Source organism: Sphingopyxis sp. (assembly GCF_035944815.1).
GTDB lineage: Bacteria > Pseudomonadota > Alphaproteobacteria > Sphingomonadales > Sphingomonadaceae > Sphingopyxis.
In genome coordinates this window covers 54,332-109,265 of sequence record NZ_DASZAU010000013.1, presented here as the reverse complement: position 1 = coordinate 109,265, position 54,934 = coordinate 54,332, and the positions used below count along the sequence as shown (strand labels likewise).

The 54,934-nt window shown below is 66.7% G+C and carries 56 protein-coding genes (2 of these 56 cut by a window edge); 24 read left to right on the top strand and 32 right to left on the bottom strand.

From position 1 onward, the window contains the following. On the bottom strand, window positions 1-78 hold the beginning of the coding sequence (locus VGU00_RS17865) for a hypothetical protein (RefSeq protein ID WP_327470959.1). 237 nt of this gene lie to the left of the window's left edge; the window shows 78 of its 315 coding nt (coding positions 1-78); it begins with the start codon at window positions 76-78; its stop codon lies off the left edge, out of view. Window positions 79-214: 136 nt separating this feature from the next. Then, the gene (gene panC, locus VGU00_RS17860) at window positions 215-1,057 is read right to left on the bottom strand and encodes a pantoate--beta-alanine ligase (protein WP_327470957.1); all 843 of its coding nucleotides are present in this window, start codon (window positions 1,055-1,057) and stop codon (window positions 215-217) included. An 86-nt stretch (window positions 1,058-1,143) separates the two neighbouring features. On the opposite strand from panC, the gene VGU00_RS17855 reads away from it, so the two are divergent. From VGU00_RS17855 to VGU00_RS17825, 7 genes are all read left to right on the top strand, one after another. Then, window positions 1,144-1,953, top strand: a complete 810-nt coding sequence (locus tag VGU00_RS17855) for a division plane positioning ATPase MipZ (RefSeq protein WP_327470955.1) — start codon at window positions 1,144-1,146, stop codon at window positions 1,951-1,953. A 32-nt stretch (window positions 1,954-1,985) separates the two neighbouring features. Then, window positions 1,986-3,368, top strand: a complete 1,383-nt coding sequence (pgmG, locus tag VGU00_RS17850) for a phosphoglucomutase/phosphomannomutase PgmG (protein WP_327470953.1) — start codon at window positions 1,986-1,988, stop codon at window positions 3,366-3,368. A gap of 108 nt (window positions 3,369-3,476) precedes the next feature. Beyond that, a complete protein-coding gene (lptB, locus tag VGU00_RS17845; RefSeq protein WP_327470951.1) occupies window positions 3,477-4,292 on the top strand; it encodes an LPS export ABC transporter ATP-binding protein in 816 nt (271 codons plus the stop codon). 14 nt (window positions 4,293-4,306) lie between these two features. Continuing rightward, window positions 4,307-5,764 carry an RNA polymerase factor sigma-54 gene (gene rpoN, locus VGU00_RS17840; RefSeq protein ID WP_327470949.1) on the top strand — a complete coding sequence of 486 codons (1,458 nt, stop codon included), beginning with the start codon at window positions 4,307-4,309 and terminating at the stop codon, window positions 5,762-5,764. Window positions 5,765-5,853: 89 nt separating this feature from the next. Continuing rightward, entirely contained in the window at window positions 5,854-5,979 is a 126-nt protein-coding gene (gene ykgO / locus VGU00_RS17835; protein WP_003046794.1) for a type B 50S ribosomal protein L36, read from the top strand. A 97-nt stretch (window positions 5,980-6,076) separates the two neighbouring features. Next, window positions 6,077-6,691, top strand: coding sequence for an HAD family phosphatase (locus tag VGU00_RS17830; protein ID WP_327470948.1), 615 nt, complete (start codon window positions 6,077-6,079; stop codon window positions 6,689-6,691). Next, entirely contained in the window at window positions 6,688-7,029 is a 342-nt protein-coding gene (locus VGU00_RS17825) for a hypothetical protein (protein ID WP_327470946.1), read from the top strand. Before VGU00_RS17830 ends, VGU00_RS17825 begins: the two co-directional genes overlap by 4 nt. 22 nt (window positions 7,030-7,051) lie before the next feature. On the opposite strand, the gene VGU00_RS17820 is transcribed toward VGU00_RS17825, so the two are convergent. Continuing rightward, on the bottom strand, window positions 7,052-9,229 hold the full coding sequence (locus VGU00_RS17820) for a S9 family peptidase (protein ID WP_414713586.1): 2,178 nt from the start codon (window positions 9,227-9,229) through the stop codon (window positions 7,052-7,054). Window positions 9,230-9,297: 68 nt separating this feature from the next. Between VGU00_RS17820 and VGU00_RS17815 the strand changes: the two genes are divergently transcribed. From VGU00_RS17815 to VGU00_RS17795, 5 genes are all read left to right on the top strand, one after another. Continuing rightward, window positions 9,298-11,124, top strand: coding sequence for an aminopeptidase P family protein (locus VGU00_RS17815; protein WP_327470944.1), 1,827 nt, complete (start codon window positions 9,298-9,300; stop codon window positions 11,122-11,124). Window positions 11,125-11,134: 10 nt separating this feature from the next. Beyond that, window positions 11,135-11,596 carry a thioesterase family protein gene (locus VGU00_RS17810; RefSeq protein WP_327470942.1) on the top strand — a complete coding sequence of 154 codons (462 nt, stop codon included), beginning with the start codon at window positions 11,135-11,137 and terminating at the stop codon, window positions 11,594-11,596. Window positions 11,597-11,978: 382 nt separating this feature from the next. Further along, complete coding sequence (locus VGU00_RS17805; protein ID WP_327470940.1) at window positions 11,979-12,446, top strand: hypothetical protein; 468 nt, start codon at window positions 11,979-11,981, stop codon at window positions 12,444-12,446. A gap of 35 nt (window positions 12,447-12,481) precedes the next feature. Then, window positions 12,482-13,426 (top strand): bifunctional diaminohydroxyphosphoribosylaminopyrimidine deaminase/5-amino-6-(5-phosphoribosylamino)uracil reductase RibD, encoded by a 945-nt coding sequence (gene ribD, locus VGU00_RS17800; protein ID WP_327471750.1) that lies wholly within the window; start codon window positions 12,482-12,484, stop codon window positions 13,424-13,426. Between the two features lie 9 nt (window positions 13,427-13,435). Then, window positions 13,436-14,053, top strand: a complete 618-nt coding sequence (locus VGU00_RS17795; RefSeq protein ID WP_327470938.1) for a riboflavin synthase — start codon at window positions 13,436-13,438, stop codon at window positions 14,051-14,053. Between the two features lie 6 nt (window positions 14,054-14,059). On the opposite strand, the gene VGU00_RS17790 is transcribed toward VGU00_RS17795, so the two are convergent. The 6 genes from VGU00_RS17790 to VGU00_RS17765 are packed head-to-tail and all read right to left on the bottom strand — an operon-like array spanning window position 14,060 to window position 18,881. After that, a complete protein-coding gene (locus VGU00_RS17790) occupies window positions 14,060-14,530 on the bottom strand; it encodes an MmcB family DNA repair protein (protein WP_327470936.1) in 471 nt (156 codons plus the stop codon). A gap of 12 nt (window positions 14,531-14,542) precedes the next feature. After that, window positions 14,543-15,097 carry a single-stranded DNA-binding protein gene (ssb, locus tag VGU00_RS17785; RefSeq protein ID WP_327470934.1) on the bottom strand — a complete coding sequence of 185 codons (555 nt, stop codon included), beginning with the start codon at window positions 15,095-15,097 and terminating at the stop codon, window positions 14,543-14,545. 33 nt (window positions 15,098-15,130) lie between these two features. Continuing rightward, window positions 15,131-16,990: a ferrous iron transporter B gene (gene feoB, locus VGU00_RS17780; protein WP_327470932.1), complete on the bottom strand. Its 1,860-nt coding sequence runs from the start codon at window positions 16,988-16,990 to the stop codon at window positions 15,131-15,133. Further along, complete coding sequence (locus tag VGU00_RS17775) at window positions 16,987-17,247, bottom strand: FeoA family protein (RefSeq protein ID WP_327470930.1); 261 nt, start codon at window positions 17,245-17,247, stop codon at window positions 16,987-16,989. Before VGU00_RS17775 ends, feoB begins: the two co-directional genes overlap by 4 nt. Before the next feature lie 57 nt (window positions 17,248-17,304). After that, entirely contained in the window at window positions 17,305-17,970 is a 666-nt protein-coding gene (locus VGU00_RS17770) for a COQ9 family protein (RefSeq protein WP_327470928.1), read from the bottom strand. A gap of 5 nt (window positions 17,971-17,975) precedes the next feature. Next, window positions 17,976-18,881 carry a DMT family transporter gene (locus VGU00_RS17765; RefSeq protein WP_327470926.1) on the bottom strand — a complete coding sequence of 302 codons (906 nt, stop codon included), beginning with the start codon at window positions 18,879-18,881 and terminating at the stop codon, window positions 17,976-17,978. A 113-nt stretch (window positions 18,882-18,994) separates the two neighbouring features. Between VGU00_RS17765 and VGU00_RS17760 the strand changes: the two genes are divergently transcribed. Beyond that, window positions 18,995-20,080 carry an alkene reductase gene (locus VGU00_RS17760; protein ID WP_327470924.1) on the top strand — a complete coding sequence of 362 codons (1,086 nt, stop codon included), beginning with the start codon at window positions 18,995-18,997 and terminating at the stop codon, window positions 20,078-20,080. Between the two features lie 55 nt (window positions 20,081-20,135). Here VGU00_RS17760 and VGU00_RS17755 read toward each other — a convergent pair whose 3' ends face one another. Genes VGU00_RS17755 through VGU00_RS17740 form a run of 4 tightly spaced genes read right to left on the bottom strand, consistent with a single transcriptional unit; the run spans window position 20,136 to window position 23,126 of the window. Next, complete coding sequence (locus tag VGU00_RS17755) at window positions 20,136-20,756, bottom strand: hypothetical protein (RefSeq protein WP_327470922.1); 621 nt, start codon at window positions 20,754-20,756, stop codon at window positions 20,136-20,138. Continuing rightward, window positions 20,749-21,174, bottom strand: a complete 426-nt coding sequence (gene ribH / locus VGU00_RS17750) for a 6,7-dimethyl-8-ribityllumazine synthase (protein WP_327470921.1) — start codon at window positions 21,172-21,174, stop codon at window positions 20,749-20,751. Before ribH ends, VGU00_RS17755 begins: the two co-directional genes overlap by 8 nt. Next, window positions 21,174-22,448 (bottom strand): 3,4-dihydroxy-2-butanone-4-phosphate synthase, encoded by a 1,275-nt coding sequence (gene ribB, locus VGU00_RS17745; RefSeq protein WP_327470919.1) that lies wholly within the window; start codon window positions 22,446-22,448, stop codon window positions 21,174-21,176. The genes ribH and ribB overlap by 1 nt, the downstream gene beginning before the upstream one ends. A gap of 57 nt (window positions 22,449-22,505) precedes the next feature. Continuing rightward, window positions 22,506-23,126 carry an ankyrin repeat domain-containing protein gene (locus VGU00_RS17740; RefSeq protein WP_327470917.1) on the bottom strand — a complete coding sequence of 207 codons (621 nt, stop codon included), beginning with the start codon at window positions 23,124-23,126 and terminating at the stop codon, window positions 22,506-22,508. Between the two features lie 87 nt (window positions 23,127-23,213). On the opposite strand from VGU00_RS17740, the gene VGU00_RS17735 reads away from it, so the two are divergent. From VGU00_RS17735 to VGU00_RS17725, 3 genes are read left to right on the top strand one after another with little or no spacing between them, the layout of a single operon-like run. Beyond that, a complete protein-coding gene (locus VGU00_RS17735; RefSeq protein WP_327470915.1) occupies window positions 23,214-23,858 on the top strand; it encodes an SCO family protein in 645 nt (214 codons plus the stop codon). Between the two features lie 2 nt (window positions 23,859-23,860). Beyond that, window positions 23,861-24,307 (top strand): YcgN family cysteine cluster protein, encoded by a 447-nt coding sequence (locus VGU00_RS17730; RefSeq protein WP_327470914.1) that lies wholly within the window; start codon window positions 23,861-23,863, stop codon window positions 24,305-24,307. A gap of 28 nt (window positions 24,308-24,335) precedes the next feature. Then, the gene (locus VGU00_RS17725; RefSeq protein ID WP_327470912.1) at window positions 24,336-25,019 is read left to right on the top strand and encodes a M48 family metallopeptidase; all 684 of its coding nucleotides are present in this window, start codon (window positions 24,336-24,338) and stop codon (window positions 25,017-25,019) included. 6 nt (window positions 25,020-25,025) lie between these two features. Here VGU00_RS17725 and VGU00_RS17720 read toward each other — a convergent pair whose 3' ends face one another. The 5 genes from VGU00_RS17720 to VGU00_RS17700 all read right to left on the bottom strand — a co-directional run bounded on the left by VGU00_RS17720 (window position 25,026) and on the right by VGU00_RS17700 (window position 30,628). Beyond that, a complete protein-coding gene (locus VGU00_RS17720; protein WP_414713570.1) occupies window positions 25,026-27,197 on the bottom strand; it encodes a transglycosylase domain-containing protein in 2,172 nt (723 codons plus the stop codon). A 55-nt stretch (window positions 27,198-27,252) separates the two neighbouring features. Continuing rightward, window positions 27,253-27,660, bottom strand: coding sequence for a peptide-methionine (R)-S-oxide reductase MsrB (gene msrB, locus VGU00_RS17715; protein ID WP_327470910.1), 408 nt, complete (start codon window positions 27,658-27,660; stop codon window positions 27,253-27,255). A gap of 96 nt (window positions 27,661-27,756) precedes the next feature. Further along, on the bottom strand, window positions 27,757-28,854 hold the full coding sequence (locus VGU00_RS17710; RefSeq protein ID WP_327470909.1) for an NAD(P)/FAD-dependent oxidoreductase: 1,098 nt from the start codon (window positions 28,852-28,854) through the stop codon (window positions 27,757-27,759). Next, window positions 28,851-29,564 carry a methyltransferase domain-containing protein gene (locus VGU00_RS17705; protein ID WP_327470907.1) on the bottom strand — a complete coding sequence of 238 codons (714 nt, stop codon included), beginning with the start codon at window positions 29,562-29,564 and terminating at the stop codon, window positions 28,851-28,853. The genes VGU00_RS17710 and VGU00_RS17705 overlap by 4 nt, the downstream gene beginning before the upstream one ends. After that, the gene (locus VGU00_RS17700; protein WP_327470905.1) at window positions 29,561-30,628 is read right to left on the bottom strand and encodes a type III polyketide synthase; all 1,068 of its coding nucleotides are present in this window, start codon (window positions 30,626-30,628) and stop codon (window positions 29,561-29,563) included. The genes VGU00_RS17705 and VGU00_RS17700 overlap by 4 nt, the downstream gene beginning before the upstream one ends. Before the next feature lie 95 nt (window positions 30,629-30,723). On the opposite strand from VGU00_RS17700, the gene VGU00_RS17695 reads away from it, so the two are divergent. Next, window positions 30,724-31,236 (top strand): DUF4402 domain-containing protein, encoded by a 513-nt coding sequence (locus VGU00_RS17695; RefSeq protein ID WP_327470904.1) that lies wholly within the window; start codon window positions 30,724-30,726, stop codon window positions 31,234-31,236. A gap of 11 nt (window positions 31,237-31,247) precedes the next feature. On the opposite strand, the gene VGU00_RS17690 is transcribed toward VGU00_RS17695, so the two are convergent. Further along, window positions 31,248-31,787, bottom strand: coding sequence for a helix-turn-helix domain-containing protein (locus VGU00_RS17690; RefSeq protein WP_327470902.1), 540 nt, complete (start codon window positions 31,785-31,787; stop codon window positions 31,248-31,250). A gap of 163 nt (window positions 31,788-31,950) precedes the next feature. Here VGU00_RS17690 and VGU00_RS17685 point away from each other — a divergent pair, with 163 nt between their 5' ends. Beyond that, a complete protein-coding gene (locus VGU00_RS17685) occupies window positions 31,951-32,313 on the top strand; it encodes a VOC family protein (RefSeq protein WP_327470900.1) in 363 nt (120 codons plus the stop codon). A 13-nt stretch (window positions 32,314-32,326) separates the two neighbouring features. On the opposite strand, the gene VGU00_RS17680 is transcribed toward VGU00_RS17685, so the two are convergent. Further along, window positions 32,327-32,989, bottom strand: a complete 663-nt coding sequence (locus VGU00_RS17680) for a YggS family pyridoxal phosphate-dependent enzyme (protein WP_327470899.1) — start codon at window positions 32,987-32,989, stop codon at window positions 32,327-32,329. A gap of 56 nt (window positions 32,990-33,045) precedes the next feature. Between VGU00_RS17680 and VGU00_RS17675 the strand changes: the two genes are divergently transcribed. Then, window positions 33,046-33,672, top strand: coding sequence for a thiamine phosphate synthase (locus tag VGU00_RS17675; RefSeq protein WP_327470897.1), 627 nt, complete (start codon window positions 33,046-33,048; stop codon window positions 33,670-33,672). Here VGU00_RS17675 and VGU00_RS17670 read toward each other — a convergent pair. Next, window positions 33,645-34,307: a hypothetical protein gene (locus VGU00_RS17670; RefSeq protein ID WP_327470895.1), complete on the bottom strand. Its 663-nt coding sequence runs from the start codon at window positions 34,305-34,307 to the stop codon at window positions 33,645-33,647. The two genes, VGU00_RS17675 and VGU00_RS17670, sit on opposite strands and share 28 nt — an antisense overlap. A 328-nt stretch (window positions 34,308-34,635) precedes the next feature. On the opposite strand from VGU00_RS17670, the gene VGU00_RS17665 reads away from it, so the two are divergent. The 4 genes from VGU00_RS17665 to holA are packed head-to-tail and all read left to right on the top strand — an operon-like array spanning window position 34,636 to window position 39,280. Continuing rightward, the gene (locus tag VGU00_RS17665; RefSeq protein ID WP_327470894.1) at window positions 34,636-35,094 is read left to right on the top strand and encodes a DUF3576 domain-containing protein; all 459 of its coding nucleotides are present in this window, start codon (window positions 34,636-34,638) and stop codon (window positions 35,092-35,094) included. Window positions 35,095-35,145: 51 nt separating this feature from the next. Beyond that, window positions 35,146-37,695, top strand: coding sequence for a leucine--tRNA ligase (gene leuS / locus VGU00_RS17660; RefSeq protein ID WP_327470892.1), 2,550 nt, complete (start codon window positions 35,146-35,148; stop codon window positions 37,693-37,695). Beyond that, window positions 37,695-38,243 carry an LPS assembly lipoprotein LptE gene (gene lptE, locus VGU00_RS17655; RefSeq protein ID WP_327470890.1) on the top strand — a complete coding sequence of 183 codons (549 nt, stop codon included), beginning with the start codon at window positions 37,695-37,697 and terminating at the stop codon, window positions 38,241-38,243. The genes leuS and lptE overlap by 1 nt, the downstream gene beginning before the upstream one ends. 5 nt (window positions 38,244-38,248) lie before the next feature. After that, entirely contained in the window at window positions 38,249-39,280 is a 1,032-nt protein-coding gene (gene holA, locus VGU00_RS17650; RefSeq protein ID WP_327470888.1) for a DNA polymerase III subunit delta, read from the top strand. Between the two features lie 10 nt (window positions 39,281-39,290). Here holA and VGU00_RS17645 read toward each other — a convergent pair whose 3' ends face one another. The 9 genes from VGU00_RS17645 to VGU00_RS17605 form a co-directional block, all read right to left on the bottom strand. Beyond that, on the bottom strand, window positions 39,291-41,114 hold the full coding sequence (locus tag VGU00_RS17645; RefSeq protein ID WP_327470886.1) for a sodium:proton antiporter: 1,824 nt from the start codon (window positions 41,112-41,114) through the stop codon (window positions 39,291-39,293). A 110-nt stretch (window positions 41,115-41,224) separates the two neighbouring features. Next, a complete protein-coding gene (locus tag VGU00_RS17640) occupies window positions 41,225-43,957 on the bottom strand; it encodes a TonB-dependent receptor (RefSeq protein ID WP_327470884.1) in 2,733 nt (910 codons plus the stop codon). A gap of 207 nt (window positions 43,958-44,164) precedes the next feature. Further along, complete coding sequence (locus tag VGU00_RS17635) at window positions 44,165-46,981, bottom strand: TonB-dependent receptor (protein WP_327470882.1); 2,817 nt, start codon at window positions 46,979-46,981, stop codon at window positions 44,165-44,167. A gap of 152 nt (window positions 46,982-47,133) precedes the next feature. Then, window positions 47,134-47,856, bottom strand: a complete 723-nt coding sequence (gene pdeM, locus VGU00_RS17630) for a ligase-associated DNA damage response endonuclease PdeM (RefSeq protein ID WP_327470881.1) — start codon at window positions 47,854-47,856, stop codon at window positions 47,134-47,136. A gap of 50 nt (window positions 47,857-47,906) precedes the next feature. After that, entirely contained in the window at window positions 47,907-48,944 is a 1,038-nt protein-coding gene (locus VGU00_RS17625) for a retroviral-like aspartic protease family protein (RefSeq protein WP_327470879.1), read from the bottom strand. Between the two features lie 69 nt (window positions 48,945-49,013). Beyond that, window positions 49,014-51,425 carry a ligase-associated DNA damage response DEXH box helicase gene (locus tag VGU00_RS17620; RefSeq protein ID WP_327470877.1) on the bottom strand — a complete coding sequence of 804 codons (2,412 nt, stop codon included), beginning with the start codon at window positions 51,423-51,425 and terminating at the stop codon, window positions 49,014-49,016. Window positions 51,426-51,642: 217 nt separating this feature from the next. Beyond that, window positions 51,643-52,110 (bottom strand): SRPBCC domain-containing protein, encoded by a 468-nt coding sequence (locus VGU00_RS17615; protein WP_327470875.1) that lies wholly within the window; start codon window positions 52,108-52,110, stop codon window positions 51,643-51,645. Then, entirely contained in the window at window positions 52,107-52,451 is a 345-nt protein-coding gene (locus VGU00_RS17610; protein ID WP_327470873.1) for a metalloregulator ArsR/SmtB family transcription factor, read from the bottom strand. Before VGU00_RS17610 ends, VGU00_RS17615 begins: the two co-directional genes overlap by 4 nt. Beyond that, window positions 52,448-52,921, bottom strand: coding sequence for a VOC family protein (locus VGU00_RS17605; protein ID WP_327470872.1), 474 nt, complete (start codon window positions 52,919-52,921; stop codon window positions 52,448-52,450). Before VGU00_RS17605 ends, VGU00_RS17610 begins: the two co-directional genes overlap by 4 nt. 136 nt (window positions 52,922-53,057) lie before the next feature. Between VGU00_RS17605 and VGU00_RS17600 the strand changes: the two genes are divergently transcribed. Next, the gene (locus VGU00_RS17600) at window positions 53,058-53,951 is read left to right on the top strand and encodes a glutaminase (RefSeq protein WP_327471746.1); all 894 of its coding nucleotides are present in this window, start codon (window positions 53,058-53,060) and stop codon (window positions 53,949-53,951) included. Between the two features lie 3 nt (window positions 53,952-53,954). Here the strand turns inward: VGU00_RS17600 and VGU00_RS17595 are convergent, their stop codons facing one another. Together VGU00_RS17595 and gyrB are read right to left on the bottom strand one after the other, a co-directional pair. After that, the gene (locus VGU00_RS17595; RefSeq protein ID WP_327470870.1) at window positions 53,955-54,329 is read right to left on the bottom strand and encodes a septal ring lytic transglycosylase RlpA family protein; all 375 of its coding nucleotides are present in this window, start codon (window positions 54,327-54,329) and stop codon (window positions 53,955-53,957) included. 130 nt (window positions 54,330-54,459) lie between these two features. Then, window positions 54,460-54,934: the 3' portion of a DNA topoisomerase (ATP-hydrolyzing) subunit B gene (gyrB, locus tag VGU00_RS17590; protein ID WP_327470868.1), read on the bottom strand. Its footprint extends 2,072 nt past the window's final position; the window shows 475 of its 2,547 coding nt (coding positions 2,073-2,547); the start codon falls outside the window, past its right edge; the stop codon is at window positions 54,460-54,462.

The following is a 54,934-nucleotide window of genomic DNA, read 5'->3' as shown; positions in this document are numbered from 1 at the left end:
GGCGTTTGCGTCGCCGCGCGCTGCGTCGAGCAGGCGGCTTTCGATCAGATATTGGGCAGACTTCAGACTGTTCGCCATGATAACCCCCTTTGCCTCCACCCCACATGGAGACCTCGGGGTTCAAATTTGCGGGTTATGGTCAACAAAGCGTTAACGGTAGGCCGACTTTTTGTGGGTATCGTCTGAAAAGTCAGGAAATCCTAGGGTTTCTGGATTAGCTGCCGACTGGATAATTGTCGATCAGCCGCGTTTTGCCGATCCGTGCCGCCGCCAGCAACCGCGCCGGCGCACGAAAATCGGCCAGCCGCTCAAGGCTGTCGGCATCGGCCAATGCGACATAGTCGACGCTATCGAAGCCGCCTTTGACGATCGCGGCCTGGGCTTTCGCAAGGGCATCGCTTACATCGGCGCCGCCCGCGATGGCTTTCGCCGCGACCTTCAGCGCGTCTGGAAAGGCGGTTGCTGCCGCCCGCTCTTCGGTCGAAAGATAGGCATTGCGCGACGACAGCGCGAGACCATCGGTATCGCGCGCGATCGGCGCGCCCAAAATGTCGATCCCGAAATCGAGATCGCGCGCCATGCGGCGGATGATCGCGAGTTGCTGCCAGTCCTTTTCGCCGAAGATCGCGACGTCGGGGCGCACCTGATTGAAGAGTTTGGCGACGACGGTCGCGACGCCGTCGAAATGCCCCGGCCGCGCCGCGCCGCAATAATCGGCGCCGAGGTCGGCGACCTCGATATGCGTGCTGTGCCCGCCGGGATACATGGTGTTCACGTCGGGTGCCCAGAGCACGCTGACAGATTCTTGTGCCAGCAACGCCGCGTCGCGCGCTTCGTCGCGCGGATAGGCGGCGAAATCCTCATTGGGGCCGAATTGCGTCGGGTTGACGAAGATCGACACGATCACCTGGTCGGCGACGCGCTTCGCCATGCGGACGAGCGAGAGATGGCCGTCGTGCAGCGCTCCCATCGTCGGCACCAAGGCTACGCTCTTCCCACCCTGCTTCAGTGCCGTAACGGCACGGTGCAGCATCGCGATGTCACGGATGATTTGCACGCTCGGTCGCCCTCCGATATTGGCGCGACTATATCATTTCGCGCGCCGGCCGCCCATGCCGCGCAAACAGGAAAATCGCAACGCTCATGACGACGCCCGCACCGCACCGCATCATCTTTGCCAATGAAAAGGGCGGGACCGGCAAATCGACCTGTGCCGTGCATTTCGCGGTCGCACTGGCAACGCAGGGGTGGCGCGTCGCGGGGATTGACCTCGACCCGCGCCAGCGCACCTTCCACCGCTATCTCGAAAATCGCGAGCAGACCGCGAAGCGCCGCGAGATCGCGCTGCCGACGCCGCGTTTCGAAGTGTTCGAGGGCGCGACGATCGAGGAACTCGACGAACAGGTCGCGCGGCTCGCCGAGGATGCAGACTATCTGATCGCCGATACGCCGGGCCGCGACGATATGTTCGCGCGCCATCTCGCGACGAGCGCCGATACGCTGGTGACGCCGATCAACGACAGCTTCATCGATTTCGACCTGATCGGACAGGTCGACCCCGAGACGTTCCAGGTCGTCCGCCCGAGCTTTTATTCGGAGCTGATCTGGGACACGCGCAAGACGCGCGCCAAGGCCGACGGACGGACGATCGACTGGATCATCCTGCGCAACCGCCTCCAGCACGTCGACGCGCACAATATGCGCCGCGTCGGCGAGGCGCTGACCCAATTGTCGCGCCGCGTCGGTTTTCGCGTCATTCCAGGGCTCGGCGAACGCGTGATCTATCGCGAACTTTTCCCCGCGGGGCTCACCCTGCTCGACAAGGCGCATCTCGGCGGCATGGGTATCGGCCATGTCGTCGCGCGGCAGGAGCTGCGCGAGGCGATGGGCGGGCTCAACCTGCCCGCGCGCGAACGCTTCCATCCCGACGGCGACCTGTTCGCCGCCGCCTGAACCCCCCTCGCGCTCCCCCAAGAGGATCAACGATGACGCATGATTTCCACCCGACGATGCTCCGCGAATATGACATCCGCGGCATCGTCGGCGATACGCTGTCCGACGCCGACGCCTATGCCATCGGCCGCGGCTTCGCGACTTTGGTCCGCCGCGCGGGCGGCAAGCGCGTGGCCGTCGGCTATGACGGGCGGCTGTCGTCGCCGATGCTCGCCGACGCGCTGATCAAGGGGATCAACGCCGCCGGGATCGACGCGCTGAACGTCGGGCTCGGGCCGACGCCGATGCTCTATTATGCCGCCTCAACCGAGGATGTGGATGGCGGCATACAGATAACCGGCAGCCACAATCCCCCCGACTATAATGGTTTCAAGATGGTGTTTCAGGGGCGTCCCTTCTTCGGCGCCGACATTCAGCGGATCGGCGAAATGGCCGCCGCCGGGGACTGGGATGCTGGCGAGGGCACGGCCGAAAGCATCGACATCGTCGACGCCTATGTCGACCGCCTCGTCGAGGGCTTCGCCGGCGGGGCGTTCCGCATAGGCTGGGACGCCGGCAACGGCGCCGCCGGCACCGTCGTCGAGAAACTGACCGCGCGCCTGCCCGGTGAGCATCATCTTCTTTTCACCGACATCGACGGCCATTTCCCGAACCACCATCCCGATCCCACCGAAGAGAAGAATCTTGCCGATCTTCGGAAGCTGGTCGCCGAGAAGAGCCTCGATTTCGGCGTCGCTTTCGATGGAGACGGCGATCGCATCGGTGCGATCGACGGGCAGGGCCGGGTGATCTGGGGCGACCAGCTGCTGCAAATCTATGCCGCGGCGGTACTGGGGGATGTGCCCGGCGCCACCGTCATCGCCGATGTGAAGGCGAGTCAGGCCCTGTTCGACCGCGTCGCAGAGCTCGGCGGCACGCCCCTGATGTGGAAAACCGGCCACAGCCTGATCAAGGCGAAGATGAAGGAAACCGGCAGCCCGCTTGCGGGCGAGATGAGCGGGCATATCTTCTTCGCCGACCGCTATTACGGCTATGACGACGCACCCTATGCCGCGGTGCGGCTGATCGAGGCGGCGACGAAGCTGGGGCAGAGCGTGACCGAATTGCGCGGTGGCATGGCGCCGATGGTCAACACGCCCGAGCTGCGCTTCCAGGTCGACGAGGTGCGCAAATTCGCCATTGTGGACGAAGTCCTGGACCGCCTTGCCGCATCGGGGGCTGATGTCGACCGCACCGACGGCGCGCGCGTGCTGACGGACGATGGCTGGTGGCTGCTCCGCGCGTCGAACACGCAGGATGTGCTCGTTGCGCGCGCCGAGGCAAAGGACGAGGCGGCACTGGCGCGGTTGCTCGCCGCGATCGACGAACAGCTCGCGCTCTCGGGGATCGTGCGCGGGCCGCAGGCCGCGCATTAGGCGCCGCCTGCGGCGGTTTCATCGCCCTGCAAAAATCTTGCCAGATTGACGTTCGCCGCGTCGCTGGGGTAACGCCGCGCGGGGGCTAGAAACGGAACCGATCGACTTATGACCGACGACGAATCCATCGCTGGCACGCTGATCGAAGGCGATCATGGCGTCACCGAGCACAAGGCGCATGTCCGCGAGGATGCCGCCGCGGGCAACGGGCTCGCCGTCATTTCGATTGCGAAAAGCTATGACAAGCGCGTCGTGCTGTCGGATGTGTCGCTGTCGGTGGGCAAGGGCGAGGTCGTTGGCCTGCTTGGCCCGAACGGTGCGGGCAAGACGACCTGCTTCTATTCGATCATGGGGCTGGTGAAGCCCGACGCCGGGCGCATCATGCTCGACGGCGCCGACATCACCGCGCTGCCGATGTATCGCCGTGCGATCCTCGGGCTCGGGTACCTGCCGCAGGAAACCTCGATCTTTCGCGGGATGACGGTCGAACAGAATATCGGTGCGGTGCTCGAGCTCAGCGAACCCGACAAGATCGCGCGCGAGCGGCGGATGGAAGAATTGCTCGACGAATTCGGGCTCACGCGCCTCCGCGATTCGGCGGCGATGGCGCTGTCGGGCGGTGAACGGCGCCGCGCCGAAATCGCGCGCGCGCTCGCGGCGAACCCGTCGATCATGCTGCTCGACGAACCGTTCGCGGGGATCGACCCGCTGTCGATCAGCGACATTCGCGACCTCGTCGCGGACCTCAAGACGCGCGGCATCGGCGTCCTCATCACCGATCATAATGTGCGCGAGACGCTCGACCTCGTCGACCGCGCCTGCATCATCTACGATGGCAAGGTATTGCTTGCCGGCTCCCCGGAAGAGCTCGTCGCCGATCCCGAGGTGCGCCGCCTCTATCTCGGCGAGGGCTTCTCCTTGTGAACAGCTAGCCGCTGATGGCGTTGGGTCCGCGCCTCGATCTCCGCCAGTCGCAATCGCTGGTGATGACGCCGCAGCTCCAGCAGGCGATCAAGCTGCTCGCGCTGTCGAACCTCGAACTCGAAACCTACCTGGCCGAGGCGCTCGAGGGCAATCCGCTGCTCGATGCGTCGCCGGCCGACAGCGACGCCGGGTTCGGCGACGAGCCGGCGGGCGAAACGCCCGCTGCCGAAGCCGCTTCGCTCGATGCCGACCAGGCGCTGTCGGTCGATGGCGGGACCGCGAACGATCTCGACGTCGACCTCGCCGCCGACAGCTTTCATCACGACAGCGCGAGCGACAATATCGGCTTGTCGGGCGGCGGCGAGGATATCGATTTCGACAGCTTCGCCGACCATGACGGCACGCTCCACGACCATCTGCTCGCACAGGTCGGCGAGCGCTTCGGCGGGATCGAGGCGATCGTCGCGGGACAGCTCGTCGCGCTGATCGACGAGACGGGTTATCTGCGCGCCGACCTTGCCGAACTCGCCGCGCAGCTCGGCGTGCCGCTCGCGCTGATCGAGGCCGTGCTGGGCGTTGTCCAGACCTTCGACCCCTCGGGCGTCGGCGCGCGCGACCTTGCCGAATGTATCGCGATCCAGGCGCGCGAAGCAGACCGTTACGACCCCGCGATGGCGACGATGATCGCGCATCTCGACCTCGTCGCCAAGGGCGCCTTCCCGCAGCTGAAGCGCATTTGCGGCGTCGACGACGAGGATCTGGCCGACATGATTCGCGAACTGCGCGGCTATGATCCGCGCCCCGGGCTCCGATTCGGCGGCGAGGGCGCGCCGGCGGTCGTCCCCGACCTCTATATCCGCCAGACCGCAAAGGGCTGGGCGGTCGAGATCAACAACGGCACGCTGCCGCGGCTGCTCGTCAATCGCCGCTATTATACCGAGCTGGCGCAGGGCGCGGCGGCGAAGAGCAAGGCGTGGCTGTCCGAACAGCTCGCGGGTGCCAACTGGCTCGTCCGCGCGCTCGACCAGCGCCAGCGCACGATCGTCAAGGTCGCGAGCGAGATCGTGAAGCAGCAGGAAGGCTTTTTCCTCAACGGCGTCGCGCATATGCGCCCGCTGACGCTGCGCCAGGTCGCCGAGGCGATCGGCATGCACGAATCGACCGTCAGCCGCGTGACGAGCAACAAGTACCTCAGCTGCGCCCGCGGGCTGTTCGAGCTCAAATATTTCTTCTCGTCGGGGATTTCGGCGGTCGAGGGTGACGGCGCGGTGTCCGCCGAGGCGGTGAAGAGCCGGATCAAGGCGCTGATCGAAGCCGAGGATGCGAAAGCGATCCTGTCTGACGAGACGATCGCACAGAAATTGTCCGCTGAGGGGCACGACATCGCGCGGCGCACCGTCGTCAAATATCGCGAAGCGATGGGCTATGGCTCGTCGGTGCAGCGGCGACGGCAAAAGGCGCTCGCGGGCTGATTTTGGCCGGAAAGGCGGTTGACTTTCAGGCCGCATCCCCATAGTTGCGCCGCTTCGCGTCAATACGCCAAGATTTACGGACAGAGATCATGAAGATTCGCAACAGCCTGAAGTCGCTGAAGGACCGCCACCGGGACAACCGCGTTATCCGCCGCCGTGGCCGCACCTATGTGATCAACAAGACCAACCGCCGCTTCAAGGCGCGCCAGGGCTAATGGCCCTGCCGGGGCGTTTTCCGCCCCGCGCGCATTTGCGAGTTAGCGTGACGCCGTCGGATGCTTCCGGCGGCGCTTTCGCGTGTTTGGGAAGCCTATGATTCGCCAGAGCGTGATCTTCGACGTCGGCCGCGTCCTCTTCGACTGGGACCTGCGCCACCTGTTCGCCAAGCTGATCGCCGACAAGGACGAGCTGGAATGGTTCGTCACTAATGTCGTCACGCCGCAGTGGCATTTCCAGCACGACGCCGGCCGGCCGCTCGCCGAGATGTTGCCTGAGCTGAAGGCCGAATTTCCGGGGCATGACGATCTGATCGATGCCTATGCGGCGCGCTTCAACGAGACGATTCCCGGGCCGATGCCGGGCAGCCTCGAGCTGGTCGAGCGCCTCGACGCGGCGGGTGTGCCGCTCTTCGCGATCACCAATTTCGGCCATGAATTCTGGGAAGGCTTTCGCCCGACCCAACCGATCTTCGACCGCTTCCGCGATATTATCGTGTCGGGTACCGAAAAGCTGATGAAGCCCGATCCCGCGATCTACCGCCTCGCGATCGAGCGATTCGGCATCGACCCCGCGGGTGCGCTTTTCATCGACGATGTCGCCGCCAATGTCGCGGGCGCCGAATCGGTCGGGATCGCGGGGCACCGGTTCGTCGATGCGGAGACGCTGGAACGCGAGTTGGTGGCGCGTGGATATCTGGTTGCTCCATGAGTCGAGCGGATCGCCTTGAGCGCCTCGACACCCGAAGAGTCGAACTGGAAGCCGAATATGAGCAGGTGCTGCTCGAAGCCTTGCGCAAGGTCGCTGCCGGTTCGTGGGGCTTGTTCGATCACAATCAAGATCGCGCGACCCGCGCCAAATGGAAACCCGTCATCACGGACCTGTGCGACCGGGGCGAAGAAATCGACCAGATGCGCGATCAACTCGGCTTGCAGCCGTTCGCATTGCACGAGGAGTTCGAGGCATCGCGCGGCCCCGTCTCGACAAACGCTCCGGGCGAACCGAAACAGGCCAAGGCGTGGCTGGACCGATTGGGCAAGGAACTTTAGCCCAATCGCCTGGGTCCGTGCCTTACTTCTCCACCCCGAGCTGCGTCAGCACGAAGGCGAACTCCTCGGCATCCTCGCGTAGTGCGCCCCAGCGGCCCGATTTGCCTGCGTGGCCTGCGCCCATGTTGGTGCGCAGCAGCAGCGTCGCGTCGTTGGTCCGCGTCGCGCGGAGCTTCGCGACCCATTTGGCGGGTTCCCAATAGGTCACACGCGGGTCGTTGAGCCCCGCCGACACGAGCATCGGTGGGTAGGCCTTCGCCGTCACATTGTCGTAGGGGCTGTAGCTCAGCATATAGTCGAACGCCGCCTTGTCGGTGATCGGGTTGCCCCATTCGGGCCATTCGCCGGGGGTCAACGGCAGCGTCTCGTCGACCATCGTGTTGATCACATCGACGAAGGGCACGCCCGCGAGCACCGCGCCCCACAATTCGGGCGCCTGATTGTAAACCGCGCCCATCACCTGCCCGCCCGCCGAGCGGCCCTCGATCGAAATCTTGCCCGCGCTCGTGTATTTGGCGGCGATCAGGCCTTTGGCGACGTCGATGAAGTCGTTGAAGGTATTCTTACGCTCGGTGGTCTTGCCCGCGAGGTACCAGGCGCGGCCGAGGTCGTCGCCGCCGCGGACATGCGCGATCGCATAGATCATGCCGCGGTCGACGAGGCTCAAACGCGTCGTCGAAAAGCCCGGCGGGACGCGGTAGCCATAAGAGCCATAGACATAGAGGTGCATCGGTGCGCTACCGTCGCGTGGCGTACCCTTCTTGTAGACGAGCGACACGGGAACCGGCGTGCCGTCGCGCGACGGCATATTTACCAATTCGGTTACGTAGTCGTCGTGGTTATAACCGGCAGGAATCTCCTGCACCTTCAGCGTCTCGAGCTTGTGGCTCGCGAGGTCGTAGTCGAACACCGTGTCGGGCGTTACCATCGACTCATAGTCGATCCGCAGCTTGTCCTGATGATATTCGGGATTGTCGCCGAGCCCCGCGACATAGGTCGCTTCGGGGAATTTGACGCGGCCGGGGGTCAGCGGCGCGTCATATTTGCGGATATCGACCTGGTCGACGCCCTTTTCGCGCGATTCGAGGACGAAATAGTCGCGGAAGATCGCGAGGCCGGTGAGATAATTGTCGTCCGACCCGGCGATCAGCGTCTTCCACTCGTCCGGCGCCCTGATGTCAGCGGTCGCGACGCGGAAATTGGCATGTTCGTCATTGGTGTGGATGTAGAGCGTGCCATCGCGCTCATCGACGCTGTATTCGCGGCCTTTCTTGCGCGCCGACACGAGTTGCATTTTCGCCTCGGGATTGTCGGCGGGGAGCAGATAGACCTCGCTCGTCTCATTATCGCCCGTCGCGATGACTATATAATTGTCGGCTGCGGTCTTCCCTATCCCGACCCCGAAACCGATGTCGGACTCCTTGTAGAGCAATTTGTCGTCGGCGACCGGCGTGCCGAGCTTGTGCAGCCGGACATTGTCGGTGCGCCAATTCTCGTTCGCGAGACCATAGAGGATCGCATCGTTCCCCGTCGTCCAGACGAGCGACGACAAGGTGCCCGGGATCGTGTCGGGCAGCAGTTCGCCCGTTTCGAGATTGCGGATGCGCGCTTCGAACCGCTCCGAACCATTGTCGTCGAACGAATAGGCCATCAGCTTGCCGTTCGGGCTGATCGACACTTCGGCGAGGCGGAAATAATCCTTGCCCGCGGCCATCGCGACTTCGTCGAGGATCAGGACGGGTTCGCCGCCCGCGACGGGCTTGCGATACCATTTCTTGTACTCGGCGCCCTCTTCGAACTCGACCCAATAGACCCAGTCGCCGTCCTTCTGCGGCACCGACGAATCGGCCTCCTTGATCCGGCCCTTCATCTCCTGAAACAGCGTCTCGACGAGCGCGGCGTGCGGCTTCATCGCGGCATCGAAATACGCATTCTCGGCCTTCACATAGTCGAGCACATCCTTGTCATCGATGACCGGATAGCTCTCGTCCTTCAGCCAGTGATAGGGGTCGGACAGCGTCTTGCCGTGCAGCGTCATTTCATGCGGGCGCTTTTCCGCGACGGGGGCGGCGGGCAGGGCAGGGGTCGGGCTGGTCAATGCGGCGTCTTTCTCTTTGGCGAACAGGGCGGGAGCAAGCAGCGGGGACGATGCGACAAGCGGGGTGGCAATTGCTGCCAGAAACATCCAAATAGCGCGCATCACGAAAATCCCCCGCGGTGTCGCCCGATTGGGCAGGATGGCCGCGATGTAGGAATAAGGAACGCGTCATGTCCAGCCCCGTCCATTCAGAACGCCTTGCCCGCGTCCGCGCCGAACTGGCCGCGCGCGGCCTCGACGGCTTCGTCGTGCCGATCAGCGACGAGCATATGAGCGAATATGTCGGCGACTATGCGCAGCGCATGGCGTGGCTGACGGGCTTCGGCGGCTCGGCCGGGACCGCGGCGGTGCTGCCTGAAAAGGCGGCGGTGTTCGTCGACGGGCGCTATACGGTGCAGGTGCGCGATCAGGTCGACGGGTCGCTGTTCGACTATGTCGGCGTGCCGCAGTCGAGCGTCGCCGAATGGCTCGGTGCGAACGTCAGCGCGGGGCAGAAGGTCGGCTACGATCCCTGGCTCCACGGCATCGATTGGGCGCGCGGCCTCGAAAAGGCACTGGCGGCAAAGGGCGCGGACCTCGTCGCGGTGGAGACCAACCCGATTGACGCCGCATGGGACGACCAGCCCGCACCGAGCGATGCGGTGGTGACGGTCCACGACGCCGCGCTTGCCGGGCAAGCCGCGACCCAAAAGCGCGAAATCATCGCCGACTGGCTGAAGGCGAACGGGCTCGACACGACGGTGATGACCGCGCTCGATTCGATCGCGTGGACCTTCAATATTCGCGGCACCGACGTGAGCCATACGCCGGTCGGCCTTTCCTTCGCGCTGCTCCACGCCGACGCGACCACCGACCTGTTCATCGCCCCCGAAAAGCTCACCGACGCGGTGCGCGCGCATCTCGGCAACAGCGTGCGGATCCACGACCGCAGTGCGTTCGAGGCGGCACTCGCCGACCTCACGGACAAGAAGGTGGCGGTCGATCCCGACCGCGCCGTCGCGGCGATCTTTACCGCGCTCGAAAGCGCCGGCGCGAAGATCGCCCGCCATCGCGATCCGGCGGTTTTGCCCAAGGCGATCAAGAATGACGCCGAATTGAGCGGCACGCGCGCCGCGCATGTCCGCGACGGCGTCGCGGTGTCGCGCTTCCTCAAATGGATGGAAGAGGCGGCGCCGCAGGGCGGGCTCGACGAGCTGGGCGCCGCGGCGAAGCTGCGCGAATTTCGCGATGCCAGCGGCGTGCTTCGCGACCTGTCGTTCGACACGATCTCTGCCGCTGGGCCCAATGGCGCGCTGCCGCATTACAAGGTCGACGAAACGACCAACCGCGCGGTCGAAACCGGGACGCTCTACCTCGTCGATTCGGGCGGCCAATATGCCGACGGCACGACCGACATCACGCGCACGATCGCGATCGGCAGCCCGACCGCCGAAATGCGCCGCCGCTTCACGCAGGTGCTCAAGGGGCATATCGCGCTCGCGACGGCGCGCTTCCCCAAGGGAACGCGCGGCAGCCAGCTCGACATCCTCGCGCGCCAATATTTGTGGGCCGACGGGGTCGATTATGCGCATGGCACCGGCCACGGCGTCGGATCCTATCTCGCGGTGCACGAAGGGCCGCAGCGGATCGCCAAGCCCGCGGGCGGGCAGGCGGGGACCGAAGAACCGCTGCACGCGGGCATGATCCTGTCGAACGAGCCCGGCTATTACAAGGCGGGCGCTTTCGGGATCCGGATCGAAAATCTCGTCGTCGTTACCCCGGTCCGCATCGTCGGCGCCGAGGAGGATATGCTGGGGTTCGAGACGATCACCTTCGCGCCGATCGCGCAGAACCTCGTCGATGTGTCGCTGCTGTCGGCGGCCGAGGCCGACTGGCTCGACGCCTATCATGCCGAGGTGTTCGAAAAGCTTGGCGCGGGGGTCGAGGACGAGGAGCGTGCCTGGCTCGAAGCCGCCTGCGCGCCGCTCGATCGCGCGCCTGCCGCGCTTGCCGCATGAGCGCGCACGCATGACCGAGCATCGCAGCGCCGTGCCGCTCTCCGATTTCCGCGTGCAGGAGCGCGTTCGCGTGCGCTTCAACGAGATCGACGGGCAGAATATCGTCTTCAACGCCAATTATCTGGTCTACGCCGATATCGGCGTGACCGAATATTTTCGCGCGCTGGGTGAGGGGCAGCCCGGTCCGTATTTTCACCAATATGGTACAGACATCCGCGAAACGCATTGCGAGATCGACTATCACGCGCCCGCAAGGCTCGACGAACTGATCACGATCGCGGCGCGAATCAGCCGCTTCGGTCGCACGAGCTTCACGGTCCATTGCGGCGTTTTTCGCGGAAATGAGCGGCTGACCGACATCGAAATCAGCTACGCGCATCTCGATACCGATAGCGGAAAACCAACCCCATTGCCCGGAAGCTTCATCGCCGAAGTGCGACGATTCGAAACCCGAACCCCGACACAAGACTGATAAGATATTGAATTGTTTCCGCGACGCGGAAACGCGCGGCACCGGCCCGCTCCCCCACCCGGCCTCCCTAACGACAGTAGCCCAGGGAGGCCGGGTGGGGGAGCGGGCCGGTGCTGCAATCGAGCGAAAAGAACCGAATCGACCCTCTCAACCAAAAAAGTCGAAAAAAAAGGGCCACCCGTGGGTGGCCCGTGAAAGTTTTGGGAGAGGATGCCTAAAAGGCAAGTGTGATATTGCACTGCACAATGAATGTTGCAACTGCGAAAAGAGCATCCGCTATTGCATTTTTTGCAATCGATAACGTTCCCAGCGATCATCCGGCGCAATCGACCGATGTTCGCGCCCCCTCGCAAAATGGCACGAGATCGCCTAAATTGGCGCGATGAGGATGTTTCAAAAACCCGACATCGGCGGCGGCGTGTCCGATTTCTGGGCCTATATTCGCGAACCCCGCCCGCATCGCTGGGCGATCTGGGGCGTCGCGCTGGCGCTGACCTGGCTCGTTTTCAACGGCGTCGAGCAATATCTGATCCCCTATGAAAAGCCGAAGGCCCAGATCATCTATTTCGAGAACTGGACCGCGAACCGCAGCGCCGCGGAGATTCGCGCCGACTGGGTAGCGCGCGCCAAGGAAACGACGCTGCAGAATGCCAAGAAGCGCGCCGAATATCAGCGCTTCGCCGACAGCCTCGGCATCGAATATGATTCGAGCGAAGCCGACAAGGTGACGCGCGAAACGCTGGGCGAAGAAGCGGCGGCGGCGGCGAAGAAAAAGCCCGAGCGAGTACAACTGCGCTCGACGCTCGCCGAACGCGCGGCGCGCGGCGCCCAGCCCAAAGCCGCCGACTGATCGCGGTGCAACGTTTGCCGACCGATGCCGACTGGATGGCCGCGGCCATCGCCCTGTCGCAGCGCGGCCGGCCGGAATCGGCGCCCAACCCCAATGTCGGTTGCCTGATCGCGAAGGACGGCATGGTCGTCGCCCGCGGCTGGACACAGGCGGGCGGCCGCCCGCATGCCGAGGCGGTGGCGCTTGCCGCGGCGGGCGATGCCGCGCGCGGCGCGACCGCCTATGTCACGCTCGAACCCTGTGCGCATGCGAGCCCGCGCGGCCCGGCGTGCAGCGACCTGCTCATTGCCGCGGGGATCGCGCGCGTCGTGATCGCCGCGCAGGACCCTGACGCCCGGACCGACGGCAAGGGCATCGCGCGGTTGCAGGCGGCGGGTGTCGAGGTCGTCTTCAATGTCCTGCCCGCCGAAGCGCGCGCCGCGATGGCGCCTTGGTGGACGCGCCGGGCCGACGGGCGGCCGTTCGTCACGCTCAAGCTCGCAACCTCTCTCGACGGCTGTATCGCGCGCGCCGACGGATCGAGCCGCTGGATCACGGGCGACCGTGCCCGGGCGCATGGCCATCTGGAGCGCGCGCAGCATCAGGCGATCCTCGTCGGACGCAGGACGCACGCGGTCGATGCGCCGCGGCTCGATGTACGGCTGCAGGGGCTTGAGGAGCGCAGCCCGAAGAAACTGCTGCTCACGCGCGGCGAAGCGCCCGAAGGCTGGACCGCCGTTTCGTCCCCCGAGGCGATCAACGATGTCGATTCGCTGCTCGTCGAAGGCGGTGCGGGCGCGGCGTCGGCGTTCCTCGCCGCCGACCGCGTCGACCGGCTCTTGCTCTATCGTGCGCCGATCCTCATCGGCGGCGGCAAACCCGCACTCGGCGACATTGGTCTTACCGATCTTGCCGACGCGCATGGCCGTTGGCGCCTTTCCGACAGCCGCCTGCTTGGCACCGACCGGCTCGACGTCTACGAGCGCGTCAGGACTATTTGAGGAACCTGCATGTTCACCGGCATCATCACCGACATCGGCACCATCCGCAGCCGCGAGGACCGCGGCGATACGCGGCTCGTTATCGGCACCGCTTACGACACCGGAACGATCGACCTCGGCGCTTCGATCGCCTGCTCGGGGGCGTGCCTGACCGTTGTCGACAAGGGCGCCGACGCCGACGGCCACTGGTTTGCGATCGACGCCAGCGGCGAAACGCTCGCGCGCACCGCGCCCGGCATGTGGGACGCGGGTCGCCGCCTCAACCTCGAGCGCGCGCTGAAGATCGGCGACGAACTCGGCGGGCATATCGTCACCGGCCATGTCGACGACATCGGGCGCATTGTGTCGGTCGAACCCGTCGGCGACAGCGTCACCGTCACCGTCGCGGCGCCCGCTTCGCTCGCGCCGCATATCGCCGCCAAGGGCTCTATCACCGTCGACGGCGTCTCGCTGACGGTCAACGAGGTGATCGACCAGCCGGACGGCGAGGCGCATTTCACGCTCAACATCATCCCGCACACGCAGGAGATGACGACGCTGGACGAAGCCGCCGCGGGGCGCCCGGTCAATCTCGAGATCGACATCCTTGCGCGCTACCTCGCGCGGATGCAGGCGCGCGGCGTCTAGGCGTTACTAACCTTCGATCCAGTTCGCCGCGAGCTCGGGGTCGGCGGCGAGCATCGAGCGACGCATCGCGAGCCGCCCGATCCGGAGCAGCTCGGCCTTGCGGCGTGCGGGCGCGAGGTTGCAGTTTGCGGCTTCGCGCACCACCGCCGCGCCGTAGCGGTCGGCGATGATCAGCCCTGAGCTTTCGGGACGATAATCGGGCGTTTCGAGGATCGCGGGGTCGAGCCCCGATGCGAGCGCCCAATAGAAACGGTCGCACCAGTCGCAATAGTCGGGCCATTTGCCGTCGCCGTGCAGGTCGGCGCGGCTGACCTTGATCTCGACGATCGTGATATGGCCCTTTGCATCGATCGCGGTGAGGTCGGTGCGCCGCCCGTTGGGCAAGGTGACTTCGGGGATCGCGACCAAGCCCTGCTGCGCGAACAGCCGGCACACGCCGCGCGCGACATCCGCGGCGGTCAGCAAGTCACCTGCCATTTCTCAAGCGCCTCAGAAGGGGACGTCGTCATCCAGATCGTCGTCGAACGGCGGGCGCCCGCCGCCCGAGCTGCCGCCGCCGCCCTGGTTCCAGCCGCCACCCGAGCTCCCGCCGCCGGAGGAGGAGCCGCCGCCCTGATCCCAGCCGCCCGACGAACCGCCGCCCTGCGACCAGCTGTCGCCGCCGCCGCCGCGCGAGCCGCCGCCACCGCCCGGCGCGCCGTCGAGCATGGTCAGCGTGCCGCCCATGCCTGCGATCACGATCTCGGTCGTGTAACGGTCGTTGCCGTCGCGATCCTGCCATTTGCGGGTGCGCAGCGAACCTTCGATATAAACCTTCGAGCCCTTTTTAAGGTAACGCTCGACCACGCCGACCAGCCCGTCGCCGTTGACGACGACATTATGCCATTCGGTGCGCTCCTTGCGCTCGCCCGACATGCGGTCTTTCCACTGTTCGCTGGTCGCGATGCGGATATTGGCGATCTTGCCGCCGTTCTGGAACGACTTGATTTCGGGATCGGCGCCCAGATTGCCGACCAAAATTACCTTGTTGACGCTGCCAGCCATCCGCCGCTCCGCTCCGCTCAAAAGTTGGGAGGATCAGCCTAGGCCAAAGGCGACGGCTGTCCAGTAAGTGATACCAGCAGCGGCATAGGCGAGCAGGAACAAATAGCCAACCATGAACATCGGCCATTTCCATCCGTTGGTCTCGCGGCGGGTGATCGCGATTGTGGAAATGCACTGCGGCGCGAAGACGAACCAGGCGAGGAAAGCGAGTGCGGTCGCAAGGCTCCATTTGCCCTGCAGCCGTTCGCCCAGCGTCTGCGCCATCGCTTCCTCGTCGTCGCCGGCATCGATGGCGTTGGCGGTCGCCATCGCCGACACCGCGACTTCGCGCGCCGCCATCGCGGGGATCAGCGCGAGCGCGATGTCGTGGTTGAAACCGATCGGCTTGACCACGACCTCGAGCCCGCTCGCGATGCGACCGGCGACGCTATATTCGACCTGGCTTTCGCCTTCGGGCGCCTGCGGAAAGGTCAGGAGCAGCCACAGGACGACGGTGGTCATCGCGATGATCGTGCCGGCGCGGCGGAGGAAGATCCACGCGCGCTGCCACAGGCCGAGCAATATGTCGCGCCACCCGGGCATCTGGTAGCGCGGCATTTCCATCATGAAGCCCGCGCTCGTTCCCTTCGCGACGGTGCGGCGGAGCGCGAAGGCGACGACGAGCGCGCCGACGATGCCCGCGACATAGAGGCCGAAGAGCACGAGCCCCTGCAGCCCGATACCGGTGCCCGCGACGCCGCGGTTGGGGATGAAGGCGGCGATGATCAGCGCATAGACCGGCAGCCGCGCCGAACAGGTCATCAGCGGCGCGATCAGGATCGTCGTCAGCCGGTCCTTTTCGTCGGGGATCGCGCGCGTCGCCATGATGCCGGGGACGGCGCAGGCAAAGCTGGAGAGGAGCGGGATGAAACCGCGCCCCGACAATCCGACCTTGCCCATCAGCCCGTCCATCAGGAAGGCGGCGCGCGTCATATAGCCCGATGCCTCGAGCAGCAGGATGAAGAGGAAGAGGATCAGGATCTGCGGCAGGAAGACGACGACCGCGCCGACGCCCGCCAGCAGTCCTTCGACGACGAGGTCGCGCAGGAAATTCTGGGGGATATTGTCGACCACCCACGTCTGGGCGACGCCGACAAGCCCTTCGAGCGCGTCGGCGGGCGGGCCGGCCCAGGCATAGACCGCCTGGAACATGACGAACATCAGCGCGAGCAGGATGACCATCCCGGCGATCGGGTGGAGCACGATATTGTCGACGCGCTGCGTCCAGCGGCGCACCGGCGTTTCGTTCAGGATCGCGGCGCGTGCGATCGTCCGCGCGCGCTGGTGAAGCGATGCGTCGTTCGCGGGCGCGGCTTCGGCGGCACGCGGCTGGTGCGACCGGATCGCCTCGTCGATGGCGGCGAGCAGCTCGGTCAGCCCGCGCTTGCGCACCGCGACGGTCGGGACGACGGGAACGCCCAGCTCTTTCGACAGGCGTTCGGCGTCGAGGGTCAGCCCGTCGCGCTCGGCAAGGTCGACCATGTTGAGCGCAACCACGGTCGGCAGGTTCAGCGCCAGCAGTTCGAGCGCGAAGCAGAGATGATTGTCGAGGTTCGCCGCGTCGAGCACAACGATCAGCGCGTCGGGGCGCTTTTCGCCTTCCTGCCGGCCGAGGACGACGTCGCGCGTCACCGCCTCGTCGAGGCTCGCGGGGGTCAGGCTGTACGTGCCGGGCAGGTCGATCAGCGACAATGGGCGGCCGTCGGCAAAGCTCGCATGCCCCGCCTTGCGCTCGACGGTGACGCCCGGATAATTGGCGATCTTCTGCCGTGCGCCGGTCAGCGCGTTGAACAGGCTCGACTTGCCGGCATTGGGATTGCCGACGAGCGCGATCGAGGGGATGGCGCCGGTCATGCCGTGGGCTCGACCGTGATCGCCGCCGCCTGCTTGGCGCGGATGATCACCTTCATCCGTCCGACGGTCAGCGCGAGCGGATCGCGTGAAAAGATGCTGCCACGGTGGAGCGGCGTGACTTCGCTTCCTTCCATCAGGCCGAATTCGCGCAGGCGGCGCCCTTCGTCCTCGGACATCGCGGTCCAGTCGATACGGGCGATCCGCACCGCGACGCCCAGCGGCGCCCGATCCAGCAGATTTTCGAGCAAAGCAGTCATTTGCGAGCGATTATCAATAACCGCCCGCCAGCGCCAGCCCCGCATTGTAATTTATGATTACCGTCCCGGATAGCGTAGCCGCCCGACGAAGCGCGCGAGGCTCGGGCGTTCGATGCTGCGCGCGGCGCGGCGATGCTTCCAGCTTTCGAAACGCATCACCTGATCGATCCGGCGCGCGAGGAAGGCGCGCGTGTCGGCGAAGCCCTCGCTCTCGTCGTTCAGGAACACCGCCATCGTCGATCCATAGACGGCGCCGAGGATCGCGCGCTTGCTGTAGTGGTTATAGTCGGTCGCGGTGTCGCCGGCGAGCCGCCACATATGGTCGGCAGCGCGCCAGCCGAGCTTGGCGGCGTGCGGCGCATTCGTCGGTAGCGCGAGCAGCGCGAGCGCGCGGCGCAGCGATTCGCGCGTTCCCGCGAGCAGGTCGATGCGCGTTTCGACGAGCGTCGTGATCCGCTCGCGGATCTTGAGCGTCGCGAGCTTTTCGGCCGGCCAGCGTCGTTCCATTTCGGCATCCACGTCGGCGAACCAGGCGTCGACCATGTCGCGCGCGCCGCCAGGAAAGGCGAGCCGCGCGACATCGGCGTCGACGCCGACGCGCGCTGCGGCATCGAGCAGTGCGGCATCGCCGAACCCGTCGAAGGCGGCCGATGCGGCGATCAGCGGCGCGAGCGCGGCGCGAATCTCGTCGAGGGTCGGGTCGGCGGGAAGGATCGAGGCCATGATGATCAGATAGGCGCCGCGCGGCGGCTCGGCAACCTTATCAGGACGAGCGCCGCACCGACGAGCATCCCGCCGAAAATATCGACCGCGCCGAGCCGCTCGTCGAACATCAGCCAGCCGGCAAGCGCAGCGATCGCGGGCTGGATGAGGAGCGTCAGCCCGAGCACGAGCGGCGAAAAGCGCGGCAGCGACCAGATCATCAGCCCTTGCCCGACGACCTGGCTGGTCAGCGCGAGCAGGATCAGCGGGGTCCAGTCGCGCGGCGCGATCGCCTCGCCCAGCGCCAGTGCGGTGCCCAGCAACACGGGGACGCAGACGACCGAGGCGATGCCGAGCGCGGTCCACGGCGCGAGCGTGCCGCGCACGCGCTGCATCAGGATGACGTAACAGGTGTAAAGCACCCCCGCGAGCAGGCTCAAAAGGTCGCCGAGCAGATAGTCGGACGACATTTCATAGCTTTGCCCCATCAGCAGCGCCGATCCGGCGAAGGCGAGGAGCACCGCGAGCGCCTGCCAGCCGCGCGGCAGGGTGCGCGTCAGGAACACGCCCCACAGGACGAGCAACAGGCTCGCGCAATTGCCGAACAAAGTCGCATTGGCGATCTTGGTATGGAGGATGCCGATGTGCCAGGTCGCCAGGTCGAGCGCGAAAAAGATACCGGCGATTGCGGCGATCAGCATCGCCGGGCGCGGGGGCGCCTTTCCGCCGCTTTCGCGCCAGGCGAAAAGCAGGATCAGCGGTAGCGCGATCGTCATCCGCCAGAAGGCCGAGGCGGTCGGCCCCGTATCGGCGAGGCGGACAAGCATCGCGCCGAGCGACAGCGCGACATTGCCGCCGATCAGCGCGGCGAACGCCCAGCGGCCGGACGCGTTGCCCGCGGCCTCGTCAATCCTGTCCATCTTCGCTGTCATTTAGATTTTCTTTTGCTACGTACCATTGTGCCGGCACCGCTGCGTCCATAGCTTCGCGGGCCATAGCGACGACCGATGGGGCCGTCGCGGAGAAAGTGAAACGTGGAGGAAACATGGCCGTATCACTGTTCGATCCGATAAAATTGGGCGCGATCGACGCGCCGAACCGCATCGTCATGGCGCCGCTGACGCGCGGCCGCGCGGGACCGGGCTTCGTGCCGAACGAGCTTGCGCTCGAATATTATCGCCAGCGCGCATCGTCGGGCCTGATTATCTCCGAAGCCACCGGCATCTCGCAGGAAGGCCTTGGCTGGCCGAGCGCACCCGGGCTGTGGACCGACGCGCAGGTCGAGGGCTGGAAGCCCGTCACCGACGCCGTCCATGCCGCGGGCGGGCGCATCGTCGCGCAGCTCTGGCATATGGGCCGCCTCGTCCACTCGGTGTTCAACGACGGGAAACCGCCGGTCTCGGCATCGGCAACCGTCGGCGAGGGGCGCGCACATACGCCGGTCGGCCGCCGCGATCTCGAAGTCGCGCGCCCGCTCGAACTGAACGAGATTCCGCGCGTGATCGCCGATTATGTCCACGCCGCCGAAAATGCGAAGAAGGCCGGCTTCGACGGCGTGCAACTGCACGGCGCCAACGGCTATCTGATCGACCAGTTCCTGCGCGACAATTCGAACCTGCGCGACGACGATTATGGCGGTTCGGTCGAGAACCGCATCCGCCTGCTCCGCGAAGTGACCGAAGCGCTGATCGGGGTGTGGGGCAAGGACCGGGTCGCGGTCCGCCTGTCGCCCAACGGTGCGACGCAGGGCGTCGACGACAGCGCACCCGAAAAGCTGTTCCCGGCGGCCGCGGCGGCGCTCGCCGCGCTCGGCATCGCCTTCCTCGAACTGCGCGAACCGGGGCCCGAGGGGACTTTTGGCAGGACCGATGTGCCCAAGCAGTCGCCGGCGATCCGGCAGGCGTTCAAGGGGCCGCTGATCCTCAACAGCGACTATGACGTCGTGCTCGCCGAAGCGGCGCTGGCAAGCGGTGAGGCCGACGCGATCGCTTTCGGACGGCCCTTCATCGGCAATCCCGACCTCGTCGAGCGGATCCGGAGCGGCGCCGAATGGGCGGCCGACAATCCGCAGACCTGGTATTCGCCGGGGGCCGAGGGCTACACCGACTATCCGGCGCTGGTGAACGCCTGACCGGCTACGACGGGTGCCGCTCCCGGTCTCGCGGGGAGCGGCACCGTCCGGCCACCTAGCCTTTTTGGGCGACTGCCTTGTCGACGATGCCGGCGCCGATCGGGCCGAGAATCTTGCCGCCGAACCGGAACAGCAGGAACGCCGCGGCGAACAACAGGACCGGGGCGATGAACATCGCAAGGATCGCGGCGATCAGCGCCACGAAAAACAGCGTCATGAAACCGGCGGTCAGTTCGCCCTGACCCTGCGGTCCCAGTTCGATCGTACGCGGGCCCTTCGAATCCCACCATTTGCTCGTGACGATCGTCTTGCGAGCGCCCGTGCTTGCGGTCGGCTGCGGGCGCGCCGCGATCCGTGCCGGTTGCGATGGCTGCGCAGCGCCATTCGGCTTCTGGCTCCACGGTTGCTTGCGGGTCATTTCGGCGACCGCCGCTGCCATCCGCTCGTTCGGCGGGCGTGACGGCTGGCGCTGCGGCGCCGGCTCGGCGACCGCGGCCCGCGCGGGCTCCGCCGGACGCGCCGGAGGCACGATCCGGTCATTCCCCATCCGCCGGTCATGTTCGGCCATGCGCTCGGCCGCGGTCGGCGGCGTCTGGCCGGTATCGCGGTCGATGACCACCAGCCGCCCGCCGCGTTCGACGATGGAATAGCGGCTGGGGGGCAGTCGATCAGCCAATGCCGAATTGTTCCTTCAGGGCCAGCATCGCGAGCGCGGCCTTCGCCGCTTCGCCGCCCTTATCCTTGCGCGTCTTGCCGGCGCGCGCAAGCGCCTGTTCTTCATTCTCGACCGTCAATATGCCGTTGCCGATCGCCAGGCCATCGAGCGTCAGCGCCATGATGCCGCGCGCGCTCTCGTTCGACACGACCTCGAAATGATAGGTTTCGCCGCGGATCACGACCCCGAGCGCGACATAGGCGTCATAGCGGCCGCTGTCCGCGGCCAGCGAAATCGCGGCGGGAACTTCGAGCGCACCCGGGACGGTCACGGTCTCGTGGCTGTGCCCTTCGGTCTCGAGCGCGCTGCGCACGCCGTCGAGCAGCATGTCGTTGAGGTGGCTGTAGAAACGGGCTTCGACGATCAGGACATGCGCCATCAGGCTTCTCCGGGAATGGGGCGTTCGCCGACGACCGACAGGCCATAGCCTTCGAGGCCGACGATATTGCTGTGGGTGGGGGTGAGCAGTTCCATCGCATGCACGCCAAGGTCGGCGAGGATCTGGGCGCCGATCCCGTAGGTGCGAAGGTCCATGCCGCCCGCCGACGGGGGAACCGCGTCGGCGTCGGCCGATCCGGGCAGCGGGCGCATCAGCATCACGATCACGCCGCTGCCGGCTTCGCCGATGGCGTCCATCGACCGCTGCAGGCGGCGCTTCTTCGGGCCCGGACGGCCCATGATATCGTCGAAGATCGACACCGCGTGCATACGCACCAGCGTCACGCCTTCGGGGTCGACGGGGCCCTTCTGCAGCACCAAATTGACGCTGCCGTCGATCTTGTTGCGATAGGATTTGAGGCGCCAGTCGCCGCCATAGTCCGATTCGAACGGTTCGTCGGCGACGCATTCGACCAGCCGGTCGGTGCGGTTGCGGTAGGCGATCAGGTCGGCGATCGTGCCGATCTTCAGCCCGTGGCGCCGCGCAAAGGGGATCAGGTCGTCGAGCCGCGCCATCGTGCCGTCGTCGTTCATGATCTCGCAGATCACGCCCGACGGGTTGAGCCCGGCAAGCCGTGCGATATCGACCGAGGCTTCGGTATGGCCTGCGCGCACGAGCACGCCGCCGTCGCGCGCGATCAGCGGGAAGATATGGCCGGGGGTGACGATGTCGTCGCGGCCCTTGCCGGCATCGATGGCCACGGCAACCGTGCGCGCGCGGTCGCCCGCCGAAATGCCCGTGGTCACGCCTTCGCGCGCCTCGATCGACGTCGTAAAGGCGGTTTCGTGCCGCGTGCCGTTGTTGCGGCTCATCAGTTCGAGCCCGAGCGTGTCGACGCGCGACTTGGTGAGGGTCAGGCAGACGAGGCCGCGGCCGTGCGTCGCCATGAAGTTGATCGCATCGGGGGTCGCCATCTGTGCGGGGATGACGAGGTCGCCCTCATTCTCGCGATCCTCGTCGTCGACGAGGATGAACATGCGACCGTTGCGCGCCTCGGCGATAATCTCTTCGGGGCTGGCCATCGGCGAGATGTCGCTGCCGGTGGCAAGCCAGTTTTCGAGCTTGCGCAGCGTTTCGGCGGTCGGGTTCCAGCCCGGCGAGTCGAGGTCGCGCAGGCTGTTGGCGTGAAGCCCGGCGGCACGGGCAAGACCCGAACGGGACATCGTCCCGTCGTCGACGATGGCGCGGATGCGCTCGATGAGCTGTGTAGACATGAAGGCCATGTCTCACATCATAATGTGAATGTCAATCCAGATATCACATTGCCCTGATCAATTGGGCCCGATGCGGGGGCCGAGGTCGCGGATCGGCGCGTCGGGCTTGGCGTCGAGGATCGCCAGTATCTGCCCCGTGCGGTCGTCGCGCTTGGCATAGTCGCGCGCCGACATGCCGGCGATATGGTCGGCCTTGTCGGGATTGGCGCGGCTCCGCACCAGCAGCCGCACCACGGCGGCATTCTTGTTCTGCACCGCGAGGATCAGCGCGGTTTCGCCGCGCCGGTTGGCCTGGTCGACCGGTGCCTTGCCGTCGATGAGTTCCTGCGCGCCGTCGGCGAAATTGATCAGCGCCGCGTGCATCAGCGGCGTCACGCCCTGCCGGTCGCCGATCGACGCATCGGCGCCCTTGCCGAGCAGGAAACGCAGCCAGGTGATGTCGCGCCTTTTGGTGACGATCGCCAGCGCGGTCTCGCCGGTGTCGGGGTTGCGCGTGTTGACGAACGAGGGGTCGTCCTTCAGCGCTTCGGTCGCCTTGGTGCCGTCGCGGCTGTCGACCGCCTGCAGGAACGCATATCCGCCGCGGAACTGTGCCGCAGCCGGGCCATGGACCGTCGCCGCGGCAGCCGCCGCGACGAGAAGGAAGGAAGCGAGGCGAAGCTCCACGCGTCGGAACATGATCGGGCGACCCCTGAGACAATTTGTCCGCCGCACCTGCGACGACAATGGTTGATTTTCGGCGGCTAGCCGACCAAGGCTGGCCGCATGATGAATATCGCAGATATGGGACAAAAGCTTGTCCGTGCAAGCCTGATCCTGTTTTTTGGCGCGGCGCTTGCGGCATGCAATGCCCCGGGCGACGCGCCCGCCGCAAAACCGCCGCTCGAAGGCGCGCGGATCGGCGGCCCCTTCACCCTGACCGACCAGGACGGCAAGACGGTTCGCGACAGCGATTTCGCGGGCCGATATCGCCTCGTCTATTTCGGATACAGCTTCTGCCCCGATATCTGCCCGGTCGACTTGCAGAAACTGATGCGCGGCCTGTCGATGTTCGAAAAGGCGGATAGCGCGCGCGGCGCAAAAGTCGCTCCGCTCTTCATCACCGTCGATCCCGCGCGCGACACGCCCGAGGCGCTCAAGCCCTTCGTCGCGCGTTACCACCCGCGGTTGCTCGGCCTCACCGGGACGCCGGAACAGGTTGCCGCGGTCGCCAAGGCCTATGTCGTCACCTACAACAAGGTGCCGGGTTCGGCGCCCGACCGTTACCTGATGGCGCACAGCCAGCTCGCCTTCCTGATGGACCCGGACGGCAAGCCTGTCGCGCTGCTGCCGCTCGACGATCCCTCGACCGATGCCGACGAGGGCGCGCCCGACAAGGTGGCGGCCGAGCTGGCGAAGTGGGTCAAATAGCGATGGCGGGGGCGACATCGGAGCGCCCCTTCTGGGAAGCGCCGCTCGCCAGCCTCGATGCCGGCCAGTGGGAAGCCTTGTGTGACGGCTGCGGCAAATGCTGCCTCCACAAGCTCGAGGACGAGGACACGGGTCGCATCTATCCGACCAATGTCGCGTGCCGCCTGCTCGACCTCAGGACCGCGCGCTGTAGCGATTACAAGCACCGCCGCCGCCATGTCCCCGACTGCTTGACGCTGACGAAAGCGAAGGTCGACGACCTCATATGGCTGCCGCAGACCTGCGCCTATCGCCTGCGCGCCGAGGGGGAGCCTCTTCCCGACTGGCATTATCTCGTCTGCGGTGATCGCGATGCCGTGCGCCGCGCCGGCGAATCGATCGTCGGTTGGACGGTCGGCGAGGCTGTCGCGGGTCCGCTGGAAAATCATCTTGTCGAACGCGTCGTTTGACCCCGCGGCCGACGGGCCGCACATATGGGTGGCGGGCGCGGCTTGGCCCGTCCGCGTCGTACGCCATGCGCAGTCGCGCCGCTATCGCCTCGTCTTCGATGGCGCGCGCGGCGAACTGCGGCTGACCGTCCCGCGCCGCGCGAGCGAACGCGCCGCGCTCAAATGGGCAGGCGAACAGCAGGCGTGGCTCGCCGAACAGGTCGGCAAGGCGGTGTTGCCGGTCGTCGTCGGTCCCGGCGCGTCGATCCCGTTTCGCGGCGTCGAGCGCCGTGTCGAATGGATGGCGAGCGCGCCGCGCGCGATCCGGCTGGCGGACGACATGCTGCGCGTCGGCGGCCCCGCCGAAACGGTGGGGCGGCGGATCGAACGCTGGCTGAAAGCCGAAGCGCTCGACCTCATGGAACGCGAAAGCCGCGAAATCGCCGGCGCGGCGGGTCTGGCGGTCGGCCGCGTCGGGGTCGGCGACCCGCGCAGCCGCTGGGGCAGCTGCACGCATGACGGCGATTTACGCTATAGCTGGCGGCTCGTCATGGCCCCCGATCATGTGCGCCGCGCGACCGTCGCGCACGAGGTCGCGCACCTTCGCCACATGGACCATAGCGCGGCGTTTCACGCGCTCGTCGACCGATTGCACGACGGCGATGTCGCCGCGGCGCGCGGCTGGCTGCGGCGCGAAGGCCGCGGGTTGCACCGTTACCGCTTCGCCGCCTGACCGGCGCTAGTTCGAATCGCCGGGCTGGTTTCGCGCCGGCGGCGCGACCTTCGGCGGGGCGGGTGCCTTGGACGTCGCGCCATTCTTCGGCGCGCCCCCACCGTCGGCCGGACCGCGGCGTCCCGTCTGCTCCTCGATCCACTGCTGGTTCAGCACCGGGCCGTCGTCGGCAGGCGGCGGCACATCGTCGCCCTCGGGTACCGGCGCGGCGGCTGGCAATTCGATCGGCATACCATTCTCGTCGACATAGCCGTCCTCGCCGGGCTCGCCCATATAGGCTTCGCCTTCGTCCTCGAGCTGCCATTCGGGCAGCACGACCTCGGTGTCGAACTGTTCGACCGGACGCCGCGCGACCGCGACACGCATATAATCGGCAAAGGCTTTCGCCGGCGCGCGGCCGCCCTGCAGTCCGCCGACGGGCTTCGCATCGTCGCGGCCCATCCAGACGCCGGTGGTGATGCCGCTCGAAAAGCCGAGGAACCAGCCGTCCTTGTTGCTCGACGTGGTGCCAGTCTTGCCCGCGACGGGGCGGCCGATCTGCGCCGCCTTGCCGGTGCCAGTATTGACCGCGGTCTGGAGCAGGTCGGTGATCCCCGCGGCGACCCAATTGTCGACCAGCACCTGTCCGCGCTCGGCGGGGCGCTGGTACAGCAGGCGTCCGTCGGCGGTCGTCACCTTGGTGATGCCATAGGGCTGCACCGACACACCCTTGCGCGACACGGCGGCAAAGGCGGCGGTCATGTCGATCACGCGCACTTCGGCGCTGCCGAGCACCATCGACGGGTGGGTGTTGACCGGGGTCGTGATGCCGAACCGGCGCGCCATGTTGGCGACCGAGGAAAAGCCGACTTCGTCGCCGAGCTTCGCCGCCACCGTGTTGACCGAATAGGCAAAGGCGCTGCGCAGGTCCATCGCGCCGGCAAAGCGTCCTGACGAGTTGCGCGGGCTCCAGCCGTTGATCGTTACCGGTTCGTCGACGACCTGGTCGCCGACCTTATACCCGGCCTCGAGCGCCGCCATATAGACGAACAGCTTCCACGCCGATCCCGGCTGGCGGAGCGCCTGCGTCGCGCGGTTATAGTTGGACGCGACATAGTCGGTGCCGCCGACCATCGCGCGCACGGCGCCGTCGCGGTCGAGCGAGACGAGCGCGGCCTGCACGCCGCGCGGGGTATTCGCCTGGATCGACGCTGTCGCGGCGCGCTGCATGCCAAGGTCGATCGTGGTATAGACGTCGAGCGCCTCGCTGCCCTCGTCGATCAGCATGTCGAGTTGCGGCAGCGCCCAGTCGCTGAAATAGCGCGCGCTGTTCTGCCCCGTTTCCTTGGCCAGCTGGACATTGGCGGGCTCGGCGCTGTCGGCTTGCGCCTGCGTGATGACGCCGGCGTCGACCATGACGCTCAGCACCACCCCGGCGCGGCCCAGCGCCGCCTGCGCGTCGGCGGTCGGCGAATAGCGCGACGGCGCCTTGACCAGCCCGGCGACAACCGCCGCCTCCGACAGCGACATTTCGGTCGCGCTATGCCCGAAAAAGCTGTTCGACGCGGCGTCGATGCCATAGCTGCCGCCGCCGAAATAGACCTTGTTCAGATAGAGTTCGAGGATTTCGTCCTTCGAGAATTTCCATTCGAGCGCGAGCGCGAGGATCATCTCGCGCGCCTTACGGCGGAAATCATAGCTGTTCGACAGGAATATATTGCGCGCGAGCTGCTGCGTGATCGTCGACGCGCCCTGCAGGCGCCGGCCGCTGCCTCGATTCTGGAGCGCGACCACCGCCGCGCGCGCCATACCGACGGGGTCGAGCCCCGGATGATAGCGAAAGCGCCGGTCCTCGACTGCGACCATCGCGTCCTGCATCACCTGCGGCGTTTCGCGCAGCGTCAGCCAGCGGCCGTAATTCGGTCCGAGCGAAAGGAAGACGGTGCCGTCGGCGGCGCGGACGCGGATCGTCTGCCCCGCCGGCGATTTCTTGAGCTCCTCGAAGCTCGGCATGCGCTGGACGGCGATGCCGACCGCAACCGCCAGCGCGACGAGCCCGACGACCGCGAGGCCAAGCCCCCAGCGAAAGGCGCGGCGCAACCAGACGCGCCAGCGCGGCGGCTCGCCGCCGGGCGTGCCGCTACGCTTGCTGGACGATGACGATTTATTCGACGAAGCCTGCTGTCTTTCGCGGCGCAAAGCCCGATTTCCTTCCCTCACTGCGCCCCTGATGCGTCAGTCCGGGAAGGCGTTGTCAGTCCTTGCCGGTTGACGCCTCATCCTGCCCGCGGTCCGCGAAGTCAAGCGCCGCGCTGTTGATGCAATAGCGCAGGCCTGTCGGTCCGGGTCCGTCGGGGAAGACATGGCCGAGATGGCCTTCGCATTTGGCGCAGCGCACTTCGGTGCGGACCATCCCGTGGCTCGCATCGCGATGCTCGCTGACCGCGGCCTCGCCGGCGGGCGCGGTATAGCTCGGCCAGCCCGATCCGCTGTCATATTTGGTGCGGCTGTCGAACAGCGGTTCGCCGCAGCCGGCGCAGCGATAGACGCCGTCGCCCTTATGGTCGGTATATTTGCCGGTGAAGGCACGCTCGGTGCCGCCTTCGCGCAGCACATGATGCGCCATCGGGTCGAGTTCTTTGCGCGTGACGGGATCGGTCATGACAGGTTCTCCTTTCGGGCAGGCCGCGTACGCGGCGCGCCGCTTGTTGCCCCTAATATCGGGCGATAGACGCGCCGCCGCAAGGGGCAGGGGAATTCAGCTTCCGCGGATGCGCGTCGTTCGCGAGGTTATTCGCACCAAAGACGGAAAAAGTGACGCCGCCGCGGTCATCGGCCCGGCGGTGCGCGGATTTTCGCCGAGCCGCCACACAAGATCGGCCAGCGCGAACGGGCGCGTCATGCGCGCCGCAAACGCGCGCTGAAAGGCGGGTGCCGCCGCGGCGCCGCCGCTCCGCCACGCCGTAACCGCGGCTGCGGCGCTCGCGATCGCCAGTCCCATGCCTTCGCCCGCGAGGCTCGGGATGACGCCGGCCTGATCGCCGAGCCGAAACAGGCCGGGCGTCGTCTCGCCCTTGCGCCAGCCATAGGGGACATGGCCGATCGCATCGATGCCGCGCGACCAGTCGGCGTGCGCCAGCCGTTCGCCGAGGTGCGGCAACGCATCGCCCAGCGTGCGGAGCAGCGCTGCCGGATCGCCGCCCGCTTCGTCGAGCCGCGATTTGTGCACCGCGAGGCACAGATTGCCGCTGCCATCCTCCTGCCGCACCAGCCCCGCATAGCCCCGATCGAACAGGTGCAGCTCGACCGCGTCGCCGACCAGCCGGTCCAGCGCCGGGTGGGCCGGCAGGCGCAGCCGCAGCCCCATGGCGGGGTCGTTTCGTTGCCATCCGGCGGGTTCGCGCGGAAAACCGCGAAAGCCATGCTTGCCGGCCGCGAGGAAGATGGCGGCCGCCGTCAGCGCCGCGCCGTCGCGCATCTGCAGCGTGCCGCCCTCGATCGCGGTCGCATGGACGCCGCGCTCGATCCCCGCGCCCGCCGCGACGGCCGCATCCTGCATGGCGCTATCGAGCGTGCGCCGCGATACGCCCATCGCCGCGCCGGGCAGCGCCGTTTCGCTTTGCCGCTGCCCCGCGAAGAGCCGCACGCGCCGGACCGCCTGGCCGCCGAGCCGCGAGCGGTCGATCCCCAGCGCGTCGAGCCGCTTCAGCGTCTGCCAGCTCAGGAAGCCGCCGCACAGCGCATCGCCCGTTTCGCGCGCGCGTTCGATCAGCAGGATTTGCGCTCCCGCGCGGGCGAGCCCGATCGCCGCGGCCGACCCGGCGGGCCCGGCACCGACGACGATCGCGTCGGTCACCGGATACGCTCGACGCAAAGCCGGTAGGGAAAACTGCGAAAGATACGGCAGCGGGGCGCCGCGTCGGGCAGCGCCTCGGCCAGCATCGCCTGCCATTCGGTACGGCGAAAGCTGCGCCCGACCGACAATTGCCCGTCGCGCCGCACGATCGGGTCGACCCATGCCAATGCCGCGAGCAGCGGATAGCCGGCAAAGGGCAGGCGCTGGCGATGCAGGTCGTTGACCAGCCAGCCGCGCGCCGCCTCGCCCTCCATGAAGCGAAGGAATTCGGCGCGCTGCGCAGGCGTCATATGATGGGTGACGAGGCTGGACAGGATGATGTCCCAGCCGTGCCCGGCGAGGTCGCGGTAATCGCCCGTCACCAGGCGTACGCCCGGTCCGAGCCGCGCTTGGGCAACCGGCGCGCTCTTCGGATTGAGGTCGACCCCGGCGAGGTCGAGCGCGACGCCGCGCCGTTCGCCCCAGCGCGCGATGCGCGCGAGCATGTCGCCCGCGCCGAATCCGACGTCGAGGATGCGCCACGGCCGGTCGCCAACGCCGCGCTTGTGCACCCGGTCGAGGAAGCCGAGCGTCGGACGCGGCGCCATCGTCAGCGCGTTGATCCGCGACAGGTCAGCGAGCACCGTCGCATAGCGATCGGGGGGCAATTCGGCGGCGTCCATCTCCTCTTCGCGCGCGATCGGGATACGCAGGCTGGCGAAGGGATTCATGCCCCGAACCGGATCGCCTCGGCGGCGAGCCCGGGGCCGAAGGCGATCGCGATCCCGTCGCCGCGCGCGCCGCGTGCCATCATGTCGGCGAGCACGAACAGGATCGTCGCCGACGACATGTTGCCGAAACGCGCGAGCACCGACCGGCTGTCGGCCAGCGCGTGCGGGTCGGCGCCCAGCGCATGCTCGACCGCATCGAGCACCGACCGACCGCCGGCGTGGACCGCGAGCAGCGGCGGCGTGCCGTCGCCGCCGAACAGTTCGCGCTGGACGTTCGAGTCTGCCAGCGCCTCGCGCAGCCGCCCCGGCACCTCGCCCGACAGCGTCATCTCGAAACCCTTGTCGCCGATGTCCCAGCGGATGAGGTCCTCGCTGTCGCCCAGCGCGAGGCTGCGCCCTTCGCCGAGTTCGAGGCCATGCGGTGCCGCGGAAACGATCCCCGCCGCGGCGCCGTCGCTGAACTGTAGCATCGCGAGCAGAGGTTCGGGCGCATCGGCGAGGCTGAGGTGCAGCGTCGACAGCTCGACGCTGACCAGCAGCACGACCGCGCCGGGTTCGGACCGCACGATATGCCGCGCGGTACGCAGCGCGGTCACGCCAGCATAACAGCCCATGAATCCGATCAGCACGCGCTCGACGGTCGGCGCAAGGCCGAGCTGCCGCGCGATGATCTGGTCGATCCCCGGCGCGACGAAACCGGTACAGCTGGCGGCGACGATATGCGTGACCCGCGCCGGATCGAGCGCGTTGCCGAGCGCTGCGATCGCCTCCATCGCCAGCGCCGGGGCGTGGTGCGCATAGGCGGTCATGCGCGCCGAGGTCGGCGGCAGGCCGGGGACGTCGTAAAAGCCGCCGGGCGCGACGGGCGAACCGCCGTCCGGCGTCGGCGGCAGCACCGACCAGCGATGCTCGATTCCCGACCGCGCCGCCATGCGCGTGAAGATCGCACGCGTCCGCTCGTCGGCGATACGCGGCGTCGCCCAGTCGATGAAGGCGCGATGGATATCATGCCCCGGCACCGCGGTGGCGAGGGCGTTGAGCCGGGGAGTCGGCGGGGCGTTCATGGCGCACATGTGACCGAAAAGCGGGGCACTGGCCAGCGATTAGCGCCGCCGCCGATTTACGCAGACTTAACCATGAATGCGCTAGCGGTACAGGTGTGAAACTGCGTCTTTCCCTTGCGATCTTGCTGGCCTTTGCCAGCCCGTCGGTTGCGGCGGCGCAGTGCCTGCTTTGCGCGCAGGAAAAGGACGGCGCGACCGCCGCGCGCCGGGCCGAGGTGCCGCTGCGCGTCGAGGTCGAAACGCAGCTCGACATGGGGCGCGTCGCCGTCGGCGCGATGGGCGGCGAGGTCGAGATCGACCCGACCTCGGGCGCGCGCCGGGTGCGCGGCGACGTCGTCGATCTGGGCGGGTTCGCGCTGACCGGTGTTGTCACCGTGCGCGGCGAGCCCGGCGCCGAAGTGCGCGTCATCCTGCCGGCGAGCGTCGACCTCGAGGGCGGCCATGGCCGCACCGCGCGCGTGACCGGCCTCGTCACCGACCTGTCGGCGGCGCCGCGGCTCGGCCCCGACGGCCGCCTGATCTTCCGCTTTGGCGGCCGGCTCCAGATCGCGGGGCTCGACGACGGCGACTATCGCGGGCGGATTCCGGTTACGGTCGAGTATCAATAGTGATGCAGCGTTCAGCGAGGCGTGGGTGCCGCCAGCTTCGCACAATCGATCATCCGGTCGGTCATATCGTCGGCGCTGCTGCCCGCCTCGCCGACCAGCCAGCTTCGCAACATCGCGAGCTGCGCCGCCGCAATGCCCGTTGCGCGGATAGCCGGCGCCGCATCGTCCGACGCCCGTCTTTCGACATGCGGGCGGATCATCTCGGCCAGACGGCGCTGGACGATCGGCGCCGTGGCCGAGTTGAGGATGGTCCGCCCCAGCGCGCGCCGGTCCCACAGATGCGCCATGATCCCTTTGATATAGGATCGTGCGGCACGGCCCGACGCGGCGGTCGAGAGCCCCAGCAGAATGGGCTCCATCGCCGACAGCAGCAACTCGTCCTTGCTGCCGAAATGCTCATAGAATGTCGCCTTGCCGATGCCGGCGGCCGCCACGATATCGGCGATGCGGACCGCATCATAGCGGCGCTCGATCACCAGCGCTGCAAAGCCGTCGAGGATGGCTTCCCTCGTGCGTCGGGCGCGGCGGTCGGTGGGGAGCGGTGCTCGCATTGCCGTCCTATAGGCCAAGGGGATGCGGATCGCGACATTCGGGCGCGGCGGTTTTCCGGACATTTGCACGGTCGTGTCCGGGATCGCCGCTATGTTCGCGATTCCCGCTCGCCAGCCGGCAAAAAATGCGTGAAATCGTCCCGGCGAAACAGGATGGAATCATATGCCCCAGGATCACCGCGCCGTCGCTATCATCCCTTCCAGCGATCTCGATGCCAGCGAAGCCTTTTACCGGCGGCTGGGGCTTGAGGTGGAGAGCGACTATGGCGAGTACCGCATCCTGACCGACGGGCGAGGGTGGCACTTGCACCTGACCCATATGCGGGGCTGGCCAAGGCATATCGAAGACAATCCCTTTGGCCTCTATCTCTATGTCGACGATGTCGATGCCGTGGCGGAACGGGTGCGCGAGCTGATCATCGAAAAGGAGGCGCCGCACGCCAAGCCATGGGGAACCTATGAATTTGCGGTAAGCGATCCCACCGGTCTGCTCGTGCGCGTGGGCCGGATCATCGACAAGGATTGAGGCTCTCGGCCGCTTACGTTCGCGCCCGGAACAGCGCGGTCCCGACGCGCACATGCGTGGCGCCGAGCATCACCGCCGTCTCATAATCGCCGCTCATGCCCATCGAACGGAGCGGCAGGCGGTGACGCTCGGCCAGTTCGTCGAGCAGCGCAAAAAAGGGCGCGGGTTCGATATCGGCGGGCGGGATCGCCATCAGCCCGTCGATCGCAAGGCCGGCATCCTTCGCTTCGTCCAGCAGCGCGGGCAGGTCGGCGACGGCGCAGCCGCCTTTCTGTTCCTCGTCGCCGATATTGACCTGCACGAACAATTGCGGGCGCTTGCCCGCCTTTTCGCACGCTTTCGCTACGGCTTGGACCAGCGAACTGCGGTCGATCGAGTGGATCGCATCGAACAGCGCCACCGCTTCCTCGGCCTTGTTCGATTGCAACTGGCCGATCAGGTGCAGCGTGACGCCCGGCGTTTCGGCGCGCAGTTCGGGCCATTTCGCAGCCGCCTCCTGCACGCGATTCTCGCCGAAATGGCGCTGGCTCGCGGCGATCAGCGGGCGGATCGCGTCGGCGTCGTGCGTCTTCGACACCGCGATCAGGCAGATATCGCCCGCCTTGCGCTGCGCGCGCTTCGCTGCGTCGGCGATATGCGCCTGCACCTCTGCCAGCCGGTCTGCTGCTTCGTTCATCGTCCGTTTCCATCCCGCGCGTTGCGTGCGCTCGCGACGCGCCTATAGAAAGCGCGATGCGCGTGCGCCACCCCTCGTCCTCCGATTTGCCGCAGCGCTGGCTGTTCAGCGACGAACGGACAAAGGCCGGTCTGCTCGAACTCGCGGCGGTGCTCCCGCCGGGGAGCGGCATCGTGCTGCGCCACGACAGCCTGGCGCCGGGGGCGCGTTGGCGCCTGCTGCGTCGCCTGATGCGGATCGCGCGCGCGCGGCGGCTGGTCGTGTTGCTCGCGGGTTTGCCCGCCGAGGCGCGGCGCGGGGGCGCCGATGGCGTTCATCTTCGCCAACATGCCGCGGGCCGGGCCGGGCAGGCGCACCGGCTCGGCCTGTCCGTCACCATGCCCGTCCATGACGCGCGTCAGGCGCGCCGCGCGCGCCGGGCGCAAGCCGGCGCCGTCTTCATATCGCCGCTGTATCCGACGCGCTCGCATCCCGGCGCGCCCGCGCTGGGTCATGCCGCATGGTTTCGCCTCGCGTCGATGTCGGGCGGAATCCCCGTCGCGCTGGGCGGCATGACGCCGGCGCGCGCAAGCCGGCTCAGCCGCGCGAACGGACGCCGGACGGGCTGGGCTGCGATCGATATCTGGGAAGAAAAAGCGGCGAAGCGCCGGGCGCGTCAGAAACGGAAAGCCGTTCCGACATAGACCGCCTGGCTGTCGCGCCGCGAATCGGTCAGCGGTTCGACGCGGTCGTCGCTCTTGTAGCGGACGCCCGCGGTCACATCGATATTCTTGGTCAGGCGATAGCTGCTGACGACATCGACGGCCTGCTCGCTGCCCGGCGCGGTGACGCGGTCGGTCGCGCCGCTCGGGTCGCTCGGCCGGTTGAGCATGCGGGTCGCGAAGCGCGACTTCTTTTCGGCCTGTTCGGGCGCCTTGGCGACCGGCAGGTTGCGCAGGTCGGTGCCGCGCGGCAGCGACGGCGTGACGAATTTCTCGAAGCCGACCGACGCGCCCAGATTATAGGCGACGGGCGTGATCGCGATCGGCGCGGTGCGGCCGGTCACCAGCCCCGCCGTGCGAGCGGCACCCGCTGCGTCTTCGCGGGCGCGAATCACGACGGTGATCGCGCGGTTCTTACGGCTTTCGCCGGTCAGCGCGGGCGTGAAACTGAAGTTGCTGCGCTGTTCGGCCGAGATTTTGGTGTAGCGCGCGATCAGGCGCGGATCGCCCGATGCGGGGGTGAACTGGCCGAGCAGCGTTTCGGAAAGCGAGGTGTCGCGGATGCGGTCGGCGCGCGACATCGCCGCAAGCGCCGGTGGCAGCGCAAGCGAAGTCACCGCCAAAGCGGTGAGACCGGCTTTCCAAAAATGTCGCGATTTCCGCGCCATTGCTCTGCGACTCCAACCCCAATCGACTCAGGAGATAGGCCCCCTGCCACAATATTTCCAGAGAATCCCGTCAATTTGTCGCAGCCTTTCCGCTTTTCGCCGAAATTGTTGCGCGATCAACACAGTCGGTTGCGATTCTGACCAGAATCTGAACCGCAATGACGCGGAAATTGCCGCGCTTGCGGGGCGGCGACAAGGGCGATAGAGACGCTGGCAATTCTGTTATGCACGGCCCGGTTTTTCCTCGGGCGGTGCCAAGTGATAAGGTGTTACCGGCATGTTCCAGCTTTCCGTCCCTGCCACGCTCGGTCGTCCGGCCACGCTTGCGCTGCTCGGGCTCGCGGCGCTCGGCCTTTCGGCGTGCGGCGGCAAGGAACGCCCGCGCGCCGACCTCGCCGCCAGCCAAGTGACGACGATCGGCGTGAACAGCTATTTGTGGCGCGCCTCGCTCGACGCGCTGTCGTTCATGCCGCTGCTGCAGGCCGATTCGTCGGGCGGCGTCGTGATCACCGACTGGTATGCGAACCCCGGCAACCCGGGCGAGCGGATGAAGGTCACCGTGTCGATCCTCGACCGGGATCTCCGCGCCGATGCGCTGCGCGTCGCGGCGTCGCGTCAGGTGTCGCAGGGCGGCGCCTGGGTCGACGCACCGGTGCAGGCTGCCACGGTGCAGAAGCTCGAGGAAATCATCCTCACGCGCGCCCGCGACCTGCGCCGCAGCGCCTTCAAGGACTAATCAGGGCGGCGCGGATCCGCGCCGGCATACAGACAACGGGGTAGCAGAATAATGACCCGCGAACCGCGCTTCGGCGCTCTCGCCGCCGACGCACGCTGGCAAAAGGCGTGGGAGGCGGCGAACAGCTTTGCCACGACTGATACGGCCGACAAGCCCAAAGCCTATATCCTCGAGATGTTCCCCTATCCTTCGGGGCGCATCCACATGGGGCATGTCCGCAACTATGCGATGGGCGACGTGCTGGCCCGCTTCAAAAGGATGACCGGCCACGACGTCCTCCACCCGATGGGCTGGGACGCGTTCGGCATGCCGGCGGAAAATGCGGCGATGGAAAAGGGCGTGCACCCCGGCGGCTGGACGCGCGACAATATCGCCGCGATGCGGTCGCAGCTGAAGCGCCTCGGCCTCGCCATCGACTGGAGCCGCGAACTCGCGACGTGTGAGCCCGATTATTACGGGCAGGAGCAGGCGCTGTTCCTCGACCTGTTCGCGCACGGCCTCGTCACGCGCAAGCATAGCTACGTCAACTGGGACCCCGTCGACATGACCGTGCTCGCGAACGAGCAGGTGATCGACGGCCGCGGCTGGCGCTCGGGTGCGCTCGTCGAAAAGAAGAAATTGTCGCAGTGGTTCCTCAAGATCACCGACTTTGCCGACGAACTGCTCGAAGGACTGGGGTCGCTCGACAGCTGGCCCGACAAAGTGCGGCTGATGCAGGAAAACTGGATCGGCAAGTCGCAGGGGCTCGAATTCAGCTTCAAGCTCGCCGGCGGCGCGCCGGGGTTCGACGTCTTCACGACGCGCCCCGACACGCTCTATGGCGCGAGCTTCGCGGCGATTTCGCCCGACCATCCGCTCGCCGAGAGGCTCGCGAAGGATTCGCCCGAACTGACGGCGTTCATCGAAGAATGTCGCCGGCAGGGCACCGCCGCCGAGCAGATCGATACCGCCGAGAAAATGGGCTTCGACACCGGCCTGTCGGTCGAGCATCCGCTCGACTCCGACTGGCACCTGCCCGTCTGGGTCGTGAACTATGTGCTGATGGATTATGGCACCGGCGCGATTTTCGGCTGCCCGGCGCACGACCAGCGCGACCTCGATTTCTCGCGCAAATATGGCCTGCCCGTCCACCGCGTGATCGCCGACGGCGACGAGACCGCGCAGGTCTTCTCGGGCGACGAGGCGTACACCGGTCCCGGCAAGCTGGTGAATAGCCATTTCCTCGACGGGATGACCATCGACGAGGCAAAGGCCGCGATCATCGCGCGGTCGGAGCATGAGGGCTGGGGCAAGGGCACGACCGTGTGGCGCCTGCGCGACTGGGGCGTCTCGCGCCAGCGCTATTGGGGCACCCCGATCCCCTTCATCCACTGTTCCGCGTGCGGCATGGTGCCGGTGCCCAAGAGCCAACTCCCCGTCGTGCTGCCCGAGGATGCCGATTTCTCGGTCCCGGGCAATCCGCTCGACCGCCACCCGACGTGGAAGCATGTCGCCTGCCCGAGCTGCGGCGGCGAAGCGGTGCGCGAGACCGACACGCTCGACACCTTCGTCGATTCGAGCTGGTATTTCCTGCGCTTCGCGTCGGCCCCGTCGGACAAGCCCTTCGACGCCGACGTCATCCGTCGCTGGCTGCCCGTCGACCAATATATCGGCGGCATCGAACATGCGATCCTCCACCTGCTCTACGCGCGCTTCTGGACGCGCGCGCTGAACAAGATGGGGATGATCGACATCAAGGAGCCCTTCGCCAGCCTGTTCACGCAGGGCATGGTGACGCACGAGACCTATAGCCGGCCGCAGGGCGAAGGCCTGCCGGCGATCTTCTTCACCCCCGACGAGGTGGAGCGCGGCGTCGACGGCGCGACGCTGGCCGCCGACGGCGCGCCGGTCGACATCGGCCGCGTTATCAAGATGTCGAAGTCGAAGAAGAATGTCGTCGATCCCGACGCCATCCTCGACCAATATGGCGCCGACGCCGCGCGCTGGTTCATGCTCTCCGACAGCCCGCCCGAGCGCGACCTGCCGTGGAGCGAGGCGGGCATCGAGGGCGCCTGGCGCTTCGTCCAGCGGCTGTGGCGCCTGTTCGGCGACACCGAAAATGTCGGCGAGGGCGGCGAGGACAAGGCGCTCGCGCGCAAGCTGCACCAAGCGATCGCGGGCGTTGCCGCCGATATCGAATCGCTCGGCTTCAACAAGGCAGTGGCAAAGATCCATGCGCTCGCGAACGAGATCGAGAAGGCGAAGCCTTCGGCGACGCGCGCCGAGGCGTGCCGCACCCTGATCCTGCTCGTCGCGCCGATGCTGCCGCACCTTGCCGAAGAGGCGTGGGCGGGGCTGCCCGAAAGCCAGCGCTCGACCGCGATGATCGCCGACGCCGCATGGCCCGTCGCCGATCCGGCACTGCTCGTCGATGACGAGGTGACAATCGCGATCCAGATGGCGGGTAAGCTGCGCGATACGATGACGATCGCAAAAGGCCTCGACAAGGAAGCGACCGAAGCCGCGGCGCTCGCGCGCCCGCGCATCGTCGAACTGCTCGCCGGCGCGACGCCCAAGAAGGTGATTGTGGTCCCCGACCGTTTGGTGAATATCGTACCCTGATGCGCACGCTCCTCGTCTCCTCGCTCGTTGCCGCTTCGCTGATGCTCGGCGGCTGCGGGTTGCGGCCGCTCTATGCGAACGGCAGCAAAGGAGCGGTGGCGACGGTGCTCGCCGACGTCGACGTCGCGCCGATCGAGGGTCATTCGGGCTGGCTCGTGCGCAACGCGCTGCGCGACCGGCTGGAGGCGACGCAGGGCGGGCGTGGTGCGGGCAAGCGGCTGCGGCTCGATGTCCGGCTCGAGGATTCGATCACCGGCTTCGGCGTCCGCGCCGACGATGCGGTGACGCGCGAACGGCGCACCTTGCGCGCGCGCTACCAGCTCGTCGATGCGGTCTCGGGTGAGGTGATGCTCGACGCGACCGCCTTTTCGGACGCCGGCATCGACGTCGTCGGCAGCGAATATGCGACGATCGCCGCCGAATCCTCGGCGCTCGAACGCCTCGCTTCGGCGGTCGCCGACCAGATCGTGACGCGGCTCGCGGTCTTTGCGAACCGCGGCGGCGGCAGCGCGAAACAGGCGACCCCGGCGCCCGCACCGACCCCCTAGCGGGTATGAAAACGGTCAAACCCGCCGACTTCGAACGCCAGTCGCGCCTCGACCCCGCCGTTCGCTTCGCTCTGCTCACCGGTCCCGACGAGGCGACGATGGAAGCCGTCGCCGGCCATCTGGTCGCGCTCGCGGGCAAGGACGCCGAACGCCTCGACCTGACGGGATCGCAGCTGTCGCAGGATCCGTCGCTGCTCGCCGCCGAGGCCGCGTCGATGTCGCTCTTTTCGTCCGCACGCGTGATCCGCCTCGACCTCACGGGCAGCGGCGACGACAGCCTCGCCGCGGTCGAGGCGCTGCTCGCTGCCGAAACCGCGATCAATCCGGTGATCGCAACGGGCGCGTCGGTCACCGCCAAGTCGAAGCTGGTCAAGCTGGTCGAAGGGTCGGACCATGCCGTCGCCGCGATCTGTTACCAGCCTGACCGGCGCGCGCTTGTCGGCATCGCGATGGGCGCGGCGCAGGAACAGGGTCTCCGTCTCGGCAATGCCGAGGCGCAGCTGCTCGTCGATCTCGTCTCGGGCGATCAGGCGCTGATGCGGCGCGAGATCGAAAAGATCGCGCTCTATCTCGACGCGGCGTCCGATCGCCAGCGGCAGGTCACCGCCGCCGATATCGCCGCGCTGGGCGCCGCGACGCACGAAGAGGATGTCAGCGAATGCATCAATGTCGCGCTCGGCGGCAAGGTGCGCGAGCTTCCCGAGATGCTGGCGACCGCCGCGGCGGTCGGCGTCGCCGAAATCCGCATCATCCGCGCGCTGGCGATCCGTGCGACCGCGCTCGCGCGCCTGCGCGCCGAAGTCGATGCCGGCGCACATCCCGCGACGGTCGTCTCGGCGCGCACCAGCGGCATTTTCTGGAAAGAGCGCGACGCGGTTACCGCGCAGCTCCATATCTGGGATTCGCTGCGCATCGCGCGGCTGATGAGCCGGCTGCTCGATTGCGAGCGGGCGCTGAAAGCGTCGGGCACCGCGGGCGCGGTGCTGTTCCGCAAGCTTATGACCGACATCGCGCATCAGGCGGCGCGCGCGCGTTAGGGTCCCGACCCTAATCGACTTCGGCGGGTTCCTCCGCTTTCGCCGGCACGACCACGGGGTCGGGCGGGACAAAGGTCCAGATCGTGTCGCCGGCCTCGACCGGCGGCCGGTGCTGCATCGAAAAGACCGCAAGCTCGCCGTTCGCGCGCGACACCGCCAGGCTGTCGCCGCCCGATGCCTTCATCCGCGCGACGAAATCGGCATAGGTGAATTTCTCGGTGATTTTCGTGCGCCCGAAGCTCCACCCCGCTTGTAGCCGGTCGAGCTGTTCCTCGATCGGCGTCCCCGACAGCGTCAGCACGCGTCCGCGCCGCCTCGTTCCGGTCTGCGCGGTCGCGAGCATGCGGCTCACGCGTGCATGGCCGATCTCCGGCGCCAGTTCGCTGCACACCAGCGCATTGTAACTGTCGTTGTCGGTCGCGGCGATCAGCTGCTGATATTGCCCCATGTCGAGTTCGTCGTCGTGCGCCTCGTCCAATATGTCGCCCTGATAGACGGGCAGGTCGGCGCGCCGCGCGCGGCGAAGGGCGAACTTGCTTTCGTCGGCGATCAGCACGTCGCTGCCCTGCTCCTTTACGAACTCGGCGAAGGCGATCGTCCAGCTGTTCGCGCCGACCAGCAACACGCCATTGCCCTTGCCGCGGTCGAGCCCCAGTCGCTGTGCGAACCAGGACGCGGTAAAGCCATGGGCAAAGATCGTCGCGATGACGACGCCAAAGCCCAGCGGGACGAGCGCCTCGGCGCCCGGCACGCCATAATCCGACAGGCGCAGCGCAAAGAGGCCAGTCACCGCGACCGCGACGATGCCGCGCGGGGCAATCCATGCGATGAACAGCCGCTCCCGGAACGGAATCCGGGTGAACAGCAGCGCGATCATGATCGTCAGCGGCCGCACGACGAACAGCAGCAGCAGCAGGAAGAAGAGGAAACGGAACTGGAAATTCTTGACGACCTCCCAGTCGAGCGTCGCCGACAGGATGATGAACACGCCCGATACCAGAAGGACGGTCAGATCCTCCTTGAACCGCATCAGCGTGCGGCTCGAATCGGTCTCGCGATTCGCCATGACGACGCCCATCACGGTGACCGTGATCAATCCGGTTTCGTGCATGATGAGGTCGGAGAGGACAAAGACCGCGATCACCGTCGTCAGCAGCACCGGGGCTTTCAGATATTCGGGCACCCAGCCGCGCGGAAAGGCCCATGTCAGCGCGAAGCCCGCCGCGCCGCCGACGAGCACGGCGAGCAGGCTGGCCGCGACGACGTCGATGATGATCGAGCTGCTGTTCGCTTCGGCCCCGCCGTGAATGATATAGGCGTAGAGGCCGACGGCGAGCAGCGCGCCGATCGGATCGTTCACGATCGCTTCCCATTTCAGGATATGCTTGACGCGCGGCGTGATGTTGAGCGTCCGGAGCAGCGGCACGATCACCGTGGGACCGGTCACGACCATCACGCCGCCGAACAGCGCGGCGAGTTCGAAGGGCAGGCCGGCACCATAATAAGAGGCGGCGGTGCCCAGCGCCCAGCCGACCGGTACCCCGATGAACACGAGCATGAAGACCGCGACGCCTGCGTGACGCAATTCGCGGAATTTCAGGCTGAGCCCGCCTTCGAACAGGATCACCGCGACCGCCAGCTTGATGATCGGTTCGCGCAACGCGCCGAAATCGCGGGCGGGATCGATCAGCCCCAGCAGCGGGCCGGCAACGATGCCCGCGACGAGCATCAACGCGATCGCGGGTTTTCCCGTGCGCCAGGCGACCCACTGGGCGCCGATACCGATCACGCCGATCAGCGCGATTTTGACGAGCAGGGAGTCGATCGCGAACATCGTCCCACGCTATGCGGGCTTATCCGGACAAAGGGAAGGACCTGCCGCGACAGTGCCCGGCCGCGGCAGGTCCCCGTACCCCTCCCGCAAGGAGGAGGGGGAGAGGGCGATCAGAACTGGCCGCGGATCGTCACGCCATAGGTGCGCGGCTCGCCCGGGAAACCGACGAACAGCTTGTTCGCGGTGGCCGGGAAACCGAGCGCGGCCGGCGCCGCGACCGACCGGAAGCTGTTCGATCCCTGCAACGGCATGTCGGCGCCGATCTGGTAATATTTCTTGTTGAACAGATTCTGGCCCCACAGCTCGATGCCCCAGCGGCGATCGGCACCGAACAGGCCGATGCGGCCGTTGAACACCGCAAAGCCGTCCTGCACCTTTTCGATATCGAGGTTCGACCCGGTGTTGGTGTCGCTCTGCAGGCGCGTGTCGAAATAGACGAGCGCGCTCATCCCCGAACTGCCGATCGGCGGCGTCCAGCTGATCCCTGCCGTCGCGACATATTTGGCGGCGTTCGACACGCCGCGGCCGGGCAGCTGGAACAGCACCGGCGACAGCGGGCGTCCGCCGGTGCCGACGAGGTTGCGGCGATAGAGGGTGTCGACATAGGTCAGCCCCATGTTGACCGAGAGATAGCGCGCGGGGCGAATGAAGGTCTCGATCTCGATGCCCTTTGCGACGACGCCGGGCTTCAGCCGGTCGGCGGCGCAGGCCCCCGTCGTCGCGCTGTTGTCGATCGGCCCGGTACCGAGGTCGTCCTTGCACGCCTGGATGTTCGTCACCTCGAAATTGATGCCGTTGAAGGTGTTGAGCTGGTAATTGCTATATTCCTGCCAGAAGGCGGCGACATTCACATCGACGCCCGGCCCGTCCCATTTGACGCCGAGCTCATAGGCGTCGACCTTCTCGCTCGCGAATTGCAGGTCGCTCGCTTCGGGGCGGCCGTTGCCCGGCGTGTTCGCGGGGCGCGCGAGCGCCGCGGTGCACGCGGCATTCTGTGCCACCGACCCCGCGGTCGTGCTGCACGGGCGGTCGAGCGCCGAATAGTCGAGGTTGAAGCCGCCGGCCTTGTAGCCCTTCGATGCCGAGGCATAGACGAGCCAGGCGGGATCGGGTTTCCAGCTCAGCACCGCGGTGCCGGTCCACTGGCCCTCGCTGAACTTCGTGCCCGGCGTACCCTTGACGATGTCGGGTGCGGTGCCGTTGATCACGCAGGCGAGGCTCGCTAGCGCCTGCAACGACGAATTGACGATCGCCGGGCACAGCGTGTTGGTGAAATTGGCATCGCCGCTCAGCGTCTTCTTTTCGTGTGTGTAGCGCGCGCCGACGGTCAGCGTCAGTGTGTCCTCGACGATGTCGAAGCTGTTGTGCGTGAAGATCGCATAATTGGTGCTGCGCTGCGCAAAGGTCGATCCATTGTTGCCGGTGCCGTTGAGCGGCGCGGCGCCGAGCAGCGCGGCAATCCCCTGGAAACCCGGGAAGTTCGCTGCGGGCAGGTTCGAACAGGTCGCCGACGCCGGGTTCAGCAGCGCGGGGGCGAGCGTCGCGGCGGCCAGGCAGTTGGCGAAGCGCTGGTAATCGGCGCCATATTTGATGTCGTCGTCGACATCGAGCTTCTCATTGGCGTAATAGCCGCCGACGAGCCAGTCGAGCCGTCCGTCGAACGCCTCGCCCTGCACCCGCAGTTCCTGCGTGAACAGACGGAAGCGGCGGTCGAGATCGGTACGGCGCAGGATGTCGAGCGCGTTGAAGTCGCCGTCCTGTCCCTGCGCATTCTTGTAATCGCGATAGGCGCTGATCGAGGTCAGCGTCGCGCCGCCCAGATCCCAGGTCAGCTCGCCCGACACGCCCCAGTCCTTGGTGTCGCTGCGATAAGGGACGCCCGGCGTGGTCGCCTGCTGGCGGATGAAGCTCTGGCCCGCGGGCGCGACCTGATGGTTCGCGCCGAGCAGTTGGAGCAGGGGCAGCAGCGTGTTGGGCGACGCCACCGGAAATCCGTCGGCGCCGCGCGTCAGGCTGCGCACAGGATTGAGCAGCACCCCGCCGCAGCAATTTTCGTTGCGCTCGCTATAGTCGGCGATCAGGCGCAGCTTCACCGTCTCGCTCGGTTCGAGCAGCAGCTGGCCCTTCACCAGCCAGCGGTCGCGGTCGTTGATGTCGGGCTCGCCCGGCGTCACATTCTTGATGAAGCCGTCGCGCTGCTGCCAGACGCCGTCGAGCCGCACCGCGGCCTTGTCGCCCAGCGGCGCGTTGATCATCCCGTCGACGCGCCAATAATCATAATTGCCGTAGGACACGGATCCCTTGCCCGAAAAGGTGCCGAGTTCGGGTCCCTTGGTGACGATGTTGATCAGGCCGGCGGTCGAGTTGCGGCCGAAGAGCGTACCCTGCGGGCCGCGCAACACTTCGACGCGCTCGATATCGCCCAGCTCGGACAGGCCGACGCCGGTGCGGCTGCGATAGACGCCGTCGATGAACAGCCCGACCGAGCTTTCGAGGCCCGGATTCTCCCCGACCGTGCCGATACCGCGGATGCGCGCGGTAAAGTTGACCTCGCTCGTCGCGCCCGACACGAGCAGCGACGGCGCGACCTGCCCCAGCGCGCGCACATCGGTCGCGCCCGTTTTTTCCAGCGTGTCGCCGGTCACCGCCGACACCGCGATCGGCACGTCGGACAGCGCCTCGCTACGCCGTGTCGCGGTGACGATGATCGTGCCGTCGTCGGTTTCGGCGCCGGCGGGCGCCTCCTGCGCCATTGCGGGGGCCGACAGGATCGCGGCGGACAGCGCCAGCCCGGCGGCACCGGTGCGCAACACACGGGCAGCACGAATGGAATGATTTTGCATGATCAGGCCCTCTCCCAGCTATTTTTTCGTGAGCGAGGGTATCATGCGGTGCGGCTTTGGCCAGCACCGCCGTTGCCGTAACGTCACTATGCCGGCGAGCGCGGCTTTTGCGCCACAGCTGCCACATGTGACGGGTTGACTTCGCCGGGCAAAAAGAAAGGGCGAGGCACATCGTGCCCCGCCCCTTTTTTCACGCGATGGTTCCGATCAGAACTTGCCGCGCAGCGTCACGCCATAGGTCCGCGGCTCTGCGAGGAACTGCGAGAAGATCTGGCGGCCGCCCGGATATTGCGGGTCGGCGAACGCGGTGCCGGTCGAGGTGCCGCCTTCCTGGAACGGCGAGTTGAACGCGACCTGGGCATATTGCTTGTTGAAGATATTCTGGCCCCAGAATTCGATGCCCCATTTCTCGTCGGGGCCGCGAATGCCGATACGCGCGTTGAAGATCGCATAACCGTCCTGCGCCTTTTGCGGGAACAGGTCCGAACCGGTGTTGTAGTCGCTGGTCATGCGGCCGTCGAGGTAGACGAGGCCGCTCAGGCCGCTGCTGCCGATGTCGGGCGTCCAGGCGACGCTGCCGGTCGCGACCAGTTCGGGCGCGTTCGACAGATTGTTGCCCGGCAGCAGGCGCAGCGCCTGGTCGAGCGGCGCGCCATTGTTATTGCCGACCAGCTGGTCGCGATATTTGGTCTTCGCATAGGTCAGGCCCGCGGTCATGCGGAAGTTGCGTGCCGGGACGAGCGAGGCTTCGAGTTCGAAGCCTTCCGACCGGACGCCGTGGCTGACGTCGTCGGTCGGGCACGCGCCGGTGGTGGCTGCTGCCGCATTATAGTTCGGCGCCCCGGTGAACTTGCTCTGGTCGCGGTCGCCGCCATTCAGGTCGCTGTCGCAGCCGTTGATGTTCTGGACGAGGAAGACCGTGCCGTTGAACGTGTTGAGCTGGAAGCTCGAGAAGTCCGACCGGAAGAAGGTCAGGCCGAGGCTGAACGGACCGGTCGCATATTTGGCGCCCAGCTCGTAGCTGTCGACCTTTTCGGGATCGAACTGCAGGTTGCCGACCAGCGCCTGCGCGCCGCCCGGGGTCGCCGCAAACGGCAGGATCGGCGATTTCAGCGCCGAGCGGTCGAGGTTGAAGCCGCCCGCCTTGTAACCGCGCGAATAGCTCGCATAGAGCATCAGGTCGTCGATCGGCTTGTACGACAGGATCGCGGTGCCGGTCCATTCGTCCTCGCTCCGCTTGTCGCGGATCGACACATTGTTGAGCTCGGCGGTCGAATTGCCCTGGCAGCCGAGGCCGATCAGGCCGCCCGCGACGGCGCGGATCGTGGCGTTCGGGCTCGACAGGTCGTCGAGCAGCAGGCCCTGGATCGTCGTGCAGGCGGTATTGTCGTTGGTGAAATTCGCCGAGAACTTCTTCTTGTCGTTGGTGTAACGGACGCCGAAGGTGAAATCGAGCTTGTCGGTGATGTGGAAGATATTGTGCGTGAACAGCGCCCAATTCTTCCCGTTCTGGCGATAGCGGTCGTTGATGCTGCCCTTGTCGCTGATCCCGTCGAGCGCCGACAGGCCGGCGACGATGTCGGGACCCGCCGGGCCGAACGCGCCGAGCAGCGTCGCCGGGCCGACGCCCGGAATGATGCACGACGGGTTGGTCGGCGAATAGAGGCCGGCGAGCGCGGTCCCGGTAATCAGGCGGCACGCCGCGAAACGGCCATATTGGGTGCCGAAGCGAAGATTGTCGCGAACGGTCAGCTTTTCATTGGCGTAGAAGCCGCCGACGAGCCAGTCGAGCTTGCCGTCGAACGCTTCGCCCTGCAGGCGCAGTTCCTGCGTGAAGGTGTGGAACTGGCGATAGGCATCGTCGCTGTCGCCGCGATAGAGGATGTCGACCGTGCCATAGTCGACGTCGCCCGCCTGGCTCGACCGGTATTCGCGGTACGCGGTGATCGAGGTCAGCGTCGCGCCGCCGAAATCATAGTCGATCTGGCCCGAAAAGCCGTAGTCCTTGGTCTTGCCGGCAAAGCCGCGACCCGGGGTGACCGAAATGTTGCGGCTATAGCCCTGGTTGAAGGCGCCGACCGACTGGCCGAGATCGCGCAGCACGTTGATGATGTTGTTCGACGTCGGCGTCGCGCCGGCGCCGACCGCGGTCGGCGTGTTGAGATTGCCGATATAGGGATTGACCGACGGGCTGACATAGGTCGCCGCGCAGCATTCCTCGTCGCGATAGGTATAGTCGGCGATCAGGCGGACCGACAGCGCGTCGGTCGGTTCGAACAGCAGCTGGCCACGCAGGAAATAGCGGTCGCGATTGTTGATGTCGCGGTTGTTGGCGGTGTCGTTGTAGAAACCGTCGCGCTTGACCCAGACGCCGTCGAGGCGCGCGGCGAGCGTTTCGCCGATCGGGCCGGTGACGCTGCCGGCGAGGCGCCAGTAATCATAATTGCCATAGGTGACTTCGCCGGTGGCGCCGAACTGGAAATCGGGCTTTTTCGAATAGATGCTGATGAGGCCCGCCGACGAGTTGCGGCCGCCGAGCGTGCCCTGCGGGCCGCGCTGCACTTCGATGCGGTCGATTTCGCCGAGTTCGTTGAGGCCGATGCCCGAGCGCGAGCGATAGACGCCGTCGATGAACACGGGGACCGAGCTTTCGAGGCCGGGGTTGTCGCCGACGGTGCCGATGCCGCGAATACGTGCCGAGCCGTTCGCTTCCGAACCGGTCGACGAGACGAGCAGCGAGGGGGCGACCTGGTTCAGCTGGCGGATGTCGTTCGCGCCGCTGTTCTGCAGCGCTTCGGCGTTCACCGCCGAAATCGCGACGGGCACATCGGACAGAAGCTGCGAACGGCCCTGCGCGGTGACGATGATCGGGGTGTTGTCGCTGTCGTCCGTCGCGGTGTCGGCCGCGGCATCAGCCGCGGTGTTCTGGGCAAAGGCCGGAACCGAAATCGCGGCCATGGCGATCGATACGCCGAGCGCGCTGGTACGCATAAATCGGGCAGCACGAAGGGAAGATGATTTCATATCGGGCACTCCTCTCAACATTTCATTATTTTTGTTGCGGGGGGAGCATAACTCAATTGCGCGGCCAATCCAGCGTAAGCCCTGTATTTGCGTCGTTTTTGAGAATGTGATGCTTTTTGGCCACAGGCGGAAATGCGCCCGTTCGGCCGGGTTCAGGCGCCTGCGAGCCCGATGGCACGGCTTGCCGTAGCGTCATCGCGCGCGTGGCCGGGACAGGGAAAAGCGAGCCGGCGGCCGCGCGCGACGAGCATCGCATGATAGGGTCCGGCAAAATTTGCTGCGATCACGGGGTCGTCGGCCGCCAGTCCGCCGGTCAGGCTGCCGAAGGCGGGCAGAATCAGCCGGTGGTCGTCGCCAGCGAAGCAGGGGCGCGAAACGGGGCGGCCGCGCAGGTTGAGGCGCAATTTGGGGTGGAAATGCCCCGAAATTTCGGGACGCGTCTCGGCGCGTTCGCTCTGGTGGCGAAAGACGATGCCGTCGACGACCAGTTCGTCAGCGATCGCGCCGCCCCAGGCGCCGCCGGTCAATCCGTCATGATTGCCCGCGATCCAGAGCAACTCGACCGCTGCCGCCTGCCGGTGCAGTCGCTCGGCAACGGCGGGCGCGATGCGTTCGGCGGCGTGACGGTCGTGGAAACTGTCGCCGAGGCACCAGAGCGCGCGGGCGCCCGTCGCGGCGGCGAGCGCGGCGAGCCGGTCGAGCGTGTCGTGGCTGTCATAGGGGGGCAGCGGCTGGCCCAGCGCGGCGTACCAGCTCGCCTTTTCCAGATGCAGGTCGGCGACGATCAGCGCGCCGTGCGCGGGCCAGAACAGCGCGCGGTCGGCCAGCATCTCGAACGGCTGGCCCGCGAAATCGAAAGACACGGCGGCGGACATTCATCCGCTATGGCGATGCCGCAGCGCCGCTGCAAGCGGGTGCCGGGCGGCTATCCGCCCGCGGCGAGCGCGTTTGCGGCGAAGCGTTGGCCGGTCTGGCGGTTCGCGCCGTCGGGCAGGTCGAACACGACGCGCTTGTTCGGGAAATCGATCTCGATCCGGTCGAACAGCGACAGGCTGTCCATGCCGAGCAGCAGCGCCGGTCGTTCGTTGAGACCCAGCGCGCGAAACGCCTGGCTGTCGGCAAAACTCACCGGCAGGTCGTTGACGTCCATGCCGTTGATAACGATGCGTTTGATCGCGGTGCGCGTTGCGGGGACGGCTTCGCCGGTCACCGCGCCGAGCACGGTGGGCAGGAAGGGCAGGCGGTTCTGCCGGTTCTTGGCCACCAGCTCCTGCAGCGCCAGATTGCCGACGCTCGTCTGCGCGCCCGTGTCGACGATGACGTCGACGCGCTTTCCGTCGATCCGGGCGTCCGACAGGATCAGCCGGCCCGCCATGTTGCGCGCGGTGACGACGATCGCATCGTCGTCGCGGATAAGCGAGCGCGCGCGCTTGCGCGTTTCGAGGATCGACATGCTTTCCTTGCGGAAATCGATCAGGATGCGCCGCTCTTCCAGCATGTCGACGCCGATCAGTCCGGCGGCGCCGATATGGCGGCCGAAAAAGGCCGGGGCATCGACCGATGCGAGATGCAGGTCGGACATCTGCAGCGCGGCGATGCGAAAGCTCGGGACCATCGCCGATCCGCCGATCGTCGCCAGCCGCAACTTCTCCCCTTCGACCAGTCCCAGCCGTTCGGCGAGTTCGCGCGCGATCACCGTGCGTTCGGCGCCGGTATCGACGAGGAAAGAAAAGGGACCCTTGCCGCCGACCATCACCTTCACCGCCATGCGCTGTGTCGCGTCGAGGTCGAAGGGCTGGATGAAGGGCGTGACCGTCACCGGCGGCGCGATCGCTTCGCCTTTCGGCGCGGGCGCGGCCGCCGGGACGGGCGGCGGATCGGCGGGGGCCGGCGTCGCGCCGAGCAGCATGGGGGCGGCGAGCAACAGCGCCAATGGGGCGGACAACCTGGTGGCTTGGGTCATCGCTGGCATCCTCTGCATATTTTGCCCCAATCTACGCCTCATCGGCCTCCGCAGCAAGCGAAACGCCGTTCAGGGTTTGGGACCCATCGCTTCTTCGGCCAACGTGTCGGCGAGCTCGCCGAGCAGGGCGTCGTCGAGGTCGGATGCCGCGACATTTTCGCGCCCGATCAGCACCAGCACCGGGATGGCGAGCGGGCTGATCCGCTCGAGCCCCCGGTGCAGCATCGTCCCCGCCGCGCGGTCGAGCAGGTCGCCGAGCCGCGCGACGTCGGTCAGCCGCTCGCGTGCGTCGGCCCAGGCGGCCTCGAGCAGCAGATGGTCGGGTTCATATTTCCGGAGCACGTCGAAAATCAGGTCGGTCGAAAAAGTCACCTGCTTGCCTGTCTTGCGCTTGCCCGGATGCTGGCGCTCGATCAGCCCGCCGATCACCGCGACCTCGCGAAAGGCACGCTTCAAAAGGTGTGAATTCTCGACCCATTCGACGAATTCGTCGGACAGGATTTCGGCGTCGAACAACGTCTCGGGATTGGTGACGGGCTTGAGCGACCAGATCGCCAGCGCATAGTCCGACGCGACGAAGCCCAAAGGCTGCATCCCCGCACGCTCCATGCGCTTGGTGATGAGCATGCCGAGCGACTGGTGCGCATTCCAGCCCTCGAACGGATAGGCGACGAGATAATGATGGCCCTCGTGCGGGAAGGTTTCGACCAGCAGCTCGCCGGGGCGCGGCAGCACCGATCTTAGCGCCTGCATTTCCAGCCAGAAGCGCACATCCTCGGGAAAACGCTGCCAGCTGGCCGGATCGGCGAGGAAACCGCGCACGCGGTCGGCGAGCCGCGTCGTCAACGCCATGCGCGCGCCGACATAGGAGGGGATGCGCGCAGGCCGCGTCGTCGCGCGGACGATCAGGTCGGTGTCGCGGATGCTTTCGACCTCGAGGCTGAGTCCGGCGAAGGCAAAGGTGTCGCCCGTCACCAATGTGCTCGCGAAATATTCCTCGACCGTGCCGAGCCGCCGCCCGTTTTTGAAGCGCACGTCGAGCGTCGGGGCATCGACGATGATCCCGGCGTTCAGCCGGTGCTGCGCCGCGAGCTTCGGATGCGCGATCCGCCACCCGCCCTGCCCGTCGGGCGCAAGGCGGCGGAAGCGGTCGTAGCTTTTGAGCGCATAGCCGCCGTCGCGCACGAAACCGAGCAGCCGGGCAAAGGTCTCGGCGTCGATCCACTGGTAGGGCGCGGCGCTGCGGATTTCCGCCAGCAGCGCCTCCTCGCGAAACGGCGCGGCGCAGGCGAGCGCCATCACATGCTGCGCGAGCACGTCGAGCGCGCCGGGGCGGAAGCGGTCGGCGTCGCGCTCGCCCGCATCGACGGCGTCGAGCGCGGCCTGCGCCTCCAGATATTCGAAGCGGTTGCCGGGCACGATCAATGCCTTGCTCGGTTCGTCGAGCCGATGGTTCGCGCGCCCGATCCGCTGCAGCAGCCGCGACGATCCCTTGGGCGCCCCCATCTGGATCACGCAATCGACGTCGCCCCAGTCGAGCCCGAGGTCGAGGCTCGACGTCGCGACTAGTGCGCGCAGCCGCCCTTCGGCCATCGCTGCTTCGGCCCGCTGACGTGCTTCACGGTCGAGGCTGCCGTGGTGGATCGCGATCGGCAGGCCGAGGTCGTTGACCTTCCACAGCTCCTGAAAGATCAGCTCGGCAAGCCCGCGCGTGTTGCAGAAGATGATCGTCGTGCGGTTCGCCGCGACCACCTCCATCACCTGATGCACCGCATAGCGCCCCGAATGCCCCGCCCAGGGCACCGCGCCTTCGGGCAGCAGGATGTCGATGTCGGGGTCGGCGCCCGCCTCGCCCTCGACCAATGTCACCGTATCCGCATCGGCGCCGGGCGCAAGCCAGCCGGCATATTGCACCGGATCGGCGATCGTCGCCGACAGCCCGACGCGGCGGAGGCCGGGGGCGATCGCCTGCAACCGCGCCATCGCGAGGCTCAGCAAATCGCCGCGCTTGCCCGGCGCAAAGGCGTGGATCTCGTCGATCACCACCGTCTTGAGGTCGGCGAACATTGTGAAACTGTCGGGATAGGACAGCAGCAGCGACAGCGATTCGGGGGTGGTCAGCAGGATGTTCGGCGGCCGGCTCCGCTGCCGCGCCTTCTTGTCCGAACTCGTGTCGCCGCTGCGGCTCTCGACGCTGATGTCGAGCGCCATCTCGGCGATCGGTCCCAGAAGATTGCGCTCGACATCGGCGGCAAGCGCTTTCAGCGGCGACACATAAAGCGTGTGCAGCCGGTCCGAAGGATGCTCGGCAAGGTCGACAAGGCTCGGCAAAAACCCCGACAGCGTCTTGCCCGCGCCCGTCGCCGCGACGAGCAGCGCATGCTCGCCGCGCTGCCCCGCCGCCAGCATATCGGCCTGATGCCGCCTGACGCGCCACCCGCGCGCGGCGAACCAGTCGGCAAAGGGGGCGGGGAGGGACATGCGACCAACTTGGGGCGAGCGCGGTGCGCGCGCAATGTTTCTCTAATCTTCGGCTAACGACCGGAAGCTTCCTCTCCATCATCGTCGCCCCGGGCTTAACCCGGGGCCTGCCTTTCCTTTCACCGTCAGCCAGAAGAAAGGCGGGTCCCGGGTCAAGCCCGGGATGACGGAAGTGGGGTAGCTCAACATCCGCTCTCCACCCCAAACCGGTATTCCTTCAAAGCCCCGCTGCCATCCCCTGCAGCAACCCCCGCCAATATTCCCCCAGCCGCCGCTGGAACAGCATCAGCTCGAAGCCGTGCCGCGCGACATGTTGCTGCGGGATGCCGTCCCAGCCGCGGTGCTCGACCGTCACGCGCGTCTCGGCGCCGACCGCCTCGAAATGGACATCGACCTCGGTCGTCTGCCCGGCCTTGAAGCTCGGCAGCCGCCACCCGAACGCCAGCCGCTCGCCGGGCAGCCAGTGGCGCACCGGCCCGATCTCCCACTCCTTGCCGTCGTCGAAGCGCGTGACGAGCCGCCCGTCGGGGCCCGCGGGGTCGAAACGCAGCGCGCCGTCGCCCTTGCGGCTAAGCTGGAACAGCGGGTGGCTTTTCCACCATGTGCCGATGTCGCGCGTGAAGGCGGTGAACGCGGCTTCGGGCGTCGCCGCGACGCGCAGTGCGACGATCACCGCCGCGCTCATCCCTGGTCCCCGCCCTTGACGCCGTTCTCGACATGGCGCTTGAACGCGGCAAGCTGGTGCATCCACAGCGCCTCGGTCTCGGCGAGCCATTGCTTCAGCCCGTCGGTCGCGCCGTCCTTGAGGCTATAGATGCGCACGCGCGCGTCGAACGCCGGGTGCCCGTCCTCGACCAGTCCGCCTTCCTTGAGCGCGCGCAGGTGGCGGCTCATCGCCGGCGGCGCGAGCCCGAGATCGCCGGCCAGCTCGCCCGCGCTGCGCGGCCGCTCGCCCAGCAGCTCGACCGCGCGCCGCCGGACCGGATCGGCGAGCGCGGCGAGCGTGCGGTCGACCGCGGCGCTCAATCGTCGAGCCGCGTCTTGGTCGTGAAACCGCCCTCGGCGTCCCATTCGTCGGACGTCTTCTCCGCGACCGTCACGCCAAAGGTCCAGATATGCCCCTCGGGATCCTTCGCGCGGTAGGTGCGGTCGCCGTAGAATTGCGTTTCGGGTTCGGCGATGATGTCGGCGCCCGCGCTGCGCGCTGTCTCGCAATGCGCGTCGATATCCTCGCCCTGGCCCAGCTGGACATGCACCGTTTGCGTATTCTTTCCGCCGAGGTTCGCCGGGCTGCGGTGATCGTGGGACCATTCATTGCCGATCATGATCGACGAATGGCCATATTCCATCTCGCTGTGCGCGAGATTGCCATCGGCATCGAGCAGCACAAAGGTCGGCTCGAACCCGAAGGCGTCCTCCAGCCAGCGGAACGCCGCCTTCGCGTCCTTGTAGCAGACGGCGCTCGAAAGTCCCTTGGAACGCGGATGGTCGGCCATGTCTCGTCTCCCGATTCGGCTATATGATTTCACCCATATAGAATATTTCTATAAAAATGAAAATACTCGCCGATATGCGCAAAGATGCTAAAGTTCCCCAATGACCGACAACCTCGGAAACCATATCGAAGAGGCGATGAAGCTCGCCGCGGCTCACCTCGGCCAGGGACGCGTCGCCGACTATATTCCCGCGCTCGCCAATGTTGACCCGAACAAGCTCGGCTTTGCGCTCGCGCTTCCCGATGGCACCGTCCACACCTCTGGCGATGCCGACGAGCCCTTCTCGATCCAGTCGGTGTCGAAGGTCTTCACGCTGGCGCTCGCGCTTCGCCGGGTCGGCAGTTCGCTGTGGGACAGCGTCGGGCGCGAGCCCTCGGGGTCGGCGTTCAATTCGATCGTGCAGCTCGAAAGCGAGCAGGGCATCCCGCGCAATCCGCTGATCAACGCGGGCGCGATCGCGACGACGGACCGCCTGATCGACGGACGCAGCGGCGATGCGACCATCGACGAGATTGTCGATTTCATGCGCGCCCGCGCGGGCGATGACAGCGTCGGGATCGATTTCGATGTCGCCTTTTCCGAATCCGAAACGGGCGCGCGCAACCGCAGTCTTGCGCATTTCATGGACGCTTTCGGCAATCTGACGCATCCGGTCGAAACGGTCGTCGGTGTCTATTTCCGCCAGTGCGCGATCGCCATGTCGTGTCGCCAGCTTGCGCGTGCGGGGCTGTTCCTTGCGATGGAGGGCCGCGATCCGCTCAGCGGCGAGCAACTGATCGAACCGCACCGCGCGCGGCGTATCAACGCGATCATGATGCTCTGCGGCCATTACGACAACAGCGGCGAATTCGCCTTCCGCGTCGGCCTGCCGGGCAAGAGCGGCGTCGGCGGGGGCATATTGTGTATCGCGCCAGGGCAGGGATCGATTGCGGTCTGGTCGCCTGCGCTCAACGAGGCGGGGACATCACTGGCGGGCGCCGTCGCGCTCGAACATTTCGCCTATGCGGCGGGCTGGTCGGTGTTCGACTGATCCTCAGTCGTCGGTGAGCAGGGCCAGCTTGACGCGTGCGGTGCCGCTGCGGTGCATGCCGATTTCGCGCGCCGCGGCGGTGCTGACGTCGATCACTCGGCCGTGGGTAAAGGGGCCGCGGTCGTTGATGCGAACGACGACGCTGTCGCCGTTCGACGTGTTGGTGACGCGTACCATGCTGCCAAAGGGGAGCGTGCGGTGCGCCGCAGTGAGCTGGGCAGGGTCGAAGCGTTCGCCGCTTGCGGTGCGATTGCCGGCGAGTTCGTTGCCGTAATAGCTCGCCATTCCGCCGTCGATTTCGGTGAAATCGGGGGCTTCGATGGCCGGTTCGTCAATGACATCCAAGTCCTGCGCGGCGGCCGAAACCGTCAGCATCATCGGTATCAAAAGGGCTGAAAAGACCCGCATGACATCCTCCCCTTTTCGGTGGAGGGCCAAAAGCAGCGGCGGCCTGCCAAGGCAAGCCGCCGCGCGTTAAACGGAACCGAAATTGCGGCCGGATGTGCTTTCAGACGTCGAGATTGGCCACCGAAAGCGCATTCGTCTGGATGAAATCGCGCCGCGGTTCGACCTCATCGCCCATCAGGCGTTCGAAGATTTCGTGCGCGACATCGGCCTGTTCGGCTTCGACGCGCAGCAGCGAGCGATTGGCGGGGTCGAGCGTGGTTTCCCACAATTGCTCGGCATTCATCTCGCCCAGCCCCTTGTAACGACTGATCGCAAGGCCCTTGCGGCTGTGCGCAAAGATCGCCTCGAGCAGCTCGGACGGGCGGGTGACCGGGTTGGCCTTGGCGTTCGTGGCTGCGGGCAGATCGCCCTCTTCGCCATCGGGCGTCTCGGCTTCGACCTCGGCCGCCGCGCCGGTGGCCTTCACCAGCCGGCCGGGACGGGCGTAGCTGTCGGCCTGTTCGGCGGCGAGCTTGTGCAGGCGGCGCGCTTCCTGGCTGGCGAGGAAGCCCGCGTCGATCGCATGATGGTCGCTG

What these genes read in the sequence shown, in the direction of transcription:
- VGU00_RS17795 (WP_327470938.1), top strand. Translation starts at nt 13,436, where the DNA reads ATGTTCACCGGCATCATCACCGACATCGGCACCATCCGCAGCCGCGAG.
- VGU00_RS17625 (WP_327470879.1), bottom strand. Translation starts at nt 48,944, where the DNA reads ATGACCCAAGCCACCAGGTTGTCCGCCCCATTGGCGCTGTTGCTCGCC.
- VGU00_RS17640 (WP_327470884.1), bottom strand. Translation starts at nt 43,957, where the DNA reads ATGCAAAATCATTCCATTCGTGCTGCCCGTGTGTTGCGCACCGGTGCC.
- leuS (WP_327470892.1), top strand. Translation starts at nt 35,146, where the DNA reads ATGACCCGCGAACCGCGCTTCGGCGCTCTCGCCGCCGACGCACGCTGG.
- VGU00_RS17730 (WP_327470914.1), top strand. Translation starts at nt 23,861, where the DNA reads ATGGCGGGGGCGACATCGGAGCGCCCCTTCTGGGAAGCGCCGCTCGCC.
- VGU00_RS17705 (WP_327470907.1), bottom strand. Translation starts at nt 29,564, where the DNA reads ATGAATCCCTTCGCCAGCCTGCGTATCCCGATCGCGCGCGAAGAGGAG.
- VGU00_RS17685 (WP_327470900.1), top strand. Translation starts at nt 31,951, where the DNA reads ATGCCCCAGGATCACCGCGCCGTCGCTATCATCCCTTCCAGCGATCTC.
- msrB (WP_327470910.1), bottom strand. Translation starts at nt 27,660, where the DNA reads ATGACCGATCCCGTCACGCGCAAAGAACTCGACCCGATGGCGCATCAT.
- ykgO (WP_003046794.1), top strand. Translation starts at nt 5,854, where the DNA reads ATGAAGATTCGCAACAGCCTGAAGTCGCTGAAGGACCGCCACCGGGAC.
- VGU00_RS17665 (WP_327470894.1), top strand. Translation starts at nt 34,636, where the DNA reads ATGTTCCAGCTTTCCGTCCCTGCCACGCTCGGTCGTCCGGCCACGCTT.
- VGU00_RS17765 (WP_327470926.1), bottom strand. Translation starts at nt 18,881, where the DNA reads ATGACAGCGAAGATGGACAGGATTGACGAGGCCGCGGGCAACGCGTCC.
- pgmG (WP_327470953.1), top strand. Translation starts at nt 1,986, where the DNA reads ATGACGCATGATTTCCACCCGACGATGCTCCGCGAATATGACATCCGC.
- VGU00_RS17735 (WP_327470915.1), top strand. Translation starts at nt 23,214, where the DNA reads ATGATGAATATCGCAGATATGGGACAAAAGCTTGTCCGTGCAAGCCTG.
- VGU00_RS17635 (WP_327470882.1), bottom strand. Translation starts at nt 46,981, where the DNA reads ATGAAATCATCTTCCCTTCGTGCTGCCCGATTTATGCGTACCAGCGCG.
- VGU00_RS17805 (WP_327470940.1), top strand. Translation starts at nt 11,979, where the DNA reads ATGAGGATGTTTCAAAAACCCGACATCGGCGGCGGCGTGTCCGATTTC.
- VGU00_RS17600 (WP_327471746.1), top strand. Translation starts at nt 53,058, where the DNA reads ATGAAGCTCGCCGCGGCTCACCTCGGCCAGGGACGCGTCGCCGACTAT.
- ribD (WP_327471750.1), top strand. Translation starts at nt 12,482, where the DNA reads ATGGCCGCGGCCATCGCCCTGTCGCAGCGCGGCCGGCCGGAATCGGCG.
- VGU00_RS17700 (WP_327470905.1), bottom strand. Translation starts at nt 30,628, where the DNA reads ATGAACGCCCCGCCGACTCCCCGGCTCAACGCCCTCGCCACCGCGGTG.
- VGU00_RS17790 (WP_327470936.1), bottom strand. Translation starts at nt 14,530, where the DNA reads ATGGCAGGTGACTTGCTGACCGCCGCGGATGTCGCGCGCGGCGTGTGC.
- holA (WP_327470888.1), top strand. Translation starts at nt 38,249, where the DNA reads ATGAAAACGGTCAAACCCGCCGACTTCGAACGCCAGTCGCGCCTCGAC.
- ribB (WP_327470919.1), bottom strand. Translation starts at nt 22,448, where the DNA reads ATGTCTACACAGCTCATCGAGCGCATCCGCGCCATCGTCGACGACGGG.
- ribH (WP_327470921.1), bottom strand. Translation starts at nt 21,174, where the DNA reads ATGGCGCATGTCCTGATCGTCGAAGCCCGTTTCTACAGCCACCTCAAC.
- rpoN (WP_327470949.1), top strand. Translation starts at nt 4,307, where the DNA reads ATGGCGTTGGGTCCGCGCCTCGATCTCCGCCAGTCGCAATCGCTGGTG.
- pdeM (WP_327470881.1), bottom strand. Translation starts at nt 47,856, where the DNA reads ATGTCCGCCGCCGTGTCTTTCGATTTCGCGGGCCAGCCGTTCGAGATG.
- VGU00_RS17810 (WP_327470942.1), top strand. Translation starts at nt 11,135, where the DNA reads ATGACCGAGCATCGCAGCGCCGTGCCGCTCTCCGATTTCCGCGTGCAG.
- VGU00_RS17830 (WP_327470948.1), top strand. Translation starts at nt 6,077, where the DNA reads ATGATTCGCCAGAGCGTGATCTTCGACGTCGGCCGCGTCCTCTTCGAC.
- lptB (WP_327470951.1), top strand. Translation starts at nt 3,477, where the DNA reads ATGACCGACGACGAATCCATCGCTGGCACGCTGATCGAAGGCGATCAT.
- VGU00_RS17620 (WP_327470877.1), bottom strand. Translation starts at nt 51,425, where the DNA reads ATGTCCCTCCCCGCCCCCTTTGCCGACTGGTTCGCCGCGCGCGGGTGG.
- ssb (WP_327470934.1), bottom strand. Translation starts at nt 15,097, where the DNA reads ATGGCTGGCAGCGTCAACAAGGTAATTTTGGTCGGCAATCTGGGCGCC.
- VGU00_RS17855 (WP_327470955.1), top strand. Translation starts at nt 1,144, where the DNA reads ATGACGACGCCCGCACCGCACCGCATCATCTTTGCCAATGAAAAGGGC.
- feoB (WP_327470932.1), bottom strand. Translation starts at nt 16,990, where the DNA reads ATGACCGGCGCCATCCCCTCGATCGCGCTCGTCGGCAATCCCAATGCC.
- VGU00_RS17605 (WP_327470872.1), bottom strand. Translation starts at nt 52,921, where the DNA reads ATGGCCGACCATCCGCGTTCCAAGGGACTTTCGAGCGCCGTCTGCTAC.
- VGU00_RS17615 (WP_327470875.1), bottom strand. Translation starts at nt 52,110, where the DNA reads ATGAGCGCGGCGGTGATCGTCGCACTGCGCGTCGCGGCGACGCCCGAA.
- VGU00_RS17815 (WP_327470944.1), top strand. Translation starts at nt 9,298, where the DNA reads ATGTCCAGCCCCGTCCATTCAGAACGCCTTGCCCGCGTCCGCGCCGAA.
- VGU00_RS17690 (WP_327470902.1), bottom strand. Translation starts at nt 31,787, where the DNA reads ATGCGAGCACCGCTCCCCACCGACCGCCGCGCCCGACGCACGAGGGAA.
- VGU00_RS17595 (WP_327470870.1), bottom strand. Translation starts at nt 54,329, where the DNA reads ATGATGCTGACGGTTTCGGCCGCCGCGCAGGACTTGGATGTCATTGAC.
- VGU00_RS17760 (WP_327470924.1), top strand. Translation starts at nt 18,995, where the DNA reads ATGGCCGTATCACTGTTCGATCCGATAAAATTGGGCGCGATCGACGCG.
- VGU00_RS17680 (WP_327470899.1), bottom strand. Translation starts at nt 32,989, where the DNA reads ATGAACGAAGCAGCAGACCGGCTGGCAGAGGTGCAGGCGCATATCGCC.
- VGU00_RS17820 (WP_414713586.1), bottom strand. Translation starts at nt 9,229, where the DNA reads ATGCGCGCTATTTGGATGTTTCTGGCAGCAATTGCCACCCCGCTTGTC.
- VGU00_RS17645 (WP_327470886.1), bottom strand. Translation starts at nt 41,114, where the DNA reads ATGTTCGCGATCGACTCCCTGCTCGTCAAAATCGCGCTGATCGGCGTG.
- VGU00_RS17740 (WP_327470917.1), bottom strand. Translation starts at nt 23,126, where the DNA reads ATGTTCCGACGCGTGGAGCTTCGCCTCGCTTCCTTCCTTCTCGTCGCG.
- VGU00_RS17825 (WP_327470946.1), top strand. Translation starts at nt 6,688, where the DNA reads ATGAGTCGAGCGGATCGCCTTGAGCGCCTCGACACCCGAAGAGTCGAA.
- VGU00_RS17675 (WP_327470897.1), top strand. Translation starts at nt 33,046, where the DNA reads ATGCGCGTGCGCCACCCCTCGTCCTCCGATTTGCCGCAGCGCTGGCTG.
- VGU00_RS17775 (WP_327470930.1), bottom strand. Translation starts at nt 17,247, where the DNA reads ATGACTGCTTTGCTCGAAAATCTGCTGGATCGGGCGCCGCTGGGCGTC.
- lptE (WP_327470890.1), top strand. Translation starts at nt 37,695, where the DNA reads ATGCGCACGCTCCTCGTCTCCTCGCTCGTTGCCGCTTCGCTGATGCTC.
- VGU00_RS17770 (WP_327470928.1), bottom strand. Translation starts at nt 17,970, where the DNA reads ATGGCCTCGATCCTTCCCGCCGACCCGACCCTCGACGAGATTCGCGCC.